Source organism: Allgaiera indica (genome assembly GCF_900106675.1).
Classification (GTDB): Bacteria; Pseudomonadota; Alphaproteobacteria; order Rhodobacterales; family Rhodobacteraceae; genus Acidimangrovimonas; species Acidimangrovimonas indica.
In genome coordinates, this window is sequence record NZ_FNOB01000026.1 from 1 (window position 1) to 47,171 (window position 47,171).

Sequence of the window (47,171 nt, forward strand, 5' to 3'; positions counted from 1 at the left end):
AAAACGATGAACAAACCCTGCAACCAGAACTTCCGCAGGGTACGGTCGCGGGGTGGAGCAGCCCGGTAGCTCGTCAGGCTCATAACCTGAAGGTCGTAGGTTCAAATCCTACCCCCGCAACCAAATATTCCAACCTTTACAAATGGTTAGAATCCGACAAAAACACTTGTGTATAGGCGCTCGCGGTTTACCTCAACGCCACCTCAACGTTTACCGAGTCCCCCTGTAACCCAGGGGGCTTTTTGCGTTCTGGCCTCGCGAAAAGCCTTGTGGCAGCATCGCGCCATGATCGCGTTCCGCCCCCTTGCCGATGACCATCCCGACCTCGCGCATTCGCCCCTGCTGCGCGCGGCGCTTCTGACGCTGCAGTATGCGCAGGAGCACGGGGCCATCGGTTTGACGCAGACAAAGGCGTTCAAGCGCGTCTTCGTTCATTGGGCCGTCGAGAACTTCGCCTGGCCCGGGAAGAGCGCCGAGGAGATGTTCCGCTACAACAAGGTCATCAATGAATACGAATTCCCGCCGCTTGAAGTGCTGCACTATCTTCTGATCACCTTGCGGCTGGGACGCCACTTCAAGGGCGAGTTCCGACTGACGAAGCGCGGTGCAGACCTTGTGCAATCGCCGGGGCGGCTGTTCGCCGAGCTCATTCCCTTTTTCGTGCTCCAGATCGACCATGCCTCCTATGCACGGCTCAACGAGCGTCCCTTTGGGAAATGGGACGTCTGGATGAACGTCATCAATGTCGAGGCCGACCACGGCACCACCGAGAGAGCGCTGTTCGCAGCGTTCTATGGCGAAGGCCCCGACTGGGATAACGCCGGGTGGCGGGACATGGCCGCGTTCTCCTCTTGTGTCCTTCGCCCGCTTGAATGGGCCGGTCTGCTTGTGCAGACCGCTGAAGACAGCGGAGGCAACTCTCTGCACCATGTGTTCAAGACGCCGCTCTGGCGCAGTGCCTTGAAGCTGGATACCGACGGAATGCTGCAGCCAATTCGGGTTCAGTAAGCCATTTCCGCACCCCGCCCTTTGATGCGGGGCGATCACCCTTCTGGAGCTTGATCAGAGCGTGTCGAAAAAGAGCCCCCCCGAAATCTGACGCCCGGACTTTGTCAGCGCCTCCAACGCGAAATGCTCGAGGCTTGCCGCGAGGTCGCGGAAAGGAATGGACTGGCCGTCGACGACAAAGGCCTGAGCAATATCGACCTCCGCTGGGGCTTCGAAGTTGCCTTCAGAGTTTCCATCCCACTTTCGGATGGACGCACGCTGGACCCGGAGCAGCTTCGGTTTGAGGCGCTCGCCGAAGCCTTCGGCCTTTCGCCCGGTGATTTTGGACGGGAGTTCAGCACCGGTCGCGAAACTTTCAGGATCACCGGCATAGACCCACGGCGGCCAAAGTATCCCGTCTCCGCGGAGCGGGTGCCCGATCGGCAAGGCTTCAAGTTCACCGCCGAGCAGGTGGCGGTTCTTTTGCAGCCCCGAATGAAGGACGTGACGCCGCGCGGGTAACCCGCGCACTTTGCGTCGCTGACGGATCAAAACTGCCGCTTGGCTCTGGCTTGCGCTGCGCGGCGGCATTCCCAAAAGCTCCCGTAAAAGCCTCGAACGGGCGCCACCGATGCCAAATCGGTCTGGTTATTCTTCCCCAGTTTGCCAACCCGTTCAGCTGATCGCCGCAGGCGCGCAGCGCGCTTCGGTCGCGGCCCCAGGCGCGTTCGACTTCGCTTTGGGTCAGGGCCCGCGCCGGCAGCGCCTGAGGCCGGGCGCAGGGTGCTGTCAGCGACGGCGGCGGAGCGGTGGTGACGTCAGCGACGGTTGAGCCGCAGGACGCTAGCAGCAGGCAGGCAAGTATCAGTGGCGGAAGGGTCGGCATTGGCTGCATCCTCCAGTTTCCGCGCCAGCGCGTCGGCGCGCTGCAGGGCGCCAAGTCGCGCCGCTTCGGTCATTCTGCCGGCCTCGGCCAGCGCATCGGCGCGCGCCCGCTCTGCCACCATGGCTTGCGCCTGTTGGCCGGCGGCGTAGCCCGCGCCATAGTGCCAGCCGCTGGCGAAGGCCGCGCCGAGGGCCAGCACGGCGGCAAGGCTCAGGCGTGGGTCAATCATTCCGAACGGACCCTCAGCTGCGCCATCAACGCGTCGCGCTCCATCCTGCGAAGGACCGGGCCGAGCCCGCCTTTGCCATCGGTGCGATAAACCGGGATTGGCGCTGTTCCATAGTCGGCGTGGTCGAACATCGCGATTTCGGCCTCACGACGGTCACGGATTTCCGGCGGCTTGAGCCAGCCGAGAAAGTGGCGCGACGGGTTGTCGGCGCGCGCATTGATCGCCCGCGTCAGCATCGCCCTGTAAATCCCGCCGGTGTTGAAGTCGAAGTCCACCAGCGCGTCGAACGCGTGCTGCTCCAGCGCGACCGTGACCGCGCGGTTCACGCGCGTCTCGCAGATCGCCAGGTCGGCGCGGAACTGCGCGAGGATCCTCCGCAGCGCGCGGCCCTCGTCGGAAGGCATCGCCAGATCGACCTTGACCGGATCGATCCCTCCGGCCGCCGCGGTGTGCCCGATGCCCCAGGTCAGAACGCCCCCGCTGTCGCGGTAGGGCGCCAGCACCAGCCCCTCGAAATGGGCGGTGGCGAGCAGCCCTGCGTCGCTCATTCGCATCATGGCCCATCTCCGCTGGTGATGGGTGGGGTCCGATGGTCAGAAACGAACTCGGTCATTGCCGCATGCCCGACAACAATCAGGACAGCGATCACGGCGCCGACGCGCATCCGGTGCATGAAGTCGCGTGCCGCCGACCCGGGCAACTGGCGCAGCGCGCGTGGGTTCAGGCGCCGCATCATTGGTCGCCCCCGTCCGGCTCGCCCGGCAGGCGACCGCCAGTGATCCGTTGCAGAACGAGGCTGAACAGCGCCGGGCCGAACACGCCGGTCAGGTAGCTGATGCTTGACCCCGCACCGATCGCCGCGACCATCTCGCCGGGCAGGCCCAGCCACGCGACAAGAATGGCGCCCGCACCGGACCCCATGCCGGCCGCCGCCAGGGCCCCGATCACCACCTGCCGGATTGCGTTTGCCAGCGACACCCGCACCACCAATGCCGATGTCGCGCCGCCGGCTGCCCCCCATGCTGCTGCGGCGAGCACCGCCGATCCGGCGGCGGCCGTCAACAGATCGCCCCACAGTGACGTGCTTTCCGGTTGCATCATGTGATCTCTCCTTCACGATTGCGGCGCAGCGGGACGCAGGTAGTGCAGCGCAATGCGCACGGCGCCGCCGGTGAAGGCGCCACCATTCGCGGTCAGCACCACCGGTGTCGGCGCATAAAAGGCCTGCGGGCCGATCACGCCGACATTGGTGCTGCCCGCCGCCGCCCCCAGCGCGCCGCCGAACTTCGAGGGCTCGCCGGAAATGCCGCAGTCGTAGGACGTGGCCCCGGTGATCGCGGTGACGGTGCGGGCCGAGACGCCAAGCAGGATCGCTCGGTCCGGGATGGTGACGCCCGATGTGGCGGTGGCCCCGCTCAGGCTTGAGAGCAGGTCTTCGACCGCCGCCACGTTGACCGCGCTGCCCTGCGCGCCCTCGGCCAGCCGGGTGTCTGCGCCAAGGCTGACTAGGCCCAGAGCCGTCGCCAGTGGCTGCCAGCCGGCTCCGGTCCAGATCACCATTGCGGCCTCGGTCTCGACCCACGCGCACCAGCCGAGGTGCGGGATCAGGCGCACCCAGGCGCCGCCGACAAATTGTGCCACGCCGCCGTCCCAGCCTGACCAGGCACCGGTGGCGGCGGCGCCGACGATGTAGCGATCGCCCTCGGCCGGGCCGCCCGGTGGTGTCGTGGTGCCATTGGCCTTGACCGCCAGTTGCACCAGAGCGTCCAATCGATCGAGGCTCTCGTTGACGGTGACGTGCTTTTGCGCCTGCGCCGCCAGGAGATAGGGCAGCATCAGGTGGGGGGTGAGGTCTGACATGGCGCCTGCTTTCAGAAGGTGAGGAGCGTGGTTTGCGGCGTGCCGCGCCCGAAGGACTGCGAGATCTGGAAGATGCGGATCGCCAGCGTGTCACCCGGCCCCAGAGCCGCGCCCCAATCGGTGGTCTGCTGGGCGGCGGTGTAGAGGGCCGACGTTGTGGCAACTGTCAGGGTTCGCTTGACGGATGCCCCGTCGAGTATCTCGACCGCATAGGCCTCGGCCTCCTCAGCCAGTGGCACCTCGACCGCCGCCCAGCTGTCAGCGGCCAGTGCCCGCGACCGTCGCACCCAACTGAGGGTCAGATCGCCGGGCGTTCCTGCTGTGCGCCATGGCTGCGCGATGTGCCCGACCGAGAACGGTCGCAGCCCGATGCCGGAGGGCGTGAAGGCGGCGGCGCGGTAGCTCGCGTCGCTGACCGGGCGCTGCGCGGGGCCGACGCGCCAGTTCCACGGGCTGCCGACGTCACCGGCGGCGATCGGCAGCGCTGTCAGCGCGGAGTCCACCACCACCACCCTTGCCCCGGTCCGCACCGGATTGCCGATCGCGAATTCGGTGCCGCGCTGGCCGCGGAGCAGCCGGGTCAGCCGGTAGCGGCCCGCCGAGACCAGTTCGGCGCTGCCCGCTTGCAACAGCTCCCATTGGCCGGGGGCGGTTTCCACCGCCAGCAGATTGGCCCCGGCGAACAGCGCCAGATCGGTCACGCTGACCAGCGCGCCGCTGGCGAGATCGACCAGCACTTCATTGCCCAGATCAAACCGGCTGGTCGGGCCCGCAGGAAGATCAGCCGCCAGCACCCCGACAGATGCCCGCGACTGAGACGTGGTCAGCAGGCTGAAGCCGTCCAGTGCCGGACTGCGGAACACCGCCACTTGCCCCGGCCATGGCTGGGCATCGGCGGCAATCAGCGGCTGGTGCGCGGGCGTGCTGTCGCGCAGCTGCGGCAGATCGAGAAACAGCACATCAGGCGCGCCGAAACTGACCGGACGGGCCAGCGTGGCGGCGCGGGCGGTGCCGGGTGGCAAATCATAGAGTGCGCGATCCTGCCGTTGTGCCTCGATGCTGCGTGCCCCGGCGTCGCCCACCGAGATCAGCCGCAATTCGGTCAGCCGTCCGTCATGGTCGAGATGGATCACGTCAGTGGGGTCGAGCGCCAGCATCGACGGCGGCAGTTTGAACACCGCCCCCTCGCGCCCGGCCCAGGCTTCCATCAGCGCCCGGCGGCAGCAGCGCTCGGCCGCTTCCGGCGCCACCGCAACCGGGAAGGATTGAGAGGCGACCCGGGCGGCCGAGACGGTGGTGCGCTGCGCCTCGACGATGACGGCATCGTAATCCGCATCGGCGCGGGCGATCGACCATTTCAGGGCCTGCGGCAGTTCGGTTTCCTGGCCGCGCGTCAGTTCCATCACCTCGCCCGGCGCCGCGGCAACCATCGCATCCGGCGTGATCGTCGCCACCGCACCTTGGCCGCGCATCACGAACCGGATCGCGCCTTCGCTTTCCACCGCATCAAAGCCGAAGTGCTGCGCCAGCATCGCGATCGAGGTGCGCGGGCTTTCCAGTGCGGTAATCACGGTGCCCTCGAGCGCACCCCAGAGACCGGAGACATCGATCCGGCTCTCCTCCAGCCCGGCGCGCAGGCAAAGATGGCGCACGAGGGCGGCCAGTGACACCGCCCCCAGCCGCCCGGTCAGCCAATGGCCAAGCCGCCAGTTCGGCCCGTCCGACCAGATATCGCTCAGTTGCGGAAAGAACGGAAAGGGCCGCGCGTCCCAGGTCCAGACCGCGCAATCGGCCAGGTTCACCATCGCGGCCGCGTAGAGCGTCGAGACCGGGTTGTGGGCGACATCGCCCCAATACAGATAGGTCGCTTCCAGACAGGCGCGCTGGATCGCATCATCGCGCCAGCCGCGCGAATGATAGGGCACAGCGCTTTCCGATGACTTCGGATCGAAAAACACGTTCGGCTGGTTGGTGCCGCGATCGACGGCCGGGCAGCCGATTTCCGTGAACCAGAACGGTTTTGATTGCGGCACCCAGGCGGTCGGCGCCCCGCTTTCCACCCCGGCTGGCCGGTTGATATGCGGGTTGGACCACCAGCCCCACAGATCCTTGGGGCGGAACACCCAGGGCTTGTCATAGGCGCCGTCGGTGATCGGGGTCCGGGTCTGGCTGTCTCGGTCGGCCGGGCTGGCGTAGAACCAGTCAAAGCCCTCGCCGCCCGCGATGTTCGCTTGCAGATAGGCCCGGTCGTAGATCGAGGGTGCCATGGCGGCATCGAGGTGATCCCAGTCGTCGCGCCAGTCCGAGAGCGGCATGTAGTTGTCGATGCCGATAAAATCGATATTGGCATCCGCCCAGAGCGGGTCGAGGTGAAACAACACGTCGCCCGAGCCATCAGGCGGCTGGTGGCCGAAATACTCCGACCAGTCGCCTGCATAGCCGATCCTGGTGCCGGTCCCCAGAATGCTGCGCACATCCGCAGCCAGCGCCTGCAACGCCGCAACCGTCGGATAGGTGGAGGCGTCAGAACGGATGGTGGTCAGGCCGACCATTTCCGAGCCGATCAGGAAGGCATCGACACCGCCCGCCGCCGCGCAGAGGTGGGCGTAATGCAGGATCATCCGGCGAAAGCCCCAATCGGTGCCGCCGGTCCAGGACACGGTAGCGCCGGAAACCACGAAGTCCGCGGGCGAAGCGGTGCCGAAGAACGCCGCGACCTGCGCCGCGGCCGTGGCAGTCTTGTCCACCGTGCCGGCAGCGCCCGCCGCGGGGGAACAGGTGATCCGCCCGCGCCACGGCAAGGCCGGCTGTCCGACCCCGGCGGCATGGTCGGACCAGGGGTCCGGCAGGGTGTTGCCAGGCGGCACGTCCATCAGCAGGAACGGATAAAGGGTGACCCGCAGCCCGCGCGCCTTCATCTCCTGGATCGCCTGCACCACCGAGAAATCCGCAGGCGTGCCGCCATAGACCGGCCGATCCCCGGTGTCTCGGCTGACCAGATGGGCACCGGCGCGGCCGACGCCGTTCACCGACCAGTTGGCGGGCGCGGTGGTCTTCGCCGCGACCTCGACCTTCGGGCGCATGGTGCAATTGCCCGCGCGCAGATCATCGCCGAACCACGCCACCACCAGCGACACGCTGCCGACCGCGGGGGCCAGCGCTTCCAGCCGGTCGAGCGACACCACCATGTCCGGGGTGTCGGCCAGTGCATTGACGTTCTCGCCGGATGTCACCCCGGCGTCGGTCTTCCTGACCACTTCGGTCGCATAGGCAAACTCGCCCGCGGCCGGAATCATTGTCACCGCCTGCACCAAGCCCTCGGCGGTATCGGCATCGGCCAGCGGCGCGAACACTTCGATCGAGAGCTGCGGCAGCCGGTTGCCGAAGGCGGTCAGGTCCAATTCCTCGAACACCACATAGGCCAAACCGCGATAGGCCGGGGCCACCCCCATTCTGGCTGCGATGAACGGATCAGCTGTCTGGCTCTCGGTACCCGGATACCAGCGCCAGGTGACGCCGGTCATATCCATCGGTTTGCCATCCGCCCAAATCCGCCCGATGCCGGTGATCGGGCCTTCGCTCAGGCCGAGCGCAAACGAGGCGGTATAGACGTATTCGGTGGTGGTGACCTTTGGTCCGCCGCCCTTGCCGCCGGCGCGCGTCACGTTGCGGGTTTCGGTAAAGTCGGTCGCCCAGATGACATTGCCGCCAAGCCGCATCCGGCCATAGAGGCGCGGCACCACCGCGCCCTCGGTCGAAGAGGTGATCCGCAAGCTGTCGAGCCGTGCGCCTTCAATGCGCTGACCCGGCGCCAGGGACGCCACCAACGACGAATCGATCACCGATCCGACGGTGGAGCCGATCATGCCGCCGATGGCCGCACCGGACAGACCAAGGATGGTGCCGCCGAACCCGGCCCCGAGCGAGGTGCCGATTGCACCGAGAACCAACGATGCCATTACGGCCTCCGTTCGGGAAAGCGGAAGGCAAAGGCGATGCGCCGCCGCCATGCGGTGCTCAGGGGCTCGTCGATCACCCCGATCCGGTCACTGGCATGGATGAACTGGCCGTTCGGCATCATGATGCCGCAGTGTTTTGCCACCGCCCCGGCAATCATCCGGAACAGCAGCACGTCGCCGGTGCGCACCTCTGCAATGGTGATCTCGATCATCGCGGCGCGGGCGGCCTCACACAGCACTTCACGCGATCCGGTCTCGCCCCAATCGCGGCTGTAGGGCGGCACCGGCCCGGTCAATTCCAGCGGCTCGGGACCGATCACCTCGCGCCAGACCCCGCGCAGCAGCCCCAGGCAATCGCAACCGACGCCCTTGAGGCTGGCCTGGTCATGGTAGGGCGTGCCGATCCAGCCCCGTGCCGCGCGGGCAATGCGGGCGGGCATGATGCTCACAGCACCGTCCCCTGATTGGCGTCGCCAGCGGCAGCATAGCGCAGCACCGCATCTTGACCGGGGATGTCCGGAAAGCCGCGGAAATTGACCGCATTGGCGAAACGGTCGCGGCAGGTTTCCAGCCGCTTGTCGCAGCCCGCCCGGATCACGAAGCTATCCACCACGGTCAGCGCCCGCACCGGCACTTCCAGCAGGGTGATGGTGACGACGCCGGCCGCGAGATCATGCAGCATCACCTCCGCCCGCCGCCCGGCATTGGCCCCCGAGGTCCATTCCACCGTGCCGGCCGCAAACCAGCCGGTGGCAAAAGCCGCGAGGCCGGATGCGACAAACCCCCGATCCCGCACCAACGCGGTCACCGCGCCGCCGCCCCGATATGCCGGGGCTTCGAGGTCGATCCCGCAGCGCGCATCGCCCAGTGCTGCATCGCAACTGGCCTGATAGGCCCGCCCGACCGTCTGGCCCAGCAGATGCGCCAAGCTGCGCACTTCGGCAACGAACGCCATCCGCCCGCGCCTGATCTGGCCCACCGCGCCGTGGCGCAGCAGCACCCGCTGCGACGTGTCGGCCCAGTTGACCCGCCACAGATCGACTTGCGCCGCGTCCCAACGGCCATCGGCGATGTCGGTCTCGGTGATCCGGGTCGAGGTCAGCACGCCCTCCGCGTCCTGCGCATCCACCGACAGGTCCGACCCGGCGCGAATCTCCGAAGCGACAAACCCGCTTTCCGGCTCGTAGTCCACGCCGCCGAACGTCAGGACGCGGTCGTGGTCGGTAAAGCCGAACACCACCCCATCGGCGCGGGAAATGGTCCAGCACCAGGACAGGGTGGTGGTGGCCTCAATGAGATGGGCCTGCAGTGCCGGGGAGAGGGATTTCATGAAGTTTCCTTGATATTACAGGCACGGCAAGCCATCCTGAAAGCCGGAGTGAGTTGCCCGAGGCAGGTGGAATGATGGCGCAGGATGTCCCAGGCGAAGCCGGACCCGATACAGAGGCCGGGGAATCGCGTCGGCTTGATTGCAACCATCTGGTTGTGGATGTTGTAACCTTTGAAGCGTTTCTGGCGGCATTGAGGGAAGACAAGCCACCAAATGATCGGCTCTTGACCTTGATCCGTACTCCACCCCCTTGGATCGAGTGACGGCTGCCCGATCTGCGCAGACGCAGTCCGAGCCCAACTGAACAGCACCCTCATCGCCGGATCTCCAGCAGCGGGATGGAGGTGATCGACCCGAGCCGCTCGAGATCGAGGGTGACGTCGAGCGTGTCGCTGTCAAAGCGCACCGGCACATCGAACTCGAAGCCCGCGGTGATCGCGACGCCCGCGTCGGGGGCGGTGGTGAAGGTGACGCTGCCGGTGGTGGTGTCGACGCTCCAGCCCGACATCTGCTCGGCCCCGTTCATGGCGATACGAACGCTGCCCCCAACCGGCTTGGCAATGGCGCGGGTCCAGCCTTGCGCGCCGGAGGTGTAGCGCTTCAGCAGGGCGAAAGCCGCGACAGCACCATTTCCGGTGCCGATGGGCTGGTCGGTCGGGGCGGCAGCTTGCGACGGCAGGCAGGATTTATAGTCGGCCCAGTCCTTGAACCGGAAGCCGTGTAGGCGACCGTTCCGCGCTTCGAAGAAGGCCACGACCGCCGCCAGATCGTCAGCGCGGCGGATGCCGTAGGCCACGTCATAGCGCCGCCGGGAATTGGCCCAACTGGCGTTGCGCTCTTCGTCGCCGCTCGCCAGTTCCACAATCTGGGTACGCCGCTCCGGCCCGCCGCGCGCGCCTCGGCTGATGTTGTCCGGGAAGCGGACCTCGTGAAACGCCATCAGGTCTCTCCCCTGTTCGTGCTCTGGTCCCCGCAACCGGTCCCCACTTGCGGGGGCGCACTCACATGCCCCTCCGGCCCAGCGCGACCGCGCGGGCAATGTCCGCCGCCACCTGCGTGCGCGACTGCCGAAAGCTCTCGGCGTCGCGGGTCTGGATGTTGACGGTCACACCACCGCCGATGCCGTAGTCTCGGGTTTCGCGGCGCGACAGCACCCGCTCGCCTTTTTGCAGGATCGCCGGCACTTCGTCCGGACGCAGGCCGGCGAGCCCGCCCGCATGCATGCGCGGGGCGCCGGCGAAGGCCATCACCGGCACCTGGCGCATCGGCGCGGCGCCGCCCACCATCCCGCCCGCGTGATGCACCGCCGCGCCGCCGATGTTGGCGAAGAGATCGCCGCCGGAGACCAGGCTGAGCGCGCCATCGAGGGCATTGGCGATCGGGCCGAGGATGAACTTGCGGGCCGAGACCCTGGCAAGATCGGCCAGGATCGAGGTCACCAGGTCGGAAAAGCCGAACTTGCCGGTCTTCACGAAGGCGGCAAAGGCCTCCTCGGCGCTCTGGAATGCCCCGACAAGGCTGGTCCCGATCTGCGCCCCGAGATCGCGGGTGCTGGCGGCATAGTCGGCCAGTGCCTGCGTCGCTGCAGCCCAGCCGGTTGTGGTCGCCGCGGCCGCGACCGTCGCGGCCTTGCCCGCGCCTCCCGATGCCGTGGTCACCTTTGCCAGCGCTGCCAGCCGTTTCTGTTCCTCGGCCTGCAGCTTCTGCTCTTCGGCGAAGAGCCGCACCTTCTGGTCGATCGCGTCCTGCACGAAGCGCCGCTGACCATCCTGCAGGGTTTCCAGCGGTGGCAGGGAGGCCACCAGTTCCGCGCGATATTTCGCGATCGACGCTGCTGCCGCATCACCGCCGCCGGAGAGCGTCGCCAGACTGGCCTTGATACCGGCGATCTTCCCTTCGGCGCCGGTCAGAGCGCTCGGCAGACCAGACAGGAATGTCGAGAGCGCCGAGGCCTGACCGACGGCGCCGCCCAGCGCCCCGGCGAGGCTCCCCGCCGCACCGGTGGCCAGCACCAGCGGCGCGGCCGGGTCGGCGTCTTCAAGCTCCTTCAGGTGGGCGCGCGCGGCAGCCAGTTCATCCTGCAACCTGGCGACGGCATCGGCCGCGTCGCGCATCTCGCGCGCCGCCATGTCGTTGGCGAAGGCCCCGGCAGTGAAGCCATCCGGAACGCGCGCCTGCGCTTCGGCCTGTGCGGCGCGCAGCATCGCCAGCGAGGCCTCGGCGGTGGCGAGTTTTGCCGCCGCTTCCTTGAGATAGGCTTGCGTCGAGGCGATGGCTTCGGCGCGAGCATTTGGGCCGCCGACCTGGGCATAGATGTCCAGGGCCGCGGTCATCCGCGCCTGCGCCGCCGTGGACGCGTCGGCGGCCTCGCCAAAGAGGTTCATCCGATACGCCAACTCGCCGACGCCGACGATCAACAGGCCCCAACCGGTGCGGATCATCGCCGTCTTGACCGCCTCCAGCCCCAGCGTGACGCCCTTGAGACCGAGCGCAGCCGTCCCCATTGCCCAGACGAACTTTCCCGTAAAGAACGCGGCAAAGGATGCAGCAATGCTGGCCATTTCGCCGAGGTGGTCGCCGAGAAAGCTGATGCTCCTCTGAAACACCCCGCCGACCCGCGTGGCGCGTGCCATGGCGTTGGACACCGCCTCGAGCGACGGCGCCACGGCGGCGGTCAGCTGATTGGCAAGGCCGGTCCAGACCAGCCCCAACCGCGAGATCGCGTCATTGGTGCGCTGAATCTGTGCTGCATCTGCTTCGCTGGTCGCAACCCCGAAGTCGCGCACATCCGTTGTCGCCTGGCGCAGCGTGGCGCTGTCGATCCGCGAGAAGGTCACCGAGGCACGGTCGCCAAAGAGCTGCGAGGCGACCGCCGCGCGCTGCGCCTCGGGCACATATTTCGCCAGCGCGTCCTGGATGGCGGCGATGCGCGCATCAAGCGGCAACTTCTGCAAGGCCTCCGCCGTCAGGTGCAGCCGCTTGAGCGCATTGACCGCCGGTCCGGTGCCGGACGCTGCCTGGCTCAGCCTCTTGGTCAGCTGAACCATGGCCTGCTCGATTTCGCCCATCGAGACCCCGGCCAGTCCACCCGCGCGCTCGAGTACCTGCATGCTGGCCACGGTGGTGCCGAGCGAGGCCGCGAGCTTGGCCTGCACGTCGATGGTCTGCAGTCCGGACTTCACCATTGCCACGCCGCCGGCCACCGCCGCGGCGGCAGCGGCGGCGAATGCCAATTTGGCGGCCCGGGCGAAGGCGGCGAGCCTGGCATTCGCCGCCTCCGCTTCCTTTGACACCCGACCCAAGCCCCTGGCGCCGGCATCGCCGATGCCCTCCATTTCGGCGCGGACGGCGCGGCCGCCCTCCGCCGCGAGACGGACCGATACCCTCTTTTCAGCCATTGTCGTCTCCGATTTGCGCGTTGATCCGGCGCACCATCACCGCCTCGATTTCCGGCAACAGGTCGGCGGCGACGAAGGCATTGACGCCCAGCGCCGCGGCCAGGCTCAGGGCCGCCCCCATGTCCCAGCCGATGACGGCGCGCGGCGCGAGGCGCAGCTGGCCGCCGAGCTTGCCGACCAGGCCCCAGACCTGCTGCCCTTCCAGCGTCAGCGGCTGGTTTATCCGCGCCGGGCAGTCTTCGCAGGTTTGCGCGCAGGCCTCGCAGTAGCTGGCGCCCCCGCCGAAGTGCCAGTCGGCGAGGGCGCAGAGCCGTTTTTTTCCTGCTCCAGCAACATGCCGGGCCCGACATACTGGATCTGGAACGCCTCGAAGATCGGCCAGATATCGAGGAGCGCGTCGATGCTTTCCGGTGTCAGCGCCACCGGGGTGCCGTCGGCATCGCCGACACCCTCCCAATCGAGCACCACGCGCCGGGCGATGGCCTTGGCACCGGCCATCGACAACGCGTCCGCGCTGGCATCGTCGGGCAGACCGGCCGCGCCGATATCGGCCCGCGCCGCCAGCATCACGCTGGTCGAGAGCGGCACCACGAAGAGCCGCACGCCGGGCGCGAGGGTCAGCCAATCCGGCCCGGGGGCTATGTCGAGCCGCAGCATCAATAGGCTCCCGTGTTGTTGACCAGCACCACCGTGCACATCCGCCCGGCCGTGGCATCGAGCGCCGCCTGCCAGTCGAACGAGGCCTGCACCCCCTGCGGGCCCTGAACCTCGATCCGGGGCCGTGGCAGGTAGACTGCGTGCGCCGTGACGGTCAGGCTTTCGCCCGAGCCGAGCGCGTAGCTGAACTCCAGCTCGGCCGCCGTACCGTTGATGGCTTGCGTCACCAGCGTGCTGTCGGCGAAGCGCACGTCGATCTTGCCGGTCAGGGACGCGATCGAGGGGTCGGCGCCGTCGATCTTGGCGTCCGAGCGGATGGTCTCGATCCGGTCGAGGTTGTTGGCATAGGTGAGATCGGCCGAGACGATGTTGCCGAGCGCCACCGCGTCGCGTTTGATCGCGCCGTTGAAATGGCCAAACCGCGTGAGCGTCAGCGCCGCGGGCGTGCCGGCGTTGGAGAGGGTGTCGACCGTCTCTCCCTGCGCCACCAGTGCGGCCTTGGCGGTCAAGAGGCCGGATCGCTGCATCTGCCACGACAACTGATCCAGAACGCAGCCCGAATACATCGCAAAGCGCGGCACCTCGGGCATGCCCACCTCGATCGACATGCTCGGCAGGGTCCAGCCGCCGGAGCGGAACTCGTGCGTGTACGGCCCGGTGCCGGTGGTGACCGGATCGCCGAACGCCGCCTTCAGCCAGAAGCCGAAGCCCTCGGCGTCGATCGGCACCACCACATCGCCGTCGGTGGTGATCGCGTCCTGCATCGGGGCCTGCGGGTCGCGGCCATAGCCCAGCAGTTCCGGGCTGAGCAGCGGCTGTGCTGCGGCCAGCGAGGTGCTGGCGAACGGCATCTGCGTGTAGCCGCTGACCGGCGGCGTGCCATAGATCGTCTCGAACGCAAGCGCCATCAGCGCCCGCGCCCCTTGTGCGCGTGCCATCTCGGTGTCCTTTCAAATGGTGGATCAGGCGAGCGGATCGCTCGTCGCGTAGTGCAGCACGATGGTGATGACCGCCGCTTTCAGCGCGGTCGCACCGTCAACAGGCAGGTCGACAGGTTCAGGCGCTTCCGCCTCGATCCAGTCGCAGAGCCCGCCCAGCGTGCGGTCCGTGGCCAGCACCGCGCCGATTTCGGCGGTGAGCGCGTCGAACAGCGCGTCGCGACCGTCGCCCGCCTGGATCACCACCTCAAGTTCCGCCCGGTGCTCGTAGAACCAGGTCAACGGCGACAGCGTGACCTCGGGCGCGCCCGGCGTGCCGTCGCGCAGGATGATCAGGCCGGCAGCGGGGATGCGCTCGGGCAGCACGTCGCCACGCAGTGCGGTGGCGGCAAGGGTTTGCAGCCGCGCGTGCAACGCGGTGAGGATGGCTTCTCGCGCGGTTGGCATGGGGAACCTGAGAGGGTTGAAAGGGGGCGTCCGGCGGTCGGGATGCGAAGTGATTGGCGGCTCGTCGCGGGCAGCGTTCGGCCATAGCGGGCGTTTGTTCGGCGAGCAGCGAAGGTCCGCAGCGAGCCCCTATTGCACAATGCTGCGTTGAGCACGAACGGCGTCGATGCGACGTGAGGACTTCTACGCGAGTGGTCGCAGGCGAGCGCTATGCGCCTTCCATGACTTTCGAGATATCCGCGATCATCCGGTCGAGCGAGTAAAACCGCATGAACTGATCGCGCAGCGCTGCGGTGGCCGGGTTGTTGACGAACATGTATTTAGCCAGCGTCCGCGAATTTCGCTGCGCAATCTCGACCCGGTGCCGTTGGCGCTTTTCATAAAGCGACAGCGCGAAGTTCAGATGATCCGTGTCGGCACGCGCAAGTTCATCTGCCAGCGCTGCAGCAGAATCCATCGCCATGGAGGCGCCAACCCCCGCAGTCGGCAGAAACGCCGCCGCCGCATCTCCCAGGAGCATCACCCGCCCGCGAGACCAGACGTTGGACCGAATATCGGACATCTGCCAGTAAACGGCCTCTACGCTGCGGTCGATCGCAGCAAGTGCATGTGCGAACGGCTTGGGCAAGCCTTTTGCAAGCATATGATCGGCATAGGCAAACGGGTCCATCCCGGCGATCTGAGCGTCGCGCCCGGCCAGAAATATTCCGCTGCGCCCCTTGACCGGATAAAGCCCGATCCCCCACCCAGCGGCCCATAGCTCGCGGTAGGTCTGCGCCTCGGACGCGGGCGTGTCCGTCCAGGCAACAAAACCACCCCAGCCGGTCTCATGGGGTTTGATCTCTTCCTCGCGCAGGATCAGGCTGCGGCTGTGGGAATGGATGCCATCGGCCAGAACGACGAGGTCATAGGCCCCCTGCGACCCGTCATCGAAGGTGATGCGCACCTGCGTCGTGTCCTGCGCGATGGCCTGGATGCTGGCGCCATAGCAGGTTGGCCCGGCAACCCCGCGCAGCAGCGAAAGCAGCGCGCCGCGCTCGATACCGCGATACAGGCCGAAACGACGGACAACCTCACTCACTGAATAGCGCTGTATTACCTGGCCGTGGCGATTGTGCAAAACGTAGTCGCGCATTGGCTGGCTGGCGTCGACATAGGCCTCTCGCAGCCCAAGCCCGCTGAGCACGCGCCCGCCCAGTGGCAGCAACCCAAGCATGTAGCCATTGGCGGCCTCGGTCCCGTAGCGCTCGATCATCGCCGCCGGTTCGCCGCGACGGCGCAAGAGCGCGCTGAGCGTTGCCCCGGCAATACCCGCGCCTACGATCAGAACCCTGAGGCGGGCACCCTGAAGCTGACGCTCCAAGGTGGCGGCGATGGTATCTGGCGTGGCAGTCATTTCTTACTCCTTTTCAGAAAGCTCGATTTTCGCCGGCTGGGCGGCGGCGCGGAACATCGCCACCACGGCCAGGTTCAAGTGGGCCATCTCGGCTGCGTCCAGCGCCGTCCAATTGGCGGCAAACCAGCGGTCCACCTCCAACACCATGGCAAAGAACAGGTCCATCATCAAATCGTCGGGCAAATCCGACCGTACCGCGCCAAGCGACTGGCCAAGCGTGATGAGTTCAGCGAACCGGTTGCGGATCGCCGCGCCGGTTTTGGCAAAGGCGGCGCGGGTCTGGGCGCTCTCATAAATTCCGATCGCCAGCGCCGCGAGCCGTGCATCGCCGTGCAAGACCTCGCTGATTCGCGCGACCAGTGCATTGACTCGCGTCCAGAAGGCTTGCGGGTCGTCCGCAGCGCCGAACTCGAAATCCATCGCCAACACCAGCCGCGCAAAGCCGCGTTCCAGAACGACCGCGTAGAGGTCGGCCTTGTCCGCGATGTAGTGATAAGCTTGGCCCTTGCTCATGCCCGCCTGGGTCAGGATCTGGTTGAGTGAGGCCCTGGCAAGCCCGTGTTCGGCGAATGCCGCTTCCGCCGGGTCCAGCAACTGCGCCCGGCGGTCCGGTGGCAAGGCATCAAGGCGCGCGCGCGGAATTTGCGGGGTGCGGGCCATCTCAGCGCGCGCTCCGGCGGCCCGGCAGCACTCGCATCGCTTCTTGCATGGCGGGATGGCGCCATTCCGGATGTACGTCCTGCTCCTGCTCCTGCTTCATGATGCGCTGGAAGCGCAGGTAGGCAGGCGGGCTTGGGAGGTGCGGTATATGCGCTAATTCCCAATGAATGCCGCTGATCGGATCGTTGAAAAATACGGCATAGTAACCGGGCGCATAGACAAAGTGGGCCGCCGGCGCCTCGGTCACGGGCACATTGTCGCGGATCAGGACTTCGCGGTGGAACGTTTCCACCTTCCGCGCGGATTTCGTCCAGAGCGCGATGTGATGAATGCCGGTGGCGCGCGCCGCGTGATCCAGCTTGCCGCCGCTCTGGGCGGGCTGGATGCTGATATAGCTGTGCGGGAATGGACACCGTTCCACGTAGTAGGTTGAGCGGGAACCGATATCGAGCGCCCAGAAGCCTTTGTACCCCAGCCAGCCGAACATGAGGTCGTAGAGGGCGACTGAGAGCTCATACTCCAGAACTGAAAACTCGACTTGATTGATCCTGCGCCAACGCATTGCTTGTCCTTCTCCAATCCGGTCAGCCGTGCCGAGAGATCGCTTAGACCATCGGTCTAAGGTAATAGACCGATGGTCTATGATTCGCAATCCTCTAACGCGAAACGGTCTTGATGTTTGATCGATCAATTGTGCGCTTCAACGTGTGCAGGTGACGTCCCAGCGTCCGCTGGCAAATAGTTCCAATGTGCCAAGACAGGTCATTCAGCCAAACGGGGTGAAAGCCGAAAAATCCGCATTCAGGACGCACGACAAAGAAAACGCAGCGCTCTCCGCCTGGCGGCAGCTTTGGGCCGGCCCCGTCGATCACGATGCCGGGAGCGCCCCGATTGGATCGCAGCGCTGCCGCATGGCGGCATGGAACCCATAGTGTCGCGTGCTGCGCAGCAGACGAGTGGCCACTTCGGGCTAAGACCCCATGAATCGCCGCCTTGCTTCAACGGCTATGTTGTAGCGCAGCTGCAGGTCGGCGATCAGAGCCATCGCAACGCGTTTGGCATCGTCGCCCTTTACCTCCCTGTAGCTCTGATTCGCCGCTTCCAGCAACTTCTTGATCTTGAATTCCTCGGGCAGTGCGCTTGCTTCGGCCATTGTGCGGGTCGCCACCGCAGTTGCCATGTCAGTGAAAGCCTCGCCCGAGCGCTCGGACAGCGGTTTCCCCTCGCCTTCGAGGCCGCGTAGCTTGCCCTCCGCAAGGGCCTTCTGGATTTGCCGCTCCACGAGGCGGTCGAAGGATTGGGTCATGCTGAATTCCTGCCTACTCACCGGCGACGCTCAGACAATTTCACAATGATCTGTCGAACATAGCCGCTGGAAACAAAGCAGATACTCAAAATCTTGTGCAGGACGGCCGCTTCGTCCGCTTCTCGCCCATTGGCCCATGACGCAGCGAAGGTCGGCAATCGCAGCGCCATCAAGTTCCATGACGTTCGGCTGACTGCAGCGGTTCAATATTCTTGCCTCTCCCAGTTCGCCACGATCCGCCCCGGCACCGCCGCCAGCGCCCGTTCCGCGTCGCGCGCCAGATCGAGGCGTTTCGGCAGCTTCACCTGATGAACCATCAGGAAGATCGGCGCGGTGACCTGGCCGCGCCCGGTCTTCGACTTCGACACCGCCGCCATGCCGCGGGTGTTCAGCCGCACGGCGTCGGCCACCAGCAGGCTGGGGCCGTGGCGGCGGAAGACGAAGCGCAGCTTCACGCCGGTCTTCTTCTCCCAGCCAGCCGGGGTGACGCGCTGGCCACGCGCGGCCTTGCCGGCGGCCGGCGTCGGGATCGCCAGCCAGAAGCCGTGCTGGGCGCGGATCAGCGGGCCGGTCTCGTGTGCGCCGATGATCACCGGCGCCTTCGACCAGACCAGCGCCGCGGCGTCGAGGCTGTCGCGGCCCCTGGGATAGACCGCCAGCCGGATCGTGTTGCCCAGCCGCCGGCCCAGCCCGGCGCCGGTGATCTGGCCGCGCCAGTCCTCCTTCAGGCCGCCGCCGACTTGGTGCATCGTCGTGGAGACGGCTCTTTGACCGGCGGCCACTTCGGCCCGCATCAGCGCGGCCACGTCGCCGGCAATCCCGACATCGATCTTCATGCCGGCCTCACGTTCAGGGTCCAGATCAGGCGGTCCCGGTCCAACTGTGGCTCGCCCTGGACGAGGTAATCCACCGACCCGATCGCGATCAGATCGCTGGCGGCCGGCGTCGGCATGTCGAGGGCACGGGCATCCAGAACGGTGGTTTCCGAGAGGAGCCGCGCCGCACCGAACGGGGTGATCTCGTCGGGCGATTTGCGGATGACCCGCACCGGCACGCCAGGCCCGGTGGCAGCGGCAAACCAGAGCGCATCCGCCGCCATGTTGGGGTCGGCGAAGATCAGGTTCATGGCGGTGGCGAAGGCGTTCATGGGCTCGCCCCTTCCGGTCAGTTGGAGCTGAAGAGGCGGATCGAGGCGCGCGGCCGCTTGTTGACCGGCAAGATCGAGGCTTCGGTCATCAGGTCGATCCAGCGGCCCTTGTCGTCCATCAGCTGACGCGCGTAGAGCGGCAGGCCGACCGTGTTCGCGGTCTCCAGAAGGTTCGCCGGGCCGCCATAGGTGGTGAAGGTGTCCAGCGTGCCGATCGGGAACGCGATGCCCTCACCGGCCGGGATCAGCCGTTCGGACGAGCCATCCGACAGCGTGACCGTGCCGGCATATTCCTCGAAGAGGATGCCCGCGAAGGGGAATGCCCGGCGCACGTCCTGGCGCAACGGCTGCGCGCCGGTGGCAGCAAAGAACTTGTAGGCGTCCTGCGTGGTGGCGTGGCCGATCAGGCTGTCGAAGAACTCGCGGCTGACCAGCGCATGCACGCTGACCATCGACTCGCCGAGGAGGTTGTCCTCCACCGCCCGGATCGCGTCGCGCACCTTGGCCTGAACCTTGGTGGTTGCAGTGCCGAAGACGAAGTCCACCGAGACCTGAGCGAGCCCGAATTCGGTGAAGTAGTTGTAGAGCGTGGTGCCGGCGCCGTCCTTGACGATGCCGCGCAGCGCGTTCATCTCCATGTATTCGCGGGTCTGCGCGTGCTTGCGCCGCATCAGGGTCAGCTTGCGGGTCATCACGTCGACCAGCTGGTCGGGCGCGCCCGCGCCGCCGAACGCCGGCACGCCCTGCACGTCGCTGGCGAGGATCACGTCGTCATGCGGGATCCACGGCAGGGCGAAGGAGCGCATCGCGCGGCCCTCGCGGCTGCCGACTGTGGCCGGGGCACCGAGCGGCACCGAGGGCAGCAGGCTGAGCACGCCGTCGCGCTGCTCGATGATCACCGACCGCTGGGTGATGCCCTCGAAGCGAAAGAGGCCGATGTCGCCGAGGCGGGTGTAGAGGTTGGGCAGGATGTTGATGGCCTGGGTCATTTCCGCGAGCGAGTAACCGCCCGCGTCAAACGGGTTGCGAACGATGGCGTTCATGGGGCTGTCTCCGTGAGTTTGCGGAAGGGGGAGGAGCGGATCGCGGCGATCCCCGCGGCGATCGGCGCTCAGGCGTTGTCGCGCGGCACGATGCCGACGGCGATCAGCTCGGCATGCTTGGTGGCGGTCTTGGTGCCGTCATTGACCGTGGCGTCGAACACCAGTGCGGCCTTGGCGACGATGGCGGGACCGCGCGCCAGCACGACGCCGGTGGCATCGCCCGCAGTGGCATCGACGGCGGTCAGTAGCACAGCGACGGCCACATCAGAGCCATCCACGGCGCCGACGGCAGCGAGCTGGTATTTGCCGCTGGCGGTGATCAGGCCCAGCACCGCGCCTGCCGCATAGGCGGTGCCGGTGAGAAGGGTCACCGCCTCATTGGTGTAGTTGGGGTTCTCCTGGTATTTGACGACATCGCCCTGCGAGGGCGCTTGGGTAAGCGTGGTCATGGGTCAGATCCTCATTGGGGGAGGGCAAGCCTCCGGGAGCGCCGCGGGCGGCCGGGGTTTCAGGGCGCCTTGGTGGCGGCAGCGGCGCGCGATGCGGCGGCCACGATCGGGCTTTCCGGAGCAGCCGTTTTGGCGGCCGGAACCACGGTGATCGCTTCGGCGTCGCTGCGCTCGGACAGCTGCTTCAGCACCGACGCCCGGAGCGCGTCCGGGGTGACTCCGCCGCGCAGGGCCGCGGCCACGTCGATGTTGAGGCCGAGCCGGACGGCCTGCGCGCCGATGGTGGCCAACTCGGCCGCCTCGGCGCGGATGCGTGCCACATCACCGGCCGCGGCAGCGGGAGCCACCACGGGCGCAGCGGCCGGTTCGGCCGGCGTGCGGATCGGTTCTGCCGGCGCGGCAGCCTGCGGATCCGCGCCGTCGTCTTCGGTGAGGGGGTCCGCCGCTGCCGTCTGAGGGGAGGTCGTCATCGCATTTTCCTTGATGAGCCGGGAACCTTGCGCGCGTCCCGACATCGCGCTTCGGGCAGCGGGCCGCCCGTTCACTGCGGCGGCAAAGGCCGCAAACGCGCTGGCCGGGTCGGACACTTCATCCGCCAGCCCAGCCCGCACCGCGGCAGCGCCGCGATAGCTTTCCGCTTCGGTTGCCAGCGCGGCGGCCTCGGTCAGTCGCGACCCGCGCCCCGCGGCCACGGTCTGGGCGAAGAGCGTGCGGAGCGCATCGAGCTCTTCCTGAATGCTGCTGCGCACGGCCGCCGGCAGCGGCTGAAACGGGTTGCCGTCGACCTTGTGCGCGCCCGAGTGGATCAGTGTGATCGTGACGCCGGCGTCCTGCAACTCGCCGCTCATGTCGGTGTGCATGACGACCACGCCGATGCTGCCGACCGCACCGGTGCGCGGCAGGATGATCCGGTCGGCCTGGCTTGCCAGCGCGTAGCCGGCGGAGAAGGCGTGATCTGCCACGAAGGCCCAGACCGGCTTTTGCGCGCGCGCGGCGCGGATGGCGTCGGCGAGATCGAAGGCGCCGGCGACTTCACCGCCGAAGCTGTCGATCTCGAGGGCGATGCCGCGCACGGCGGGGTCGCCCAGCGCTGCGGCCAGCTGCGCGGCGATCCCCTCATAGGAGGTCTGTCCCGACGACTCTCCGATCCAGGCGCCGCGATGGACCAGCACACCGGATATCCCGACCACCGCGATGCCGTCCCGAAAGCCGAAGGGCCGCTGCCCGTCACGCTGCACCCGCGCACCGGTGTCGTTGATCAGGATCCCGGACAGGCCGGGAAGGGCTGCCTGCGCGACCGCCTCCGGCGCGACATCCGCCCCGGCAAAGCGGACCCGACGACCGGTGATCCGCGCGCCAAGGCCGGCCATGAACGCCATGGCCTTGGCGGGCTCCACCAGCAGGGCGGTGTTGAACGCCCGCTGCGCGATCTGGGCATGAAACATCGGGCTCATTCCTATGGGGCCTGGACTGGCGCCGGGTCCTGGTTCGGATCGAGCGCGTTGGGGTCGGAGGCATTCGCGTCGGGCGCGTTGGGATCGCCCGGACCCGGCGCCTGTGCGGGCGATCCCGGCCTGCGGAAGTCGAGGCCGAGAAGGCGCTCGCGCGCCCGCTCGGCCGCGATCTCCGCGTCCACCCGCTCGGCGTCGTAGCCGCGCTCGGCGATCGCCTGCGTTCGCGATTTGAGCCCGGCCTCGATCTGCGCGATCTCGGCGCTGGCGTCCTTCAGGGGATCGACCCAGTCCCACTTGGTCGGCAGCCAGGTGCAGGCAAGGTAGTCCTCGCGCTGGCGGTCATAGCCGGGCAACCGCAGCCCGCCGGCCAGCACCGCGGTGTCCATGAAGCGCGCCCAGACCGGGCGGCACATCTGGTACACCATCACCGAATGCTGCCAGGCCGAAACGCGGCGGCGGAACTCGATCAGCGACAGCCGCGAATTGGAGAAGTTGCCCTTGGCGCCATCATTGGTGAGATAGCCGTAGGGGATGCCCAGCGCCGCCGAGATCTGCAGCAGCGTCCGGTACTGGAACGGCTCGTAGGTCGCGCCCGAGTCGGCGGGCTGTCCGACCGTCACCTCCTCGCCGGGGTCGAGCCGCAACACCTGGCCGGGGGCAATCTCGTATTCCTCGTCGGTCGGGGCCAGCGGGTTGTCCGGGGCCGGCGAGGTCACGAACATCGCGTACATCGCAGCCACCTTCTTGCGGTCAAGCTCGGCGTCGTCGTACTGGTCGAGCAGGAACAGCTTGACGATCGCCGGCGCGAAACGCGAGACGCCGCGCAACTGCCCGGCCTCCACCGGGTCGATCACGTGGATCACTTCGGACGCCGGAACTTGCACGATCTCGCCTGACAGGCCGGGGTCGGTGCTGTCGCCGGGGTGGCGGCGCAGAAAGTGGTAGGCGGTGCGCCGTCCCACCCGGTCGAACTCGATCCCCTGGCGCACGACATTGCCGTTGGCGGCCGTGGTGTTGCGGTTCAGCGGCAGCATCTCGGACGGCAGCATCTGCAGCTGCAGCGGCACCACCAGGCCATCCTCGGGTCGCCGTGGCCGGAAGCGCAGGAAGACCTCGCCGGTCAGGAACACCTCGCGCGCCGCACGCCGCTGCAAGCCGTAGAAGTCGGTCAGGCCCTCGGCATCGGCCTGATCGGTCCAGGCCAGCCAGAGCTTCTGGATCGCCGCCTTGCGCAACGGCTGCGGGAGTGTCGAGTTGGGCCCGATCCCGTCGCCCACGGTATTGGCGGCCCAGCTCTCGATGGCGTTGGCGGCGTAGCCGTTGTTGCGCACCAGCCAGCGCGCACGGGCGTTCATCTCGGGGCCTGAGGCGGCGATCAGCGCGTTGACATGGGCGCGCGAGGTGGCAAAACCCTTGAGGCGGCGCTGGCCGGAGGTGGCATCGAAGCCGCCCGGCACACCGAAGCCACCGACCCAGGCGCCGACGCGGGCGCGCCAGTTGGTCCTGGCCATGATCACAGGTCCTTTGAAGCAAAGGGCCGGGACACCCGCGATCGCGTCACCGTGGTGTCGGCGGCCGCAATCCGGCGCTCGAGGTCGAAGATCGCGGTCGCGAGTTCCGTATCAGAGCCATAGCTGATCTGGCGCCCGTCATAGGTGATCGAGCGCACCCCGCCGAAGCGCATCCCCAGCAGCGCCGCGAGCAGCGCCTGCATTTCGATCAGGGTCATCTCTACCTCATGTAGCTCGGCGGCCTGGCGCCGCGCCTCTGCCGCCGCGGCGTGAAGACCTCGCCCGCGGTCGGCGCCGTCTGTTCTTCGACTTCGGGCGCCACCGGCACCCTGGTCTCGACACCGGCCTGCGCCTCGAGCGACGCCCATGTCGCTTCGTCCCAGCGATCCGCGCCGAGGATCCACGCCGCCGCGCGGGCGTAGACCCGGCAGTCGAGCGCCTCGTTGCGCTCGCGCATCTTCTGCCATTCGAGGTGCCCGTAGCCGCGCTTGTTGCGCACCGTCACCAGCTGCTCGGCCACCAGCTGCTTCAGCCATTCGGTGTCGGCCCACGCCGGCAAATGCACGGTGCCTGACGGATCGCAGACGCCCAGCGCCCGGTCCTCATCGGACGGCCGTTCCAGCCGCAGGAAGCGATAGGTTTCCGCCTTGAAGGTCGAGACGGCGATGGTCCAGAGCCGCGCGCCGCGGCGCAACCGCTTGCCGCCGATGGTGGCATCAACGAAGGTCGGCCCGGAGACCGGGGCCGAGCGGTTGAAGCTTTCCACGCCCTTGATCGGCGTCACTTGCGCGTAGCCGGTGGCGCGGGACCAGGCATAAACCGCCGGCGCCTCATAGCCGGTGTCGATGGCGAGTTTGGAAAGCTGCATGACCGCACCGCTTTCGTGCGCCCATGTCCTCCCAAGCAGTGCTGTCAGCGTGTCCCAGCAACCCGGATCCTCGGGCCCGCCCGGAATGACAATATGCTCCACCAGCCAGCTTTCCAGGCCGCGCCCCCAGGCCCAGACATCGACCTCGATCCGGTCCTTCTGCACATCCGCCCCGGCGGTGAGAAACAGGCCGAGGTGCGGCACCGCTGAGCCAAACACCTCGCGACGATCCGCCAGCCGCTGCCATTCCGGCGCGTCGCCACTCTCCACCCATGTCTCGCCCAGAAGCGTATTGCGCGCTGCGCGCAGCATCTCGTCCGAGCCCTGCGCCGCCAGCCAGTCGCGCGCGATCTGCGCCCAGCTTTTCCAGCCCAGCGGCGAATAGAGCGCCGAGAGGTGAAAGCCGATCGATTGCGGATCGGCCGAGACCGCCGTCGCGCGCCACTCACCCCGCTCCAGCATCCGGGTCTTGTGATGTTCGGCGATCGGGCGTTCGCAGCCCTCGCAGTGATAGGCCGTCGTTTCCGGTCGGCCCTTGTCCCAGCGCAGCCTCTCAAACTGCAGCCATTGCATCGCGCCGCACTGCGGACAGGGCACGAAATAGCGCCGCTGGTCGGACGTCTCATATTCCCGCTCGATCCGGCTCAGGCCCCGGATGGTCGGGGTCGACACCATGAACACCTTGCGCCGATGCGAGAAGGTGGTGGTGCGTGCCTCGGCCAGGGTGACCGGGTCGCCTTCCTCGTCGGCCGAGGCCGGATAGGCATCGACCTCATCGAGAAAGATGTAGCGCGCGGGCATCGAGCGCAGGCCGGTGGCGCTGTTCGCCCCGGTGAGCACCAGGATGCCGCCGGGGAACTCTTTTGAGAGCATCGAGTTGCCCGCATCGCGCGAGCGGGAAGGCTTCACCCGTTCGCGCAGCGCCGGGCTGTCCTCGATCAGCGGATCGAGCCGTCCGCGTGATGACCGCTTGGCCATCTCGACCGTCGGCAGCACCGCCAGCATCGGGCCCGGTGCGTGATGGATGACGAAGCCGATCCAGTTGTTGCCGGCCTCGGTCGCCCCCACCTGTGCCGCCTTCATGAAGCTGATCCGCTGCGCCGGATGGCGCGGCGACAGCGCATCCATGATCTCGCGCAGATAGGGCGTGCGGGCGGTGCGGTATTGCCCGGGCTCGGCCGAGGCCCGCGACGACAGTTTGCGATGCTGGTCCGCCCATTCCGAGACGGTCAGGTCCGGATCGGGCCGCATCCCCCGGCGCCAGGACCGCAGGATATCCCCGGCGCCGTCAAAGCCGAGATCGAGATCGGTGCTCAGATCGTCAGCGTCACCCGAGGGAGACCCGGAGATCGGCGAGGGCGTCGAGTTGCGCTCTGACATGGGTTTCCAGCACCCTCTGCAGGATCGCGGCCTCGATCATCACCGGTCGCTCCGGTCGCACCGGTTTGCCCGATTGCTGTTCCACCTCCGATGCCACTTCGGCCGCCATCAGCGCCGCCACCCGTGCTGGCCACGTCACCCAGGCGTCCCGCTCCTGCCGCGCCAGCCGAAACACCAGCGTTTCCGCCCGGGCGCGATCCACCAGCGTGCCCTTCTTCTTCTGGATCGCCAGCTGGCGTTCCTGCGCCTGGTAGACAGTCAGTGCAGTGCGGGCCTTCAGATAGGACGCGCTGTCAGCCGGGCCTGAGACCGCGCTGTCGCCGCCCAATGACCGCCGCTGCTGATCGGGGTCGGTCATCTCCGCCCGGCGCGCGTCCGAGGCGGCGGCGTTGATCGACCCATCGCCGTAAACCGCCAGCCGCCCGGCCTTGCGCGCCTTCTGGATCGCCCCGCGCGACAGGCCGGAATGGGCGGCATACGCGCGCTCACTCATCCCCTCCATGGCAATGCGCCTTCGATTAAAGCAATGATATTGCTTGCTATTGCGTTGATTGCCCGACCCGGCGGAGCGACTCTGATGCAAGACGCGACGCAGCCCGCGATAGCCGGGCTCCGTCCCGTAGAAGGGAGCGCACCCCGCGCGCCCAGACCCGGAGCCCGCCATGCCCAAACTCACCGAAACCCAAACCCTCATCCTCAGCGCCGGGGCCCAGCGCCCGGGCAACATCGCCCTGCCGCTGCCCAAGGGGCTGCACGGTGCGGCCGCGAAGATGACCGTCACCAAGATGATCGAACGCGGCTGGTTGCAGGAGGTCGACGCTAACCTGCGCCGGGGCGAGCCACTCTGGCGCGAGATCGGCGATGGCCATGGCACCACGCTGGTGGTCACTGAGGCAGGGCTGCTCGCCATTGGCATCGAACCGGTGGTGGTGCAGACCATGGCCGCCATCCGTAAACACGCAGCCGAAGCGCCGGCGCCCAAGCCGGTGACACCGCGCGCCGGTACCAAGCAGGCGATGCTGATTGCGATGCTTCAGGCGCCCGAAGGCGCCACGATGGAGGCGATCATCGCCGCCACCGGCTGGCAGGCTCACAGCGCACGGGGTGCGATGTCCGGGGCTTTGGGCAAGAAGCTGGGGTTGGTTGTGACCTCGGTGAAGGAAGAAGGCCGGGGGCGGGTGTATCGTATCGGCCAGTCCGGCTAGAATCTGACCAACGGCGGCTACGAGCCCAGAACTTCCCTCCGCGCTGGGGGCGGCATCCTGTTTCGGTATTGCTCAGATATGATAAGAACGGGGCCCATGCGAAAAACATGGCATGAGAAGAAAGGTAGCGAAGCAATCCCGCTATTCGTGGCTGTGGAACGGAAAGGCCCTTGATGCGTGTTTACAAGTTCTATCGCGCAGACTACGCGCGCCAAGCAATTTTGAAGCAGCGATTGAAGCTGACGACACTGAATGACGTCAACGATCCGTTCGAGCTTCGTGCGGTGAGCTCCGGCGATCAGCGCATTCGCCTCGAGCTGGAGCGGTGGCGGCAAGAGAAAAGTAGGGAACTTGCATTCATTTCTTTCTCAAGGGGACGAAAGAATCCCGTGGTCTGGTCGCATTATGCAGACAACTATCGCGGAGTGTGCCTCGGCTTCCAGGTAGATGACAAGTATCTGGCGGAAATCGAATATACTCAAAGTCGACTCATGTTTCCGAGATACGACTTAAAAGAGAGGATGGCTTCTAGCGATTGGCGTAAAAGGATATTTCCGTTTGTGACAAAGTTTGCACACTGGCAATATGAAGATGAGCTTCGGGCTTTTCACGAGCTCGGAGGAGCCGACGTCATCCACGATAACGGTCTCTGCTTTCAGCCGTTCGGCGACACATTTACGCTGAAGGAGATCATACTCGGCCCAGGCTACCAACCTGTCAAAAATGCCGACGAGCGCAAGGAAATCATGGATGCAGTCGCGCAATTCGAGGGATGTTCGACAAAGACCGCGCGGCTGGCATTCAATGAGTTCGAGGTCGCGATTCAGCACGAGAGATCACGACAAAAGCAGATTTGATGTCCCGGCGCTCAGGAGAGCGGGCCCGTCAGCGCGCGGGCGCAGTGCAACTCGCTTAGCAGTGCAACGCGCTTAATCGAAGCCTCAAAGCCCGAACGCCGTAGCCCAACCGAAGGCTGCACCGGATTGCACGCGCCCTGAGCGGTGGGGGCAAGGCGACACTCTCAATTGAACGTCAGCTCCGTAAGCACAGCCGCCATTGCTCCCCGATCATGCCGAGCAACCGTTTCGCTGTCGGCTGCATCGAGCGCGGGGCTGGTCCAGTCGAACTCCACGATGCAGGCGCCGATTGTGGCAACCAGAACGGCGTCATGCCGCCAACCTCTTGGCCTTCAACTCGGCGAATGTCTCGCCATTCTCGGCCAGGATGGCGTTGGCGCCGGTGAACTGCTGCCAGCGTTCGACAGCGACATCGACATAGGCCGGGTTCAGCTCGATCCCGTAGCACACCCGCCCGGTGGTTTCTGCCGCGATCAGCGTGGTGCCGGATCCCATGAAGGGTTCATACACCGCCTGACCGGGACTCGAGTTGTTCAGGATCGGGCGGCGCATGCATTCGACCGGCTTCTGGGTTCCGTGCACGGTGGCGGCGTCCTGATCCTTGCCGGAGATGTGCCACAGCGTGGTCTGCTTGCGGTCGCCGGCCCAGTGGCCCTTGCCGGTCTTCTTGACCGCATACCAGCAGGGCTCGTGCTGCCAGTGATAGTCGCCGCGGCTGAGAACCAGCCGATCCTTGGCCCAGATGATCTGTGACCGGACGGTGAACCCTGCCGCCACCAGGCTTTCGGCGACGGTCGTGGAATGCAGCGCGCCATGCCAGACATAGGCGACGTCGCCCGGAAACAACGCCCAGGCTTCGCGCCAGTCGGCGCGGTCATCGTTCAGCACCTTGCCGGTGCGCTTGGTCTTCGCCGCACCCGCCTGGTTGCGCCAGGAGGGGTCATACTGCACGCCGTAGGGCGGGTCGGTCACCATCAGCAGCGGTTTCACATCGCCGAGGAGCCGCCCGACCACATCGGCGGAGGTGCTGTCGCCGCAGATCAGCCGGTGCGATCCAAGCTGCCAGAGGTCGCCCACGACCGACACCGGCTTGACCGGCGGTTCGGGGATGTCATCTTCGCCCTCCACCGGCCCATCACCGCCCAGCGCATCGGGATCCCGAAGCAGGGCGTCCAGATCCTCGTCGGTGATACCGAGCAGCGACAGGTCGAAATCTTCGGCCAGCAGCCCCGCGACCTCGTCGCGCAGCACCGCCTCGTCCCATTCGCCCAGCTCGGTCAGCTTGTTGTCGGCGATGCGGTAGGCGCGGCGCTCGGCCTCGTCGAGATGGCTGAGCCGGATCACCGGCACGTCCTTCAGCCCGAGCATCGTGGCGGCCAGCACCCGCCCATGCCCGGCGATCAACTCGCCATCGTCGGCCACCATGCAGGGCACGGTCCAGCCGAACTTGGCCATGCTGGCGGCGATCTTCGCTACCTGGTCGTCCTCGTGCATCTTGGCATTGCGGGCATAGGGGCGCAGCCGCTCGATCGGCCAGGTCTCGATCTGGCTCGGCGCGAAGACGAGGTCCATGGGCGGTTCTCTGATGTGGGGCGGGGCGGGCAGACCGATGCGCGCGGCCGGGACGGCCCGCAGCAAGATCGGGATCCGCGATGTCGGGGAAATGAAAGCGCCCGCGAGGGGTTTCCTCCGGGCGCCATTCTTCGATGATCAAGGGGTAGGTCAATGGGGGCAGCTTTGTCAATCGGAAAACCGGAGTGGATTCAACGCGTTCCTGGCATGGTGGCTTCCGCGGGGTGACTTCCGGCCAAGGTGGCTTCCCCGAAGTGGATTCCCTGGATTCCGCCTGGGAATCCACCCTGCCGAAGATCGCATCTCGCAACGGTTTGATTTGTTGAGGATTTTCTTGACGCAGTGCGCCAAGTGGATTCCGGGTGGATTCCCCGGTGAAGAAGCCAGTCGCTAGCGAACTGCCGCGCTGCGCCCCCCCGCATACGAGTGGGGGCGGGGAGGAACCATGCCAGGGGGCTTGCTGGTCGTACCGGCCCACGGCTGCGGTTCCGCTGCGGTGGCGTGGCGGAGCGCTGGCTCCCCGAACCGGCCATTCCTGCGCAGCGCAGGATATCTGTGCGTAGTTCGAGGTCGGTCAGATTGCGATCTGGAGAAGATTACGGCTTCCGCGAACATGGCATTGCAAAGCACCTCGCTGCCCCATGGCCTCGGTCGGCAGTCTGTCTGCAGCGCGACAATCAGGATGAGAATCTCATCCAGATTGCCCCCTTGGCACCCATGGGATAGCTCGTCTCGCCGCACTGCCGGTCAAACTGCTTTTCGGCCAGCTCGGAAATGGCCTGGACGTTTTCGACAGCGTTCATTGGTCGTTCCAGGGATTGATCAGGCGGATGCCGCAGCCATCGAAATCCTTGACGTTGCGGGTGGCGACAGGGGCGTTCGCGGCGCGGGCGACGGCCGCGATCTGACAGTCGGCCTCGGCGATGGGGCGGCCCGCTGCCCGGCGTTGGGCTGCAATTTCGGCGTAGGCTTTGGCGGCAGGGCTGTCGAAGGGTAGGACGCGGGCCTGGAAATCCAGATCGATCATGGCGTCGAGGGCCAGTTGCAGCCGATCACGGCGCTGGCCTTCGGGCAGGATTGCGACGCCGGTGCGCAGTTCCGCTTCGGTGACAGCCGAGATGAACAGGTCAGCAGTGTCGTGCTTGCCGAACCAGTCCAGCACGATCTGGGCTGGTTCGGTGCGCATCAGTTCCGAGATCACGTTGGTGTCGAGCAGGATCATGGATCATTCGAAGTCCGGCGATGGCCGCATCGGGCCGCGTTGCGCTGGCGGCAAGTCGATCCCGCCCACGGCTGCGAACCTCGCGTGGATCGCCAGGCCAAGGTTGAGTGGCGCGCTGGGCTGGCCAACAACCTGTCGCAAGATATCGCGGGCCTCCTCTTCCATCGAGCGGCCATGCTCAGCCGCCCGAACGCGCAGGCGGTGCTTCACATCGTCGTCCAGATTGCGAATCGTGATGCTGGCCATGTTGCCCTCCGGTTGCAATGCCAAAACTATGCAATGATAGCAGTGCAATCAAGCCCAAGCTGGAGCGGTGACGGGGTGGGCAAAGGCTAACCGGCAGAATTGACGCTTTGCAACGTCGGCTATTGGCAGCGACGAGGAAGCCACGGCTGCAATTTGGGCAGTACGACAGTCACCTCGATCTCCCGCAGCATCCCACCCGCCACCAGCCCATCCCGGACCCAGTTCAGCGCCCGCCACCAGTCCTCGTAGCCGCGCCGCGCCCCCTCGATCTGGCCCGGATGCGGGTACCATGTGACCGGACAGGCCAGCACCTCGACGCTGCGCCACTTACCGCGATGCAGCACGCGCTCGGTGCCGACCACGACCGTGGTCGATCGCTCGCCATGCTGGTTGCGCTTGGTCTCGACGGGTACGCAGCGCGGCACCGCACCGGGCATCCAGTCCGGCGTGAGTCCAGCGCGCGCCAGTTCGGCCACGCGGATTGCCATCCGGATGCCACCGCGGCTGTCGGGCAATCCTGCGACAGCCGCGGCGACGACCTCGGCGTCAGGGTGGGTGGAACTGCCGATCTTGTGCCGACCGCCGTCGATCTTACAGCCCAATGCGGCACGCTGCAGCAGCACGTATTCCAGCCCGAATCCGAACCCGGCCTCCTCGTCGTCCCGCCGCTCGGGCAGCTCGAGCTGCGCCTTCTCGATGCGGAACGCCCATTCCAGGATGGCCTGCACGCCCAGCGCGCGCTTCTCGCGACCACCACTGCGGCCGATGCGCCGTTGCATGGTCATCGCACACCTCGCATCCGCAGCCGCTCGACGGTCACCAGACCGCGGGCCAGCATCGCCTCGCGCGTCGCGTTGCTGATCGTGTTGGCCGGCAGGAAGCGGTCGGAGTTCACCAGCCCGGCGTAGAACGCCGCCACGTCGTCGGGGCTGGCCGGGCCCTGCGCGGCGCGGTTCGGCTGCCGCCTAGGGCTTCTGGCGGGCGGGCGGCCCGCAGTTGCCTGTGCCACGCGCTGGGCGGCGCGCTCCATCGCCCGGTCGAGGGCCTTGGGGCCATCCGGCGGGGCAGGGTGCTCTCGCCGCGTGGCAGTTGCGGTCTCGAGGATGTTGTCCTCGGTCAGTCCGAGGTCATCGCGCCAGCGCCGGACGTGTTCGCGGGCGGGCCAGCCCTTCCACCAGGCGGGCAGCGGGCCGTCGGACGAAAGGCCCAGCGCATTCAGCAACTCTGCGAAGAACCGATCGAACTCGGTCTCGCGCGCCTGCGCGTCCTCCTCCTCCTTTACAGGTTCCCTTAAAGGTTCTCTTACAAGGTTAGTCTCCGGATTCCGGAGATGGCTTTGGCCAAAATCCGGAGATGGAACCCGGCAAAATCCGGAGATGGCTCCATGACCGGATTCCGGAGATGGGTCGGCATTTTGTTCGTGCTCCGTTCCCGCAAAGCCATCTCCGGTTTCCGGAACTGGCTCCTGCGGAAACCCGTCCTCGAAGCCGAGGATGTAGCGCGTCGCCTGCCTACGATGGGTGCGCGGATCATGGGCGCGGACACGGTGGATTAGGCCCAGTTCCTCCAGCTTCGCCAGATGCTCGTTCAGAGCGGAGACCGACATCTCGGCGTCGTCCGCCAACCGCGCCTGGGTCGGGAAGCAGCCGAAGTCGGGGTTGTGGCGATCGCAGAGATGCCAGAGCACGATCTTAGTGGCGGGCTTCAGCCCACGCTGCTGGATCGCCCAGTTGGTGCCCTTGTGGCTCATGGCGCGACCCTCCGCGCTGGGCTGCGCACGCGGCTGGTGAACCCCTGATCGGCGAGCGCGCCCAGCGCGTCATCCACCGAGCGGACCAGCGCCCAGCCGAAACCCTGGGCGAGGACCGTATCGCGGAAGACCTCCTGCGATTTGCGCAACCGGCCAGTCTGGCTCTTGACCTCAAGGAACAGCACTCGGCCGCCTGAGAGCACGATCAGATCCGAGAAACCCGCATGGACGCCCATGCCGACAAGGATGGATTGGCGGATCCGGCCGCGCCGGTCGCCGGCGGCGATTTCGTTCACGGCATGATGCACGATGGCATCGCGGGGCAGGGCGATGCGCAGCGCCTGAACGATGGCGCGCTGGGCATCTGCCTCTGGGGTGGCGCGGCGGGTCATGGCTGCACCTCCGGCGGCGCGACGCGGTCGCAAGGGGGCGCCAAGAGGCGAAGCAGGCCCAGCGCTTCAAACCGCTCTCCGTCGTCCGGGCTCAATGCCCGGACCACCTTGCAGGCGAGATCGACCAGCGTGTCCGGGTGATGTGCGACATCCGCGAGGACGCCACGCGCCTCGGTGAGACGGTCCTCGCACCAGTCGGGCGCGGCGGCGGCGCTCATCGGCGGCCTCCTGCCCGACGCGGGGTCGGGACTTCCTGAAGCTGCAGCCAGTCGCGCACCGCGTCGCGGCGGTAATAGACCGCCCTTCCGACCCGGACGCAGGGTGGTCCCGCGCGGCGCGCCTCCCAGCGGCGCAGGGTATCGACGGTGAGCCCGAGATCGCGGGCGAGAGCGACCCGGCTGATGAGGCCGATGAGCAGGCTTGCAGCCTGCGCGTGTTCGGATTGGTCCGATGCTGACATGTGCGTTCCTCCAGTGCCGCCCGGAACGGGCGGATCGCGGAGGGCAGCAGGCGCAGGGCCGACAGGGTGGCGGGAAGGCGGAGGGTGGCGGTGATCCCGCGACCCCTGTGCCACCCCTTGTTTTATTGTGAATTTCGCAAATCACGCTGCGCCGCAGCAATCCGTGGCCGACGCACGCGCTCTCTACGCCACCCCCGGAACTCGCCGCTTCGGCTGCGAACAGCGGCAAATCCCCGGAGTCTGGCCCGTTTGGCGGGGCTTGGCGGGCGTTCGATGGGGTGGCAGGGTGGCAGAATCGCGCCGCCCCCCGTGCCACCCGTTAATTTATTGAGGATTTCGGGCATCTGCCCAGAAAATTGGCACAAGCGCCCGCCCGGAGTGTGAGCCTCAGCCCTGCCGCGGCGAGGTCTGGGGCCGAAACAAAGGCGGAACCCTCAACAAAATAAGGGGTGGCGCAGGGTAGGGCGCTTCTCCGCCACCCTCCGCCTGTGCGCCACCCTAGGTGTCATGATCCGCTTGATCGCGCCGCGAATTCACGCCTGTGTGTCGGCGAAAGGAGAGACCGATCTATGCCCAAGCGATTGAGACTGAACGAGAAAGCGGTGCGCGAACTGGTCCCGGCCGAGGGGCGCGACTATCAGGTCTTCGACAGCGAGGTGCGTGGCTTTGCGATCTGCGTCTACCGCTCCGGCAGCCGGGCCTTCACGCTCGACTATCGCCATGCAGGGCGCCAGCGCCGCATGACGATCGGGCGCTGGCCGGAATGGACCGCCACGGCCGCGCGGGAACGCGCCAAGGACCTGCGCCGGGATATCGATGCCGGGGCGGACCCGCTCGGGGCACGCGGCGACCAGCGCGAGGCGCCGCGCTTTCGCGATCTGATCGAGCGCTACGGCGCTGAGCACTTGCCGCATCTCGCGCCGACCAATGCTTCGGATCAGCGCTCGATGCTGGCCAAGCTGGTTGCGCCGCATTGGGGTACGAAGCTGGTGAGTGAGATCACGCCCCAGGATGTGGAAAAACTCCTGAACATCATCGCCAAGGGCCGTGCGCGCCCGTGGAAGGCCAAGGCGAACAACCGGGCCCGCAAGCTGCAGGGATCAAAGCCGACGCCGATCCGCGCCAACCGCACCGGTGAAGTACTGCGCAAGATGTTCACGCTCGCCATCGCTTGGGGTTGGCGGACGGACAACCCGGCCTCCGGCTTCCGCAAGCGGCTCGAGAACGAACGTGAGCGGTTTCTGTCACCGGAAGAGATCGGTCGGTTGGCCGAGGCACTGGATGCGGCAACGGATCAGCGCGCCGCGGGCATCATCCGGCTCTGCATGTTGACCGGCAGTCGGGTTGGCGAGGTGCGGCAGGCGCGCTTCGAGCAGTTCAATCTCGACCTCGGCAGCTGGTCAAAACCTGCTACCACCACCAAACAGCGCAAGATCCACCGCATTCCGATCTCGGGCGAGGTGGCAGCCATCGTGCGCCAACGCCAAATGATCGTGCCGCGCGGGATCCCCTGGCTCTTTCCCGGCGACGTGCCGGGTCAGCCGGTGGTGGAAATCCGGCGCTTCTGGCGCGGCATCCAGCGCAGTGCCAGTCTGCCGGACGTCCGCATCCACGATCTACGCCACACCTTCGCGTCGCTGCTGGTCAGCGGTGGTGCCTCGCTCGAGATGATCGGCAAGCTGCTGGGGCATTCGCAGATGCAAACGACCCAGCGCTACGCCCATCTGATGGATTCTCCGCTGCGCGCAGGGGTCGACGCCGTGGCGACGATGTTCCGACCGCGGCCGAAACTGGTGCATGATGCGGGGGCCGATGTGAGCGCTGACCGGAAATTCGCCTGAGGCGCCCAGCGCCCGTCAGGTGCTGGTGGCGCGCAGGGTCCGCCAAATTGGTGTGATCCGCCTGCGGATCGTGCGCTCGTCGGGCATCAGACCGGTCTCCGAGGTTTGGGCAAACCAGTCCTGCATCTCGGCAACGAGTTCCGCTTGCGTCGCGGGAAGGCCCTGGTCGTGGATGCGGCGGATGACCGCGAGGGTCATGCCGTCCCAATCGTAGGGCGACGTCACACCTGCGCCGGTGGCGGAGGGGATGCGACGGACAAGATCATGGTCGTCTTCGAAGCGCTCTACATCGGTGCGGCGGAGCAGAAGGTCGGCAAGCGAGACCGGAACGCCGGAGATCGGGTCTGTCACCGTCAGCCATTCAGCGGAGTCTTCGGGGCGGATGCGGCGCATGTGGTATGTGGTCGGCCCGGTGCCACAGCGCCGGAACATTGGCAGCAGGTCCATCGTCGATACCGCGACCAGCCCTGACACGGCGATCGAGCCACAGATGACCCGCGAAATCCCGGTCACGATGTCGAACTTGCCGACCGTGGCCCAGCCGGCGATGTCGGCGATCATGCAGCCCCAGCGTGCGGCGGCTTCATGTACAGAGTAGAAAACCCGTGGCGGCAGTCCCATGCTGACCTTTTTCCTCTTCCCAAGCAGGCGTCGAGGATCGCCCTCCCGTGGCGATGTCGACGTTTCCAATTGCGCGAGGAACCGCGGCGCTGAGGGAGGATCGGTCAGAGCCCCCTCCGATCAGGGCATTCCGATCCAATCAGGCGCAACCGAGCCGCGCATCCCATCGAGGCGACTCGCCCTCGCGAAAAAGTTATCGTGCACTTGCAGCAAGAGCCAGACGCAGCGTGAAAAGAATCGGGGTGACGTGAGGGAGGGGTCCATTCGGCACTGAGGCGGAGCGGCTTGACCGGTGGATGGCCATGAAAAGATAGGCCCACCACTAGCGGTTTTGCGTTGGGGTTCGGGGATGAATCGGTTCTGGCGCCATTGATGCGCGAGGGTGTCGGCCTGAAGCTGCCGTTGATCCCCAGTGCCGGCTCCCCGAAGCCGGCCTTCGCGCGCCCTGCAGCTTTTCAGCCGCGCAATTCCAGCGATGCGGAATTTGTGCCGCTTCGCAGTGGTTTACGTTGCAGACACTGCCCGGCCCAGCAGCGTCCTACCTCGCCGCTGAAGGGCGGGACACCTGTGTCTCGCGGCACTCTAGCAGCGCCCGAAACAGGCCGACATGTTGCTCTGCCATCGCCAGCCGCTCTTCCGGGGTGTAGTCGTCCCAATGCGCGACGATCCAGCGATCGAGTGCCTCGCCCAACCCCAGCGCGCTGTCGATCAGAAGCGAGTCCGGCAGATCGCCGCGAACCACCCCCAGCGCCTGCCCGCGCGCGATGATCAACCCGACCCAGTGCCGCGCGGCCTGGAAGATCCGCCCGGTCGGCGCCGATTGCTTCGGGTCGCTGCGCAGCCGGTAGAACATCCGCCCCAGCTTCACATACCACGTGCTCTTGTTCATCAGCGCGAGCGAACGGCAATAGAGCTTTTCCAACTCGCTCCAATAGGTCTCGGCGGTCAGCGCATCGGGGTCGAGGCCGCCGATCTCGCGCAGGAGGAAGCCGACCGAGCGCTCGACCAGCGTAGTGAACAGGTCCGCTTTGTCGTCGAAGTAGTAATATAGCGAGCTTTTGCTCATCTCCGAGCGTTCGAGGATGCGATTGAGCGAGGCCCCGTCATAGCCGTTCGCGCCGAATTCCTCGGCGGCATTGTCGAACAGGCGCTTTTGGCGCGCGGGGTCAAGCTTATCGAAGCGAGGTCGGCTCATGGCTTGACATGTAGCACCCGGCGGGCGTATCAACCAGTGGTGTGGACCGGGCGGTCCATAACTTTGATGCAAATCCCCGATGTCAGGGCGCTCGCGTGCGCCGACGCGGGGCACGGTAGGGAGGGCGACGGATGAAGGGTCTCATAGTGAGGATCGCGGCAGCGGTGGTTCTTGGAGCTGCGATAGTGACCGGCAGCCCGGGCGTGGGAATGGCGGCGGACGCCACGGCGCTCATCCGCGCCGCCTTCGACAACTGGCGCGCCAACTCGTCCGAATCCACGGTGACGATGACCATCCACCGGCCGGGCTGGGAACGACACCTGACGATGAAGGGCTGGACCCAGGGGCACGACAAGGCGCTGGCGCGCTTCACCGCTCCGGCCAAGGATGCCGGCAACGCGACGCTCAAGCTCGGCAAGACAACGCTGATCTTCAACCCCAAGCTCAACCAGGTGATCAAGCTGCCCGCCTCGATGTTGGCGCAGTCGTGGATGGGGTCGGATTTCTCCTATAACGACCTGTCGAAGGCCGAGGACATCCTGACCGAATACAGCCACAAGATCATCGGCACCGGCCATGCCGGCGGCCACACCGTCTATAGCATCGAGGCACTGCCGAAACCCGGTGCGCCGGTGGTCTGGGGCAAGCAGCAGGTCAAGGTCCGCGACGACGGCGTGCTGCTGCAGGAGACCTTCTTCGATCAGGACATGCGGGTCGTGCGCCAGATGACCACCGACAAGGTCGGCCGCATCGGCGGGCGCGACTACCCGGTGGTGGTGACGATGCGGCCAGCGGCGAAAAAGGGACAGTGGACGCGGCTCGACACGACCGCGGCGCGGTTCAACGTCCCGATCCCGGCCTATGTCTTCACCCGCTCCAACCTGCAGAACCCGCGGAACTGAGATGCTGTTCGAAATGGCATGGCGGAACCTGTGGCGGCAGCCGATGCGCACGGCGTTGAGCCTGCTGACCATGGCGCTCGCCGCCGCCCTTCTGGTGTTCATGCTGTCGTTCCAGCTTGGCGTCTACGACACGATGAAATCGAACGCGCTCAGGATCTTCGACGGCTTCGCCCGGATCCAGCCGCCGGGCTATGCCGACGATCCCGACATCCGCAAGACCATCGCCGACCCCGAGGCGCTGGCCGCAAAGGCCGAGCAGGTGAAGGGCGTCACCGCCGCCGCGCCGCGCGCGACCTCCTACGTCATTCTCGCCAATGGCGAGCGCAGCTACGGCGCCGCCATCGTCGGCGTCTCGCCCACGCGCGAGCGGCGGGTCTCGACCCTGGCGACGACGGTGCATGAAGGCCGCTACCTGAAGCCCGGCGACAGCGATGCCGTGGTGCTGGGCGACGCGCTCGCCCGCAACCTCAAGCTCAAGCTCGGCGACAAGGTGACCCTGCTGGGCTCTGCCCTCGACGGCACCATCGCCGCCGACAGCCTGACGCTGGTCGGGATCTTCCACACCGGGATCGGCGATCTCGACCGGCAGGTCGCGGAAATGCCGCTGGGCCGGTTCCAGCAAAGCTTTGCCATGGGGGACACCGCCAACACCATCGCGCTGGTCGGCCCCAGCCTAAGCGCGGTCAACGCCGCCTTGCCGCGGCTCGACCGGCTGGCGACGGCGAACAATCTGGTGGTCGAGGATTGGGGCGGGCTGCAACCCGGGCTGAAACAGGCGATCACCCTCGATTTCTCGACCTCGATGCTGTGGTACGTCAGCCTTGTCGTCGTCGTCGTCTTCATCATCCTCAACACCCTGCTGATGTCGGTGCTGGAACGCACGCGCGAGTTCGGCATGCTGATGGCGATCGGCATGCGGGCGCCGCTGGTCGGGCGGATGCTGTGGCTCGAACTGATCCTGCTGGCGCTGATCGGCACTGTCGCCGGCGTCATCCTCGGCGGCGGGCTGGCGCTGTGGTACGGCCATGCCGGCATCGCGGTCGGCGCCTTCGAGGGGCTGATGGCACAATGGGGCCTGCCCGGGCGGCTCTACCCCACGCTCAGCGCGACCTCGGCACTGGTCGGACCCGCCGTCATCGTGGTCTCGGTGGCCGTGGCCGGGCTGATCCCGATGCGGCGCATCCGCAGGCTGGAGCCGGTGAAAGCGATGAGGGCGGCATGATGGAAACCTTCAAGCTCATCGCCCCGCTGGCCTGGCGCAACCTGTGGCGCAACCCGCGCCGCACCGCGATCACCCTGGTCGTCGTCGCGGTCGGGCTCTATTCGATCCTCGTCTTCGCGGCGCTGCTGGATGCCTGGGCGCAATCGAGCCGCGACGCCCAGCTCAACCTGCTGACCGGCAGCGGCCAGATCCACGCCAAGGGCTATCTCGACGACCCGGTGGTCGACCGCCGGATGCCGCCGCCGGATACCGAACTGCGCGCCGCGCTCAATGTCCCGCCGGTCAAGGCCTGGGCCGAGCGGGTGCGCGTGCCGGCGGTGATCCAGAGCGAATACAAGACCCTGCCGCTGACCCTGCTGGGGGTGAAACCGCAGGCCGAACGGGCAATCTCGTTCCTGCCGAAGCAGATCGCCGAGGGCAGCTATCTGGGCGACAAGGACGACCCCGGCATCGTTCTGGGCCGCCACCTCGCGCAGCGGCTGAAGACACGGGTCGGCAAGCGCGTCATCCTGATGGCGCAAAGCGCCGACGGCAGCCTTGCCCAGCGGGCCTTTCAGGTGAAGGGGCTGTTCGCCGGCAACCAGTCGGCCGAGGACAGCTACGCCTTCACCGGCATCGCAACGGCGCAGAAGATGCTGGGCATCGGTGACGGCATTTCCGAGATCAGCTTTCGCCTAACCGACGGCGCCGCGCTGGCGCCCGAGATCGCCCGGCTGCGCGCCGCCGCGCCGGGGCTGGACGTCGAGCCGTGGAAGCAGCTGGCGCCGCTGGCTGCCGCCGTCGACAGCTTCATGACCGCCTTCGTCTATATCTGGCTGTGGGTGATGTTCGTCTTCATGGCGATCGGCATCGTCAACACCCAGCTGATGGCGGTGTTCGAACGGGTGCGCGAATTCGGCCTGTTGCAGGCGCTTGGGATGCGGCCGCGGCTGATCCTGGCACAGGTGCTGCTCGAATCCGCGCTGCTGATCGGCGTCGGCGTGGGGCTTGGCATGATCGCCTCGGGCGCCACCATCTTCGCGCTCAGGGGCGGGGTCGACCTCGGCTTCCTCGCCCGCGGGGCCGAGTTCATCGGCGCCGGCCATGTCCTCTATCCCCATCTCGCCCTGTCCGAATTCTTCGAAATGTCGCTCCTCGTCTGGGTCCTCGGCGTCGTCATCGCGCTCTGGCCCGCACGCAAGGCGGCCCATTCCAGACCCGTGGAGGCGATGAGCCATGCAACCTGACACCTCGGAGAGCCGCGCGCCCGGACGCGCGATCGTCGCCTGCCGCGGCCTGTCGAAGATCTATACCGACGGCGCGGTCGAGGTCCGGGCGGTCGACGGCCTCGACCTCGACATCGCGGCGGGCGACTTCGCCACGCTCTCGGGCCCGTCCGGCTCCGGCAAGACGACGCTTCAGAACATGATCGGCGGGCTCGACCGGCCGACCTCGGGCAGTGTGACGGTGGATGGCGAGGATCTGAGCAGCCTGAACACCGCGCATCTGGCCGAGCTCAGGCTGCACAAGATCGGCTTCGTCTTCCAGGCCTACAACCTGATCCCGGTGCTGTCGGCACTGGAGAATATCGAGTTCGTGCTCCAGCTTCTCGGCGTGGGCGCCAAGGAACGCCGCGCCCGCGCTGCGAGCGCGCTCGCCGATGTCGGGCTGGCAGGGATGGAGGGGCGGCGCCCCTCGCATCTGTCGGGCGGCCAGCAGCAGCGCGTCGCCGTTGCCCGGGCACTGGTGGCGCGGCCGGCGATCGTGCTGGCCGACGAACCCACCGCCAACCTCGACAGCAAGAGCGCCGACGATCTGATCAGCCTGATGGCCGAGCTCAACGCCCGCTCGGGCACCACCTTCCTGATCGGCACCCACGACGCCCGGGTCATCGCCCGCGCGCGGCGGCATATCGAGATGGTCGACGGCAAGGTCACCGCCGACACGACCGGGGATCTGGCCGATGTCGCGCAATAGCCTTGCCGTCCTTGCCCTGAGCCTCGCCACCGGCCTCGGGCTGGCGGCCCCGGCCCGGGCCGACAATGCCCTGCACGGGCGGTTCGAACTCACCGGGATCGGCGCGACATCGAAGGCGGGCAGCGCCGACGCCTTCCTCGGCGCGCGCTCCCGCGCCGGCCTTCACGGCGATTTCCGGCTGACCTGGGAGCCGCATTGGGGCCGATGGGATTTCAGCCTGCATTACGTTCTGCGCGGCGCGTCCGGCCGGGACGTCGCGCTGTCGCGCAGCAAGGCGGCGCTGCTGCCCGCGCCCCCGCCCGCCACATTGTTCGACCTCAGCGAGACGCTGACAGACAGCGGCAACCGCCGGCTGACGCAACGGATCGACCGGCTGTCGCTGGGCTACTCGACACCGCATTTCGTGTTCCGGATCGGCCGCCAGGCGCTGACCTGGGGCGCGGGTCAGGTGTTCCACCCGATGGACCTTGTCGATCCCTTCGCCCCCAATGCCGTCGATACCGAATACAAGCCCGGCGTCGACATGATCTATACGCAGATCCTGTTCGACGACGGCTCCGACCTGCAGGCGGTGGCAGCCCCGCGCCGCGCGGTTGCGGGGGGGCCGGTCAGCGGCAATGCCAGCACCTTCGCGCTGCATTATCACCGCAGCATCGGCGCATTCGGCCTGTCGTTGCTGGCCGCGCGCGACCGCGGCGACTGGACCGCGGGGCTGGGCCTGTCCGGTCCGCTGGGCGGCGCGACCTGGAATGCCGAGATCGTGCCGACGCGCGAAGCCGCCGGGGCGACCCGGGTCTCGGGGCTTCTCAACATCAGCGGCGCGACAACGCTGGCGGGACGCAACGCCACCTATTACGCCGAGTATTTCCACAACGGTTTCGGCGTGCCGGGCAGTGGCGCGGCGCTGGACAGCCTGCCCTCCGATCTGACGGCGCGGCTGACCCGGGGCCAGATCTTCACCGTCTCGCGCAACTACCTGGCGGCTGGCGGCGCGTGGGATTGGACACCGCTGCTCACCTTGTCACCCAGCCTGATCGTCAACCTCGACGACCGCAGCTTCTACGTCAGCGCCGAGAGTAAATGGTCGCTGAGCGACAACAGCATGCTGCTGATCGGCCTCCAGGCCCCGGTCGGGCCGCATGGCACCGAATTCGGCGGCCTGCCCGTCAGCGGCACCACCGCCCCCTACAGTGCCGAACCGACGACGGCCTTTCTTCAGTTTCGGCGATATTTCTGAGACCTGAAGCGACGTTTCGGAGGTCCTGAGGCCGGGTTCGATGATCGGCGTCTTCAACTTCCCGAGGCTTGATGCTGACACCGGACTGAGCAAGGTCGCGGCCAGCCCGGGCGAACCAACCTTACTGATCGCCGCGAAACGGTCCTGAGCCGCCGTTCATCTGCCGCACGCGATGCTGCGGCGCGGCCCGTCATTGCTAACATTCGCACAAGGCGCGGCATTCTCGACAAGGGAACGACGGCAGTGCGGCACACTCCGGCCGATTGCCAAACCATCCCGAACGTACGCTTTCGTGCTTCGGCTGAGCCTTGAACCAATCTTGGTTGGCCTCGACCCCGGAGCTCGTCTCTCAGTGCGCATGCCCCATTTCTGGGTGTCCGGTCTGCATGATGGACGAAAGCTGCGAATTTCGCCGTTTGATGAATTCGGCCAGCAGGGTCGGATACTCATTGGTCACGGCAGACGTGATGGAGACCCTACGGTCCAGCGCCTTGCGCCAGGCCCGCACGCGGGAGAGCCCCGTGAAGATGCCGAAATCTCCGATCTGATCGAAGGTATTGAAATAGCGGAATACAGGGCCGAACACGACATCGACCAGGCTGAACCGCTCTCCGGCGAAATAGGGACCGGCTCCGAGTTGGCCTTCAAGCCGCACGAACTTGTCACGCAGTGCAGCGATCTTCTTGTCGAACGCCTCTTCACCGGACGCCGAATAGAACCCGGCGATGTCATTGAGGACGGCCGACCCGAACTCCATCCACGCACGGTGTCGGGCGCGGTCAAGCGCGGCGTCGGGATGCAGCGGTTTGGGCTGTGTTTCTTCAAGAAATTCGAGGATCACCCCAGATTCGAAAATAGGCATTTGCTGGACAAGCAGCACCGGCGTCTTGCCGAGTGGAGACACTGCCAGAAACCAGTCGGGTTTCTCTGCACCCGGCTTATTCACCGAATTTGACGAGATTGGTTGCGTGCGCCTGAAAGTGCTGTAGATTCAAGCGACTAGACACAAATCGACGGCAGCATCGGACGCACGCATGGGTGAAACGCTACAGCCTGTCACGCCCGGTTTCAACCGCTCGCTTCGGATCGAAAGCCGCCCCGATCGGCTCACTGGCGACGCCGGCGCGGTTGTGTTGCGCGAGATCCTGGAACGCAGCGGCATCGTGCCGTGGATGGTCGCGCGCCTGAAGGACCCGCGCCGCCAGGAGGACGTCACGCATGATCTCGCCTCGCTGATCCGCACCGGCGTTCTTCTGGCCGCGCAAGGCTGGCGCGACCATGACGATGCCGACGCGCTGCGCCACGATCCGGCATCCCGGCTGGCGACCAGTTCCTCGGCGGGTCTGACGCCGCTCGCGGACGGTGGCGGGTTACGGCGTGCCGAGCGCAAGGCGTGGAACGCCTATCTCGTCTTTTTGGCGCCTTCGCCGGGCGACTATGGGGAAAACATCATGGTCGGCGGGATCGAGGAAGACCTTGTTGGCACGCGCAAGATCGCGAGGGCCGGCATCGCCGATGCAGCGGATGTTCGCGCCGCGCTACTGCCGCTGCTTGCCATTCAGAATGCGCCGCGTCTCGATGCGGTGGACATGCCGGCGGAGATCCGCTTGAGGACGACCGAGCTGCCGAGCAAGTTGGTCGATGGCTTCCTGAGCGGCGCGTCGGAAAACACCCTCCTCCAGCTGCTGGAGGAAGGTCAATGAGGCTCGCCTACGTCCACGTTTGCGGCTTCCGCGGCTACCAGAAGCCGGTCCGCATCAACTTTTCCGACAGCTTCACGATCATCGACGGCCGCAACGGCGTCGGTAAGAGCACGATCTTCGATGCGGTCGAGTTCGCGCTGACCGGCACGATCAGCAAGTATCTCGACGCTAAATCGGGCCGCGAGTCCGTGGCGGACTATCTGTGGTGGTCCGGCGAAGGCGACGCGCTGGCCGACCGATTTGTCGAAGTCGGCTTTCGCAATGGGGACGGAACCGTTGCAATCCGCCGCACCCCGCTCGACGGCGAGACCATCGATACCGGCCCGTTGCTGGCCCGGCTGATCGATGCTGCGTTCGCGCCGAAGCTGCCGATGACGCAGCTGTGCAAGTCGACGATCATCCGCGACGAGCATATCGCCCGGCTGAGCCTCGACCTGAAGGAGGGTGATCGCTTCGCCTTGCTGCGGGACGCGATCGGCGCCGCCGACTCCGAGGAATGGATCGAGCGGGCGCGGGCGCTCGCCGCGGCCACCTCGGCCCGCGCCAAGACCATGGCCGGTGAGGCCGAGAAGGCGGGCCAAAGCCTTACCAATGCTATGCGCCAGATCGACCAAGCGCGGGCCGCACTTCCCGCCGAGTCGCTGGTGAGCCAAGCTGCTGCGCGCCTTCGGGACAGCTTGCGCACGACCGGTTCGCCCGATCAACTCCCAGATATTGCGCGCCGGCACATGGCCGTCATTGCGACACGGCTCGACACGTTGGGTCCGCTAGCCCAGCGGTTCAATGAAATCGAACGCCTACGGGCAGCCCTCCCCGTCCTCGACGAGAGCGTGGAGAATGCGAGTGCCGCTGTGGCCCGAGCGCGGTCCGTTATGGAGGACAGCATCGCCGCTGCGGCCAAGGCACCGATTTCGACCGCGCTCAGCGAACAGGCGCGCCAGCTCGAATCCTTGATTAATCTCGGTAGCGGCCTCGGGTTGCGGGACGGCCATTGCCCCTTATGCGAAAGCGAAATCAGCCACGATCAATTCAGTCAAGGACTGGAGACCGCTTTGGCCGTTGCCAGACAGCTTGACGCGCAGGCCGTCGAGCAGGCCAAAAAAGAACGGGAGCGAGACACCGCCAAAGCGGAACTGGCGGCAGCTGAACAATCACAACTAGCGCGCCTTGCCGAGCGTGACGACGCCAAAAGGCAGGTGGTCGATTTCGACGATCGTCTTGCGGCGCAATCACTCGAAGGCGCGAGTCTGGCCGACCTAGAGCGGAGGTTGTCGACGCTCGAGACCGAGCGGCAGACGATCTCGGCAGACCTGCGCCTCATCGACACGATATCGCTCGACCGCGCGATTGCGCGAGCCAACAATGATCAGGAGGTCGCCAAGAATCAGATCGCGCGCGCCGAAGCGTGGCTCGGCCGGGCGCGGCTAGCAGAGACGCGCGCCAAGGCGATCTACGACGCCGCGCGGCGCTCCGCGGCCGAAACGCTGGACCAGCAACTTGACCGGGTCTTACCGCTAATGTCCGAGCTCTATAAGCGGCTTCGGCCCCACCCGGTCTGGCGCGACATTGAGTATAACGTTCGCGGCGATGTGCAGCGCTTCCTAAAGCTTCAAGTCGGCGACGGCGTCAATCCGCAGTTCGTGTTCTCGAGCGGACAACGCCGTGCGACAGGCCTGGCCTTCCTTCTGTCGGTGAACCTTTCAATAACCTGGAGCCGGTGGCACAGCATCCTGCTTGACGACCCGGTGCAGCACGTCGATGATTTCCGCACCGTTCATCTCGCCGAAGTGCTCGCCCATCTTTGCCAGTCCGGCCGACAGATTGTCTGCGCGGTCGAGGACAGCGCGCTTGCCGATCTCATGTGTCGCAGGTTGCCTACGTCGGAAGGTGCCCCGGGAAAGCATGTGACGCTCGGTACCGATCGTGAAGGAGCGCTTGTGGTCGTGCATCAGCGGGAGATCGCACCTTTGAATCGACGCGCGCTGGTACTTCCCGAACACACGCGCAGCGCTTGAGGACCGGAGCGACAGATTCCGGCGATCAGAGCAGGATTGGCGCGGCCTCTGCCCACGATCTAGCGAATTTCTGGGCTTAGTGGCCACCTCAACGCCACCTCAACCCGCATACGCGGTTTTGGTGCGGTCTGTGACGATGAAAACAGGTCAATGTCGGGCGGTGTCGAAGTGGAAAGTGCGCGAAATCAAAGGCTTGGCGTGTAAGTCGTTGAAATGACTAACCTATTGGAATCGCAGGGGTTTCGGCTCATAACCTGAAGGTCATAGGTTCAAATCCTATCCCCGCAACCAAAATTAATAAACGATTACAATGCATTGGCGCCCCAAGGGGCGCCTTTTGCATTTGCACCCAACGCAACGGTGCTACGCCGGTGCTACGCAGGGAAGCAAACTGGAAGCAATAAGAGCAACGACAAGCTCGGGCGGGCGCCTCGGAACGGCGGCTTGCACCGCGAAGACCTGGGTTGGGTGTGTCCCTCTGCGCGAGGGACCCGGGCCTGCGACGCGATAGTGGAGGGCGCCTCGGCTACGTCCAAGACCGTAGAGTGGCTTGGCTGTTCAGCTCCGCGCCGTTCCTCGCGCCTGTGGTGAAGTAGCTACCGTTTCTAGCCCCCCCCCATGAGGAGAGAGCTACCCGCTGCGCGGCTTCTCCCGGATCAGGGCGAATGAAGTCGCCGGGGCGGCGGTGCAGATTGACGTTGGGATGGATCGACCGGCGGCGTGGACGGGGCCACCCGACCGGACCTTCGCACCAGGCACGCAAACGGCAGGCGGCTGACCTGCCCCCGATGAACCGGGCCATTCAAAAGGAGAGTTTGTTCTCGTAGCGTTCATAGCAGCGAGGAGAACAGACGATGCGCAAATCACGTT

At 66.5% G+C, this 47,171-nt stretch carries 52 protein-coding genes, 1 tRNA gene and 1 pseudogene; 12 read left to right on the forward strand and 42 right to left on the reverse strand.

What is annotated here, in order from left to right; all coding sequences use genetic code 11:
- Positions 1-46: 46 nt before the first annotated feature.
- Both BLV97_RS17405 and BLV97_RS17410 read left to right on the forward strand, forming a co-directional pair.
- Positions 47-123: transfer RNA gene (locus BLV97_RS17405), tRNA-Met, on the forward strand.
- Positions 124-285: 162 nt separating this feature from the next.
- A complete protein-coding gene (locus BLV97_RS17410; RefSeq protein ID WP_035838785.1) occupies positions 286-1,008 on the forward strand; it encodes a hypothetical protein in 723 nt (240 codons plus the stop codon).
- A gap of 54 nt (positions 1,009-1,062) precedes the next feature.
- On the opposite strand, the gene BLV97_RS21270 is transcribed toward BLV97_RS17410, so the two are convergent.
- The 30 genes and pseudogenes from BLV97_RS21270 to BLV97_RS17545 form a co-directional block, all read right to left on the reverse strand.
- Positions 1,063-1,578 (reverse strand): hypothetical protein, encoded by a 516-nt coding sequence (locus BLV97_RS21270; RefSeq protein ID WP_160169146.1) that lies wholly within the window; start codon positions 1,576-1,578, stop codon positions 1,063-1,065.
- 124 nt (positions 1,579-1,702) lie between these two features.
- Positions 1,703-1,882: pseudogene (locus BLV97_RS22015) on the reverse strand (hypothetical protein); the annotation flags it as partial.
- Positions 1,806-2,102, reverse strand: coding sequence for a hypothetical protein (locus tag BLV97_RS17420; RefSeq protein WP_035838791.1), 297 nt, complete (start codon positions 2,100-2,102; stop codon positions 1,806-1,808). The gene BLV97_RS17420 and the pseudogene BLV97_RS22015, both read right to left, overlap by 77 nt.
- Positions 2,099-2,659 (reverse strand): lysozyme, encoded by a 561-nt coding sequence (locus tag BLV97_RS17425; RefSeq protein ID WP_143037575.1) that lies wholly within the window; start codon positions 2,657-2,659, stop codon positions 2,099-2,101. Before BLV97_RS17425 ends, BLV97_RS17420 begins: the two co-directional genes overlap by 4 nt.
- A complete protein-coding gene (locus tag BLV97_RS17430; RefSeq protein ID WP_035838794.1) occupies positions 2,656-2,838 on the reverse strand; it encodes a hypothetical protein in 183 nt (60 codons plus the stop codon). Before BLV97_RS17430 ends, BLV97_RS17425 begins: the two co-directional genes overlap by 4 nt.
- Positions 2,835-3,203, reverse strand: a complete 369-nt coding sequence (locus BLV97_RS17435) for a hypothetical protein (RefSeq protein WP_051645876.1) — start codon at positions 3,201-3,203, stop codon at positions 2,835-2,837. The genes BLV97_RS17430 and BLV97_RS17435 overlap by 4 nt, the downstream gene beginning before the upstream one ends.
- A gap of 12 nt (positions 3,204-3,215) precedes the next feature.
- Positions 3,216-3,962 carry a DUF2793 domain-containing protein gene (locus BLV97_RS17440; protein WP_035838797.1) on the reverse strand — a complete coding sequence of 249 codons (747 nt, stop codon included), beginning with the start codon at positions 3,960-3,962 and terminating at the stop codon, positions 3,216-3,218.
- A gap of 11 nt (positions 3,963-3,973) precedes the next feature.
- Complete coding sequence (locus BLV97_RS17445; protein ID WP_035838800.1) at positions 3,974-7,921, reverse strand: baseplate multidomain protein megatron; 3,948 nt, start codon at positions 7,919-7,921, stop codon at positions 3,974-3,976.
- Positions 7,921-8,361 (reverse strand): NlpC/P60 family protein, encoded by a 441-nt coding sequence (locus tag BLV97_RS17450; protein ID WP_035838817.1) that lies wholly within the window; start codon positions 8,359-8,361, stop codon positions 7,921-7,923. Before BLV97_RS17450 ends, BLV97_RS17445 begins: the two co-directional genes overlap by 1 nt.
- Before the next feature lie 5 nt (positions 8,362-8,366).
- On the reverse strand, positions 8,367-9,251 hold the full coding sequence (locus tag BLV97_RS17455; protein ID WP_035838803.1) for a DUF2163 domain-containing protein: 885 nt from the start codon (positions 9,249-9,251) through the stop codon (positions 8,367-8,369).
- The gene (locus tag BLV97_RS20915; protein WP_143037576.1) at positions 9,248-9,568 is read right to left on the reverse strand and encodes a hypothetical protein; all 321 of its coding nucleotides are present in this window, start codon (positions 9,566-9,568) and stop codon (positions 9,248-9,250) included. The genes BLV97_RS17455 and BLV97_RS20915 overlap by 4 nt, the downstream gene beginning before the upstream one ends.
- The gene (locus BLV97_RS17460; protein ID WP_035838804.1) at positions 9,565-10,191 is read right to left on the reverse strand and encodes a DUF2460 domain-containing protein; all 627 of its coding nucleotides are present in this window, start codon (positions 10,189-10,191) and stop codon (positions 9,565-9,567) included. Before BLV97_RS17460 ends, BLV97_RS20915 begins: the two co-directional genes overlap by 4 nt.
- Before the next feature lie 61 nt (positions 10,192-10,252).
- Entirely contained in the window at positions 10,253-12,649 is a 2,397-nt protein-coding gene (locus tag BLV97_RS17465) for a phage tail tape measure C-terminal domain-containing protein (RefSeq protein ID WP_035838806.1), read from the reverse strand.
- Positions 12,642-12,770 carry a DUF7697 family protein gene (locus BLV97_RS21820; protein WP_280138214.1) on the reverse strand — a complete coding sequence of 43 codons (129 nt, stop codon included), beginning with the start codon at positions 12,768-12,770 and terminating at the stop codon, positions 12,642-12,644. The genes BLV97_RS17465 and BLV97_RS21820 overlap by 8 nt, the downstream gene beginning before the upstream one ends.
- A 98-nt stretch (positions 12,771-12,868) precedes the next feature.
- On the reverse strand, positions 12,869-13,306 hold the full coding sequence (locus BLV97_RS17470) for a hypothetical protein (protein ID WP_035838808.1): 438 nt from the start codon (positions 13,304-13,306) through the stop codon (positions 12,869-12,871).
- A complete protein-coding gene (locus BLV97_RS17475; protein WP_092164173.1) occupies positions 13,306-14,244 on the reverse strand; it encodes a phage tail tube protein in 939 nt (312 codons plus the stop codon). Before BLV97_RS17475 ends, BLV97_RS17470 begins: the two co-directional genes overlap by 1 nt.
- A gap of 24 nt (positions 14,245-14,268) precedes the next feature.
- Complete coding sequence (locus BLV97_RS17480) at positions 14,269-14,691, reverse strand: hypothetical protein (protein WP_035838826.1); 423 nt, start codon at positions 14,689-14,691, stop codon at positions 14,269-14,271.
- A gap of 208 nt (positions 14,692-14,899) precedes the next feature.
- Entirely contained in the window at positions 14,900-16,087 is a 1,188-nt protein-coding gene (locus tag BLV97_RS17485; protein WP_035838829.1) for an FAD-dependent oxidoreductase, read from the reverse strand.
- A gap of 3 nt (positions 16,088-16,090) precedes the next feature.
- Entirely contained in the window at positions 16,091-16,747 is a 657-nt protein-coding gene (locus BLV97_RS17490) for a TetR/AcrR family transcriptional regulator (protein ID WP_035838832.1), read from the reverse strand.
- 1 nt (position 16,748) lies between these two features.
- A complete protein-coding gene (locus BLV97_RS17495) occupies positions 16,749-17,309 on the reverse strand; it encodes a VOC family protein (RefSeq protein WP_035838835.1) in 561 nt (186 codons plus the stop codon).
- Between the two features lie 408 nt (positions 17,310-17,717).
- Positions 17,718-18,053, reverse strand: coding sequence for a DnaJ family domain-containing protein (locus BLV97_RS17500; protein WP_035838839.1), 336 nt, complete (start codon positions 18,051-18,053; stop codon positions 17,718-17,720).
- Between the two features lie 203 nt (positions 18,054-18,256).
- A complete protein-coding gene (locus BLV97_RS17505; protein WP_035838841.1) occupies positions 18,257-18,889 on the reverse strand; it encodes a DUF6441 family protein in 633 nt (210 codons plus the stop codon).
- On the reverse strand, positions 18,886-19,200 hold the full coding sequence (locus tag BLV97_RS17510; RefSeq protein ID WP_035838844.1) for a head-tail joining protein: 315 nt from the start codon (positions 19,198-19,200) through the stop codon (positions 18,886-18,888). Before BLV97_RS17510 ends, BLV97_RS17505 begins: the two co-directional genes overlap by 4 nt.
- A 17-nt stretch (positions 19,201-19,217) precedes the next feature.
- Complete coding sequence (locus BLV97_RS17515) at positions 19,218-20,243, reverse strand: major capsid protein (protein ID WP_035838847.1); 1,026 nt, start codon at positions 20,241-20,243, stop codon at positions 19,218-19,220.
- 68 nt (positions 20,244-20,311) lie between these two features.
- Positions 20,312-20,692 carry a head decoration protein gene (locus tag BLV97_RS17520; RefSeq protein WP_035838850.1) on the reverse strand — a complete coding sequence of 127 codons (381 nt, stop codon included), beginning with the start codon at positions 20,690-20,692 and terminating at the stop codon, positions 20,312-20,314.
- A 59-nt stretch (positions 20,693-20,751) separates the two neighbouring features.
- On the reverse strand, positions 20,752-22,137 hold the full coding sequence (locus tag BLV97_RS17525; protein ID WP_035838898.1) for a S49 family peptidase: 1,386 nt from the start codon (positions 22,135-22,137) through the stop codon (positions 20,752-20,754).
- A gap of 11 nt (positions 22,138-22,148) precedes the next feature.
- The gene (locus BLV97_RS17530) at positions 22,149-23,657 is read right to left on the reverse strand and encodes a phage portal protein (RefSeq protein WP_035838853.1); all 1,509 of its coding nucleotides are present in this window, start codon (positions 23,655-23,657) and stop codon (positions 22,149-22,151) included.
- Positions 23,658-23,659: 2 nt separating this feature from the next.
- The gene (locus BLV97_RS17535) at positions 23,660-23,875 is read right to left on the reverse strand and encodes a phage head-tail joining protein (RefSeq protein ID WP_035838856.1); all 216 of its coding nucleotides are present in this window, start codon (positions 23,873-23,875) and stop codon (positions 23,660-23,662) included.
- Positions 23,876-23,877: 2 nt separating this feature from the next.
- The gene (locus BLV97_RS17540) at positions 23,878-25,905 is read right to left on the reverse strand and encodes a phage terminase large subunit family protein (RefSeq protein ID WP_035838859.1); all 2,028 of its coding nucleotides are present in this window, start codon (positions 25,903-25,905) and stop codon (positions 23,878-23,880) included.
- Positions 25,853-26,407 carry a hypothetical protein gene (locus BLV97_RS17545; protein ID WP_035838862.1) on the reverse strand — a complete coding sequence of 185 codons (555 nt, stop codon included), beginning with the start codon at positions 26,405-26,407 and terminating at the stop codon, positions 25,853-25,855. Before BLV97_RS17545 ends, BLV97_RS17540 begins: the two co-directional genes overlap by 53 nt.
- Positions 26,408-26,567: 160 nt before the next feature.
- On the opposite strand from BLV97_RS17545, the gene BLV97_RS17550 reads away from it, so the two are divergent.
- Both BLV97_RS17550 and BLV97_RS17555 read left to right on the forward strand, forming a co-directional pair.
- A complete protein-coding gene (locus BLV97_RS17550; protein ID WP_035838865.1) occupies positions 26,568-27,110 on the forward strand; it encodes a DUF3489 domain-containing protein in 543 nt (180 codons plus the stop codon).
- 173 nt (positions 27,111-27,283) lie between these two features.
- Positions 27,284-27,967, forward strand: coding sequence for a DUF2971 domain-containing protein (locus tag BLV97_RS17555; protein ID WP_035838868.1), 684 nt, complete (start codon positions 27,284-27,286; stop codon positions 27,965-27,967).
- Between the two features lie 309 nt (positions 27,968-28,276).
- On the opposite strand, the gene BLV97_RS17560 is transcribed toward BLV97_RS17555, so the two are convergent.
- From BLV97_RS17560 to BLV97_RS17595, 9 genes are all read right to left on the reverse strand, one after another.
- On the reverse strand, positions 28,277-29,539 hold the full coding sequence (locus BLV97_RS17560; RefSeq protein ID WP_035838901.1) for a site-specific DNA-methyltransferase: 1,263 nt from the start codon (positions 29,537-29,539) through the stop codon (positions 28,277-28,279).
- Between the two features lie 677 nt (positions 29,540-30,216).
- A complete protein-coding gene (locus BLV97_RS21825) occupies positions 30,217-30,342 on the reverse strand; it encodes a hypothetical protein (RefSeq protein ID WP_280138217.1) in 126 nt (41 codons plus the stop codon).
- Positions 30,339-30,761, reverse strand: a complete 423-nt coding sequence (locus BLV97_RS17565) for a type II toxin-antitoxin system VapC family toxin (protein WP_035838871.1) — start codon at positions 30,759-30,761, stop codon at positions 30,339-30,341. Before BLV97_RS17565 ends, BLV97_RS21825 begins: the two co-directional genes overlap by 4 nt.
- 3 nt (positions 30,762-30,764) lie before the next feature.
- Positions 30,765-31,007 (reverse strand): FitA-like ribbon-helix-helix domain-containing protein, encoded by a 243-nt coding sequence (locus tag BLV97_RS17570; protein ID WP_035838874.1) that lies wholly within the window; start codon positions 31,005-31,007, stop codon positions 30,765-30,767.
- Positions 31,008-31,126: 119 nt separating this feature from the next.
- On the reverse strand, positions 31,127-31,792 hold the full coding sequence (locus tag BLV97_RS17575) for a hypothetical protein (RefSeq protein ID WP_035838877.1): 666 nt from the start codon (positions 31,790-31,792) through the stop codon (positions 31,127-31,129).
- Positions 31,789-32,757, reverse strand: a complete 969-nt coding sequence (locus BLV97_RS17580) for a helix-turn-helix domain-containing protein (RefSeq protein ID WP_035838880.1) — start codon at positions 32,755-32,757, stop codon at positions 31,789-31,791. The genes BLV97_RS17575 and BLV97_RS17580 overlap by 4 nt, the downstream gene beginning before the upstream one ends.
- Complete coding sequence (locus BLV97_RS17585) at positions 32,754-33,149, reverse strand: VRR-NUC domain-containing protein (RefSeq protein WP_035838883.1); 396 nt, start codon at positions 33,147-33,149, stop codon at positions 32,754-32,756. Before BLV97_RS17585 ends, BLV97_RS17580 begins: the two co-directional genes overlap by 4 nt.
- A complete protein-coding gene (locus tag BLV97_RS17590) occupies positions 33,146-33,367 on the reverse strand; it encodes a hypothetical protein (RefSeq protein WP_035838885.1) in 222 nt (73 codons plus the stop codon). The genes BLV97_RS17585 and BLV97_RS17590 overlap by 4 nt, the downstream gene beginning before the upstream one ends.
- A complete protein-coding gene (locus tag BLV97_RS17595) occupies positions 33,364-33,609 on the reverse strand; it encodes a helix-turn-helix transcriptional regulator (protein WP_035838888.1) in 246 nt (81 codons plus the stop codon). The genes BLV97_RS17590 and BLV97_RS17595 overlap by 4 nt, the downstream gene beginning before the upstream one ends.
- 569 nt (positions 33,610-34,178) lie before the next feature.
- Here BLV97_RS17595 and BLV97_RS17600 point away from each other — a divergent pair.
- On the forward strand, positions 34,179-35,450 hold the full coding sequence (locus tag BLV97_RS17600; RefSeq protein WP_035838891.1) for a tyrosine-type recombinase/integrase: 1,272 nt from the start codon (positions 34,179-34,181) through the stop codon (positions 35,448-35,450).
- 15 nt (positions 35,451-35,465) lie between these two features.
- On the opposite strand, the gene BLV97_RS17605 is transcribed toward BLV97_RS17600, so the two are convergent.
- Both BLV97_RS17605 and BLV97_RS17610 read right to left on the reverse strand, forming a co-directional pair.
- The gene (locus BLV97_RS17605) at positions 35,466-36,071 is read right to left on the reverse strand and encodes a hypothetical protein (protein ID WP_035838895.1); all 606 of its coding nucleotides are present in this window, start codon (positions 36,069-36,071) and stop codon (positions 35,466-35,468) included.
- A 538-nt stretch (positions 36,072-36,609) separates the two neighbouring features.
- Positions 36,610-37,266 carry a TetR/AcrR family transcriptional regulator gene (locus tag BLV97_RS17610; RefSeq protein WP_092164174.1) on the reverse strand — a complete coding sequence of 219 codons (657 nt, stop codon included), beginning with the start codon at positions 37,264-37,266 and terminating at the stop codon, positions 36,610-36,612.
- 185 nt (positions 37,267-37,451) lie between these two features.
- On the opposite strand from BLV97_RS17610, the gene BLV97_RS17615 reads away from it, so the two are divergent.
- From BLV97_RS17615 to BLV97_RS17635, 5 genes are read left to right on the forward strand one after another with little or no spacing between them, the layout of a single operon-like run.
- Positions 37,452-38,168 carry an outer membrane lipoprotein-sorting protein gene (locus tag BLV97_RS17615; protein ID WP_160169148.1) on the forward strand — a complete coding sequence of 239 codons (717 nt, stop codon included), beginning with the start codon at positions 37,452-37,454 and terminating at the stop codon, positions 38,166-38,168.
- Between the two features lies 1 nt (position 38,169).
- The gene (locus BLV97_RS17620) at positions 38,170-39,390 is read left to right on the forward strand and encodes an ABC transporter permease (protein ID WP_051645878.1); all 1,221 of its coding nucleotides are present in this window, start codon (positions 38,170-38,172) and stop codon (positions 39,388-39,390) included.
- Positions 39,387-40,616, forward strand: coding sequence for an ABC transporter permease (locus BLV97_RS17625; protein ID WP_035838913.1), 1,230 nt, complete (start codon positions 39,387-39,389; stop codon positions 40,614-40,616). The genes BLV97_RS17620 and BLV97_RS17625 overlap by 4 nt, the downstream gene beginning before the upstream one ends.
- Positions 40,606-41,346 carry an ABC transporter ATP-binding protein gene (locus tag BLV97_RS17630; protein ID WP_051645879.1) on the forward strand — a complete coding sequence of 247 codons (741 nt, stop codon included), beginning with the start codon at positions 40,606-40,608 and terminating at the stop codon, positions 41,344-41,346. Before BLV97_RS17625 ends, BLV97_RS17630 begins: the two co-directional genes overlap by 11 nt.
- The gene (locus tag BLV97_RS17635) at positions 41,333-42,583 is read left to right on the forward strand and encodes a hypothetical protein (protein ID WP_035838916.1); all 1,251 of its coding nucleotides are present in this window, start codon (positions 41,333-41,335) and stop codon (positions 42,581-42,583) included. The genes BLV97_RS17630 and BLV97_RS17635 overlap by 14 nt, the downstream gene beginning before the upstream one ends.
- Positions 42,584-42,932: 349 nt before the next feature.
- Here the strand turns inward: BLV97_RS17635 and BLV97_RS17640 are convergent, their stop codons facing one another.
- Positions 42,933-43,529 carry a glutathione S-transferase family protein gene (locus tag BLV97_RS17640; protein ID WP_244521063.1) on the reverse strand — a complete coding sequence of 199 codons (597 nt, stop codon included), beginning with the start codon at positions 43,527-43,529 and terminating at the stop codon, positions 42,933-42,935.
- 88 nt (positions 43,530-43,617) lie between these two features.
- Between BLV97_RS17640 and BLV97_RS17645 the strand changes: the two genes are divergently transcribed.
- The gene (locus BLV97_RS17645; protein WP_051645880.1) at positions 43,618-44,286 is read left to right on the forward strand and encodes a transposase; all 669 of its coding nucleotides are present in this window, start codon (positions 43,618-43,620) and stop codon (positions 44,284-44,286) included.
- Positions 44,283-46,301 carry an ATP-binding protein gene (locus BLV97_RS17650; protein ID WP_051645881.1) on the forward strand — a complete coding sequence of 673 codons (2,019 nt, stop codon included), beginning with the start codon at positions 44,283-44,285 and terminating at the stop codon, positions 46,299-46,301. The genes BLV97_RS17645 and BLV97_RS17650 overlap by 4 nt, the downstream gene beginning before the upstream one ends.
- Positions 46,302-47,171: the final 870 nt, after the last annotated feature.

Excerpts from the sequence above, each read along its gene's own strand:
- BLV97_RS17490 (WP_035838832.1), bottom strand. The coding sequence starts at position 16,747 with ATGGCCCGCACCCCGCAAATTCCGCGCGCGCGCCTTGATGCCTTGCCA.
- BLV97_RS17525 (WP_035838898.1), bottom strand. The coding sequence starts at position 22,137 with ATGTTTCATGCCCAGATCGCGCAGCGGGCGTTCAACACCGCCCTGCTG.
- BLV97_RS17585 (WP_035838883.1), bottom strand. The coding sequence starts at position 33,149 with ATGACCCGCCGCGCCACCCCAGAGGCAGATGCCCAGCGCGCCATCGTT.
- BLV97_RS17535 (WP_035838856.1), bottom strand. The coding sequence starts at position 23,875 with ATGACCCTGATCGAAATGCAGGCGCTGCTCGCGGCGCTGCTGGGGATG.
- BLV97_RS17425 (WP_143037575.1), bottom strand. The coding sequence starts at position 2,659 with ATGATGCGAATGAGCGACGCAGGGCTGCTCGCCACCGCCCATTTCGAG.
- BLV97_RS17580 (WP_035838880.1), bottom strand. The coding sequence starts at position 32,757 with ATGAGCCACAAGGGCACCAACTGGGCGATCCAGCAGCGTGGGCTGAAG.
- BLV97_RS17515 (WP_035838847.1), bottom strand. The coding sequence starts at position 20,243 with ATGAACGCCATCGTTCGCAACCCGTTTGACGCGGGCGGTTACTCGCTC.
- BLV97_RS17450 (WP_035838817.1), bottom strand. The coding sequence starts at position 8,361 with ATGCCCGCCCGCATTGCCCGCGCGGCACGGGGCTGGATCGGCACGCCC.
- BLV97_RS17555 (WP_035838868.1), top strand. The coding sequence starts at position 27,284 with ATGCGTGTTTACAAGTTCTATCGCGCAGACTACGCGCGCCAAGCAATT.
- BLV97_RS17495 (WP_035838835.1), bottom strand. The coding sequence starts at position 17,309 with ATGCGTTGGCGCAGGATCAATCAAGTCGAGTTTTCAGTTCTGGAGTAT.
- BLV97_RS17620 (WP_051645878.1), top strand. The coding sequence starts at position 38,170 with ATGCTGTTCGAAATGGCATGGCGGAACCTGTGGCGGCAGCCGATGCGC.
- BLV97_RS17625 (WP_035838913.1), top strand. The coding sequence starts at position 39,387 with ATGATGGAAACCTTCAAGCTCATCGCCCCGCTGGCCTGGCGCAACCTG.
- BLV97_RS17470 (WP_035838808.1), bottom strand. The coding sequence starts at position 13,306 with ATGCTGCGGCTCGACATAGCCCCCGGGCCGGATTGGCTGACCCTCGCG.
- BLV97_RS17430 (WP_035838794.1), bottom strand. The coding sequence starts at position 2,838 with ATGATGCGGCGCCTGAACCCACGCGCGCTGCGCCAGTTGCCCGGGTCG.
- BLV97_RS17465 (WP_035838806.1), bottom strand. The coding sequence starts at position 12,649 with ATGGCTGAAAAGAGGGTATCGGTCCGTCTCGCGGCGGAGGGCGGCCGC.
- BLV97_RS17520 (WP_035838850.1), bottom strand. The coding sequence starts at position 20,692 with ATGACCACGCTTACCCAAGCGCCCTCGCAGGGCGATGTCGTCAAATAC.
- BLV97_RS17510 (WP_035838844.1), bottom strand. The coding sequence starts at position 19,200 with ATGAACGCCTTCGCCACCGCCATGAACCTGATCTTCGCCGACCCCAAC.
- BLV97_RS17635 (WP_035838916.1), top strand. The coding sequence starts at position 41,333 with ATGTCGCGCAATAGCCTTGCCGTCCTTGCCCTGAGCCTCGCCACCGGC.
- BLV97_RS17500 (WP_035838839.1), bottom strand. The coding sequence starts at position 18,053 with ATGACCCAATCCTTCGACCGCCTCGTGGAGCGGCAAATCCAGAAGGCC.
- BLV97_RS17575 (WP_035838877.1), bottom strand. The coding sequence starts at position 31,792 with ATGACCATGCAACGGCGCATCGGCCGCAGTGGTGGTCGCGAGAAGCGC.
- BLV97_RS17570 (WP_035838874.1), bottom strand. The coding sequence starts at position 31,007 with ATGGCCAGCATCACGATTCGCAATCTGGACGACGATGTGAAGCACCGC.
- BLV97_RS17460 (WP_035838804.1), bottom strand. The coding sequence starts at position 10,191 with ATGGCGTTTCACGAGGTCCGCTTCCCGGACAACATCAGCCGAGGCGCG.
- BLV97_RS17605 (WP_035838895.1), bottom strand. The coding sequence starts at position 36,071 with ATGGGACTGCCGCCACGGGTTTTCTACTCTGTACATGAAGCCGCCGCA.
- BLV97_RS21820 (WP_280138214.1), bottom strand. The coding sequence starts at position 12,770 with ATGGGGGCGGCCCTGAGCCTGGCCGCGGCGCTGGGCGTCAATGCCTTC.
- BLV97_RS17600 (WP_035838891.1), top strand. The coding sequence starts at position 34,179 with ATGCCCAAGCGATTGAGACTGAACGAGAAAGCGGTGCGCGAACTGGTC.
- BLV97_RS17440 (WP_035838797.1), bottom strand. The coding sequence starts at position 3,962 with ATGTCAGACCTCACCCCCCACCTGATGCTGCCCTATCTCCTGGCGGCG.
- BLV97_RS17455 (WP_035838803.1), bottom strand. The coding sequence starts at position 9,251 with ATGAAATCCCTCTCCCCGGCACTGCAGGCCCATCTCATTGAGGCCACC.
- BLV97_RS17540 (WP_035838859.1), bottom strand. The coding sequence starts at position 25,905 with ATGTCAGAGCGCAACTCGACGCCCTCGCCGATCTCCGGGTCTCCCTCG.
- BLV97_RS17595 (WP_035838888.1), bottom strand. The coding sequence starts at position 33,609 with ATGTCAGCATCGGACCAATCCGAACACGCGCAGGCTGCAAGCCTGCTC.
- BLV97_RS17435 (WP_051645876.1), bottom strand. The coding sequence starts at position 3,203 with ATGATGCAACCGGAAAGCACGTCACTGTGGGGCGATCTGTTGACGGCC.
- BLV97_RS21825 (WP_280138217.1), bottom strand. The coding sequence starts at position 30,342 with ATGAACGCTGTCGAAAACGTCCAGGCCATTTCCGAGCTGGCCGAAAAG.
- BLV97_RS17545 (WP_035838862.1), bottom strand. The coding sequence starts at position 26,407 with ATGGAGGGGATGAGTGAGCGCGCGTATGCCGCCCATTCCGGCCTGTCG.
- BLV97_RS17645 (WP_051645880.1), top strand. The coding sequence starts at position 43,618 with ATGGGTGAAACGCTACAGCCTGTCACGCCCGGTTTCAACCGCTCGCTT.
- BLV97_RS17650 (WP_051645881.1), top strand. The coding sequence starts at position 44,283 with ATGAGGCTCGCCTACGTCCACGTTTGCGGCTTCCGCGGCTACCAGAAG.
- BLV97_RS17420 (WP_035838791.1), bottom strand. The coding sequence starts at position 2,102 with ATGATTGACCCACGCCTGAGCCTTGCCGCCGTGCTGGCCCTCGGCGCG.
- BLV97_RS17445 (WP_035838800.1), bottom strand. The coding sequence starts at position 7,921 with ATGGCATCGTTGGTTCTCGGTGCAATCGGCACCTCGCTCGGGGCCGGG.
- BLV97_RS17550 (WP_035838865.1), top strand. The coding sequence starts at position 26,568 with ATGCCCAAACTCACCGAAACCCAAACCCTCATCCTCAGCGCCGGGGCC.
- BLV97_RS17505 (WP_035838841.1), bottom strand. The coding sequence starts at position 18,889 with ATGAAGATCGATGTCGGGATTGCCGGCGACGTGGCCGCGCTGATGCGG.
- BLV97_RS17475 (WP_092164173.1), bottom strand. The coding sequence starts at position 14,244 with ATGGCACGCGCACAAGGGGCGCGGGCGCTGATGGCGCTTGCGTTCGAG.
- BLV97_RS17410 (WP_035838785.1), top strand. The coding sequence starts at position 286 with ATGATCGCGTTCCGCCCCCTTGCCGATGACCATCCCGACCTCGCGCAT.
- BLV97_RS17485 (WP_035838829.1), bottom strand. The coding sequence starts at position 16,087 with ATGACTGCCACGCCAGATACCATCGCCGCCACCTTGGAGCGTCAGCTT.
- BLV97_RS21270 (WP_160169146.1), bottom strand. The coding sequence starts at position 1,578 with ATGCCGCCGCGCAGCGCAAGCCAGAGCCAAGCGGCAGTTTTGATCCGT.
- BLV97_RS17480 (WP_035838826.1), bottom strand. The coding sequence starts at position 14,691 with ATGCCAACCGCGCGAGAAGCCATCCTCACCGCGTTGCACGCGCGGCTG.
- BLV97_RS20915 (WP_143037576.1), bottom strand. The coding sequence starts at position 9,568 with ATGAGGGTGCTGTTCAGTTGGGCTCGGACTGCGTCTGCGCAGATCGGG.
- BLV97_RS17610 (WP_092164174.1), bottom strand. The coding sequence starts at position 37,266 with ATGAGCCGACCTCGCTTCGATAAGCTTGACCCCGCGCGCCAAAAGCGC.
- BLV97_RS17630 (WP_051645879.1), top strand. The coding sequence starts at position 40,606 with ATGCAACCTGACACCTCGGAGAGCCGCGCGCCCGGACGCGCGATCGTC.
- BLV97_RS17590 (WP_035838885.1), bottom strand. The coding sequence starts at position 33,367 with ATGAGCGCCGCCGCCGCGCCCGACTGGTGCGAGGACCGTCTCACCGAG.
- BLV97_RS17565 (WP_035838871.1), bottom strand. The coding sequence starts at position 30,761 with ATGATCCTGCTCGACACCAACGTGATCTCGGAACTGATGCGCACCGAA.
- BLV97_RS17530 (WP_035838853.1), bottom strand. The coding sequence starts at position 23,657 with ATGGCCAGGACCAACTGGCGCGCCCGCGTCGGCGCCTGGGTCGGTGGC.
- BLV97_RS17560 (WP_035838901.1), bottom strand. The coding sequence starts at position 29,539 with ATGGACCTCGTCTTCGCGCCGAGCCAGATCGAGACCTGGCCGATCGAG.